Annotated in this window: 40 protein-coding genes and 1 riboswitch (1 of these 41 cut by a window edge); of the genes, 13 read left to right on the top strand and 27 right to left on the bottom strand. The window is 34.7% G+C overall.

Annotated features, from left to right (window positions below):
- Positions 1 to 2,166, top strand: partial view of an AsmA-like C-terminal region-containing protein gene (locus IRZ78_RS07775; RefSeq protein ID WP_194615984.1) — the 3' portion only. Its footprint begins 597 nt before the window's first position; 2,166 of the gene's 2,763 nt are visible here — the last part of the coding sequence; the start codon falls outside the window, past its left edge; its stop codon occupies positions 2,164 to 2,166.
- A 237-nt stretch (positions 2,167 to 2,403) separates the two neighbouring features.
- On the opposite strand, the gene IRZ78_RS07770 is transcribed toward IRZ78_RS07775, so the two are convergent.
- From IRZ78_RS07770 to rplU, 3 genes are all read right to left on the bottom strand, one after another.
- Complete coding sequence (locus tag IRZ78_RS07770) at positions 2,404 to 3,687, bottom strand: hypothetical protein (RefSeq protein WP_228520403.1); 1,284 nt, start codon at positions 3,685 to 3,687, stop codon at positions 2,404 to 2,406.
- A 524-nt stretch (positions 3,688 to 4,211) separates the two neighbouring features.
- Positions 4,212 to 4,472 carry a 50S ribosomal protein L27 gene (gene rpmA / locus IRZ78_RS07765; protein ID WP_017497241.1) on the bottom strand — a complete coding sequence of 87 codons (261 nt, stop codon included), beginning with the start codon at positions 4,470 to 4,472 and terminating at the stop codon, positions 4,212 to 4,214.
- 24 nt (positions 4,473 to 4,496) lie between these two features.
- Positions 4,497 to 4,940, bottom strand: coding sequence for a 50S ribosomal protein L21 (gene rplU / locus IRZ78_RS07760; RefSeq protein WP_194615983.1), 444 nt, complete (start codon positions 4,938 to 4,940; stop codon positions 4,497 to 4,499).
- Positions 4,941 to 5,213: 273 nt separating this feature from the next.
- Here rplU and IRZ78_RS07755 point away from each other — a divergent pair, with 273 nt between their 5' ends.
- Positions 5,214 to 6,536: a pitrilysin family protein gene (locus IRZ78_RS07755; RefSeq protein ID WP_173969774.1), complete on the top strand. Its 1,323-nt coding sequence runs from the start codon at positions 5,214 to 5,216 to the stop codon at positions 6,534 to 6,536.
- A 12-nt stretch (positions 6,537 to 6,548) separates the two neighbouring features.
- Positions 6,549 to 8,597 (top strand): pitrilysin family protein, encoded by a 2,049-nt coding sequence (locus IRZ78_RS07750; protein ID WP_194615982.1) that lies wholly within the window; start codon positions 6,549 to 6,551, stop codon positions 8,595 to 8,597.
- A gap of 184 nt (positions 8,598 to 8,781) precedes the next feature.
- On the opposite strand, the gene IRZ78_RS07745 is transcribed toward IRZ78_RS07750, so the two are convergent.
- Positions 8,782 to 9,648, bottom strand: a complete 867-nt coding sequence (locus IRZ78_RS07745; protein ID WP_194615981.1) for an EamA family transporter — start codon at positions 9,646 to 9,648, stop codon at positions 8,782 to 8,784.
- A 103-nt stretch (positions 9,649 to 9,751) separates the two neighbouring features.
- Between IRZ78_RS07745 and IRZ78_RS07740 the strand changes: the two genes are divergently transcribed.
- Positions 9,752 to 10,129 (top strand): heavy metal-associated domain-containing protein, encoded by a 378-nt coding sequence (locus IRZ78_RS07740; protein WP_194615980.1) that lies wholly within the window; start codon positions 9,752 to 9,754, stop codon positions 10,127 to 10,129.
- Between the two features lie 164 nt (positions 10,130 to 10,293).
- On the opposite strand, the gene gldD is transcribed toward IRZ78_RS07740, so the two are convergent.
- The 4 genes from gldD to mutY are packed head-to-tail and all read right to left on the bottom strand — an operon-like array spanning position 10,294 to position 13,698.
- Entirely contained in the window at positions 10,294 to 10,854 is a 561-nt protein-coding gene (gldD, locus tag IRZ78_RS07735) for a gliding motility lipoprotein GldD (RefSeq protein WP_194615979.1), read from the bottom strand.
- On the bottom strand, positions 10,855 to 12,150 hold the full coding sequence (locus IRZ78_RS07730; protein WP_194615978.1) for a gliding motility-associated protein GldE: 1,296 nt from the start codon (positions 12,148 to 12,150) through the stop codon (positions 10,855 to 10,857).
- 23 nt (positions 12,151 to 12,173) lie between these two features.
- A complete protein-coding gene (gene ssb / locus IRZ78_RS07725) occupies positions 12,174 to 12,614 on the bottom strand; it encodes a single-stranded DNA-binding protein (protein ID WP_194615977.1) in 441 nt (146 codons plus the stop codon).
- 37 nt (positions 12,615 to 12,651) lie between these two features.
- Entirely contained in the window at positions 12,652 to 13,698 is a 1,047-nt protein-coding gene (gene mutY / locus IRZ78_RS07720) for an A/G-specific adenine glycosylase (protein WP_194615976.1), read from the bottom strand.
- Positions 13,699 to 13,838: 140 nt separating this feature from the next.
- On the opposite strand from mutY, the gene IRZ78_RS07715 reads away from it, so the two are divergent.
- Both IRZ78_RS07715 and IRZ78_RS07710 read left to right on the top strand, forming a co-directional pair.
- Positions 13,839 to 14,129 carry an HU family DNA-binding protein gene (locus IRZ78_RS07715; RefSeq protein ID WP_007805026.1) on the top strand — a complete coding sequence of 97 codons (291 nt, stop codon included), beginning with the start codon at positions 13,839 to 13,841 and terminating at the stop codon, positions 14,127 to 14,129.
- 398 nt (positions 14,130 to 14,527) lie between these two features.
- Positions 14,528 to 16,072, top strand: a complete 1,545-nt coding sequence (locus tag IRZ78_RS07710; protein WP_194615975.1) for a ribonuclease E/G — start codon at positions 14,528 to 14,530, stop codon at positions 16,070 to 16,072.
- A 554-nt stretch (positions 16,073 to 16,626) separates the two neighbouring features.
- Here the strand turns inward: IRZ78_RS07710 and pbpC are convergent.
- From pbpC to IRZ78_RS07690, 4 genes are all read right to left on the bottom strand, one after another.
- Complete coding sequence (gene pbpC, locus IRZ78_RS07705; protein WP_194615974.1) at positions 16,627 to 19,002, bottom strand: penicillin-binding protein 1C; 2,376 nt, start codon at positions 19,000 to 19,002, stop codon at positions 16,627 to 16,629.
- Between the two features lie 132 nt (positions 19,003 to 19,134).
- Positions 19,135 to 24,816, bottom strand: a complete 5,682-nt coding sequence (locus IRZ78_RS07700; RefSeq protein WP_194615973.1) for an MG2 domain-containing protein — start codon at positions 24,814 to 24,816, stop codon at positions 19,135 to 19,137.
- Positions 24,817 to 25,124: 308 nt separating this feature from the next.
- Positions 25,125 to 25,757, bottom strand: a complete 633-nt coding sequence (locus IRZ78_RS07695) for a hypothetical protein (protein WP_194615972.1) — start codon at positions 25,755 to 25,757, stop codon at positions 25,125 to 25,127.
- A gap of 12 nt (positions 25,758 to 25,769) precedes the next feature.
- The gene (locus IRZ78_RS07690) at positions 25,770 to 26,213 is read right to left on the bottom strand and encodes a nucleoside deaminase (RefSeq protein ID WP_173969762.1); all 444 of its coding nucleotides are present in this window, start codon (positions 26,211 to 26,213) and stop codon (positions 25,770 to 25,772) included.
- A 60-nt stretch (positions 26,214 to 26,273) separates the two neighbouring features.
- On the opposite strand from IRZ78_RS07690, the gene IRZ78_RS07685 reads away from it, so the two are divergent.
- The 4 genes from IRZ78_RS07685 to IRZ78_RS07670 are packed head-to-tail and all read left to right on the top strand — an operon-like array spanning position 26,274 to position 30,911.
- The gene (locus tag IRZ78_RS07685) at positions 26,274 to 27,107 is read left to right on the top strand and encodes an energy transducer TonB (RefSeq protein ID WP_194615971.1); all 834 of its coding nucleotides are present in this window, start codon (positions 26,274 to 26,276) and stop codon (positions 27,105 to 27,107) included.
- A 56-nt stretch (positions 27,108 to 27,163) separates the two neighbouring features.
- Positions 27,164 to 28,054 carry a hypothetical protein gene (locus IRZ78_RS07680; protein ID WP_194615970.1) on the top strand — a complete coding sequence of 297 codons (891 nt, stop codon included), beginning with the start codon at positions 27,164 to 27,166 and terminating at the stop codon, positions 28,052 to 28,054.
- A 36-nt stretch (positions 28,055 to 28,090) separates the two neighbouring features.
- Entirely contained in the window at positions 28,091 to 29,878 is a 1,788-nt protein-coding gene (locus tag IRZ78_RS07675; protein ID WP_194615969.1) for a 1-deoxy-D-xylulose-5-phosphate synthase, read from the top strand.
- Positions 29,879 to 29,909: 31 nt separating this feature from the next.
- On the top strand, positions 29,910 to 30,911 hold the full coding sequence (locus IRZ78_RS07670; protein WP_194615968.1) for a DUF3078 domain-containing protein: 1,002 nt from the start codon (positions 29,910 to 29,912) through the stop codon (positions 30,909 to 30,911).
- An 88-nt stretch (positions 30,912 to 30,999) separates the two neighbouring features.
- On the opposite strand, the gene IRZ78_RS07665 is transcribed toward IRZ78_RS07670, so the two are convergent.
- From IRZ78_RS07665 to IRZ78_RS07650, 4 genes are all read right to left on the bottom strand, one after another.
- A complete protein-coding gene (locus IRZ78_RS07665; RefSeq protein WP_194615967.1) occupies positions 31,000 to 32,346 on the bottom strand; it encodes a deoxyguanosinetriphosphate triphosphohydrolase in 1,347 nt (448 codons plus the stop codon).
- A gap of 139 nt (positions 32,347 to 32,485) precedes the next feature.
- Positions 32,486 to 33,268: a pyruvate formate-lyase-activating protein gene (gene pflA / locus IRZ78_RS07660; protein ID WP_194615966.1), complete on the bottom strand. Its 783-nt coding sequence runs from the start codon at positions 33,266 to 33,268 to the stop codon at positions 32,486 to 32,488.
- A 298-nt stretch (positions 33,269 to 33,566) separates the two neighbouring features.
- On the bottom strand, positions 33,567 to 35,801 hold the full coding sequence (gene pflB / locus IRZ78_RS07655) for a formate C-acetyltransferase (RefSeq protein ID WP_194615965.1): 2,235 nt from the start codon (positions 35,799 to 35,801) through the stop codon (positions 33,567 to 33,569).
- Between the two features lie 108 nt (positions 35,802 to 35,909).
- Positions 35,910 to 37,091 (bottom strand): OFA family MFS transporter, encoded by a 1,182-nt coding sequence (locus tag IRZ78_RS07650; protein WP_194615964.1) that lies wholly within the window; start codon positions 37,089 to 37,091, stop codon positions 35,910 to 35,912.
- Between the two features lie 140 nt (positions 37,092 to 37,231).
- Between IRZ78_RS07650 and IRZ78_RS07645 the strand changes: the two genes are divergently transcribed.
- On the top strand, positions 37,232 to 37,381 hold the full coding sequence (locus IRZ78_RS07645; RefSeq protein WP_194615963.1) for a hypothetical protein: 150 nt from the start codon (positions 37,232 to 37,234) through the stop codon (positions 37,379 to 37,381).
- 325 nt (positions 37,382 to 37,706) lie between these two features.
- On the opposite strand, the gene IRZ78_RS07640 is transcribed toward IRZ78_RS07645, so the two are convergent.
- On the bottom strand, positions 37,707 to 38,288 hold the full coding sequence (locus tag IRZ78_RS07640) for an outer membrane beta-barrel protein (RefSeq protein WP_194615962.1): 582 nt from the start codon (positions 38,286 to 38,288) through the stop codon (positions 37,707 to 37,709).
- 147 nt (positions 38,289 to 38,435) lie between these two features.
- On the opposite strand from IRZ78_RS07640, the gene gldA reads away from it, so the two are divergent.
- Positions 38,436 to 39,332: a gliding motility-associated ABC transporter ATP-binding subunit GldA gene (gene gldA / locus IRZ78_RS07635; protein ID WP_194615961.1), complete on the top strand. Its 897-nt coding sequence runs from the start codon at positions 38,436 to 38,438 to the stop codon at positions 39,330 to 39,332.
- Between the two features lie 499 nt (positions 39,333 to 39,831).
- Positions 39,832 to 41,955 carry a TonB-dependent receptor gene (locus IRZ78_RS07630; protein ID WP_194615960.1) on the top strand — a complete coding sequence of 708 codons (2,124 nt, stop codon included), beginning with the start codon at positions 39,832 to 39,834 and terminating at the stop codon, positions 41,953 to 41,955.
- A gap of 386 nt (positions 41,956 to 42,341) precedes the next feature.
- Here IRZ78_RS07630 and IRZ78_RS07625 read toward each other — a convergent pair whose 3' ends face one another.
- The 10 genes from IRZ78_RS07625 to IRZ78_RS07580 form a co-directional block, all read right to left on the bottom strand.
- Positions 42,342 to 43,508, bottom strand: a complete 1,167-nt coding sequence (locus IRZ78_RS07625; protein WP_194615959.1) for a PepSY-associated TM helix domain-containing protein — start codon at positions 43,506 to 43,508, stop codon at positions 42,342 to 42,344.
- Positions 43,509 to 43,629: 121 nt separating this feature from the next.
- The gene (locus tag IRZ78_RS07620) at positions 43,630 to 44,868 is read right to left on the bottom strand and encodes a DUF4374 domain-containing protein (protein WP_194615958.1); all 1,239 of its coding nucleotides are present in this window, start codon (positions 44,866 to 44,868) and stop codon (positions 43,630 to 43,632) included.
- A gap of 75 nt (positions 44,869 to 44,943) precedes the next feature.
- Positions 44,944 to 47,310 carry a TonB-dependent receptor gene (locus IRZ78_RS07615; RefSeq protein WP_194615957.1) on the bottom strand — a complete coding sequence of 789 codons (2,367 nt, stop codon included), beginning with the start codon at positions 47,308 to 47,310 and terminating at the stop codon, positions 44,944 to 44,946.
- A 283-nt stretch (positions 47,311 to 47,593) separates the two neighbouring features.
- Positions 47,594 to 49,003: a pyridoxal-dependent decarboxylase gene (locus IRZ78_RS07610; protein ID WP_194615956.1), complete on the bottom strand. Its 1,410-nt coding sequence runs from the start codon at positions 49,001 to 49,003 to the stop codon at positions 47,594 to 47,596.
- Between the two features lie 130 nt (positions 49,004 to 49,133).
- On the bottom strand, positions 49,134 to 50,357 hold the full coding sequence (locus IRZ78_RS07605; RefSeq protein WP_194615955.1) for a dicarboxylate/amino acid:cation symporter: 1,224 nt from the start codon (positions 50,355 to 50,357) through the stop codon (positions 49,134 to 49,136).
- Positions 50,358 to 50,538: 181 nt separating this feature from the next.
- On the bottom strand, positions 50,539 to 51,192 hold the full coding sequence (locus IRZ78_RS07600; RefSeq protein ID WP_194615954.1) for a class I SAM-dependent methyltransferase: 654 nt from the start codon (positions 51,190 to 51,192) through the stop codon (positions 50,539 to 50,541).
- Between the two features lie 129 nt (positions 51,193 to 51,321).
- Positions 51,322 to 52,278: a methylenetetrahydrofolate reductase [NAD(P)H] gene (metF, locus tag IRZ78_RS07595; RefSeq protein WP_194615953.1), complete on the bottom strand. Its 957-nt coding sequence runs from the start codon at positions 52,276 to 52,278 to the stop codon at positions 51,322 to 51,324.
- Positions 52,279 to 52,430: 152 nt separating this feature from the next.
- A complete protein-coding gene (gene metH / locus IRZ78_RS07590) occupies positions 52,431 to 55,106 on the bottom strand; it encodes a methionine synthase (protein WP_194615952.1) in 2,676 nt (891 codons plus the stop codon).
- A gap of 242 nt (positions 55,107 to 55,348) precedes the next feature.
- A complete protein-coding gene (locus IRZ78_RS07585; RefSeq protein WP_194615951.1) occupies positions 55,349 to 55,861 on the bottom strand; it encodes a hypothetical protein in 513 nt (170 codons plus the stop codon).
- A gap of 19 nt (positions 55,862 to 55,880) precedes the next feature.
- The gene (locus IRZ78_RS07580) at positions 55,881 to 56,885 is read right to left on the bottom strand and encodes a homocysteine S-methyltransferase family protein (protein ID WP_194615950.1); all 1,005 of its coding nucleotides are present in this window, start codon (positions 56,883 to 56,885) and stop codon (positions 55,881 to 55,883) included.
- A 384-nt stretch (positions 56,886 to 57,269) separates the two neighbouring features.
- Positions 57,270 to 57,383: riboswitch (SAM riboswitch) on the bottom strand.
- Positions 57,384 to 57,671 lie beyond the last annotated feature (288 nt).

Below are 57,671 nucleotides of genomic sequence, written 5' to 3'. Positions count from 1 at the left end.
TTGTATTCGAAAGCCAAAATTGAAAAACTGAATATTGTTTATGAAGGTGAACCGTATTTAATGAATAAAAAAATCGATGCCGACCTGATCACAAAAGTAAATGTGAATTCGTTATCTTTTTTCTTTCAACAAAACAACCTTAAAATCAATCAGCTCTTGGTCGATTTTAAAGGAAAATTTGACTTCCTGAAAGATGGTTACAACATCGATTTTGTGATTAAATCTGACAATAGCGACCTGTACGATGTATTTACTGCTTTCCCTCCAAAATATATTACCTGGCTTTCTAAAACCGAATTAAAAGGAAAAACAAACTTACTTTTTACCTTAAAAGGAAATTATATTGCCTCGCAAAATATTGCTCCGGACCTTAATTTAGATGTAAAAATAGACAACGGTTTTGTAAATTATAACAAAAGTGCTTTTCCGGTTTCTAACTTAAACTTAGAAGTAAAAACAAAAGTTCCGTCGCTGAATCCGGATCTTGCTATTGTTGATGCTAAAAACTTATCCCTGAACATCAACAAGGATTACTTAAAATCTAAATTTTATGTTGAAGGCATTAATACTCCAAATATCGATGCTGACTTTAAAGCCAAAATTGATCTTGAAAAATTAATTACAGCTCTTGGAATTCCTGATATTGTTTTAAAAGGAAATTTGGCGGGTGATGTAAAAGCAAACGGAAAATTTGATCTTAAAAACAAACTTTTTCCGGTTACTAATGGTGTTATCGATTTAGAAAACGGGTATTTAAAAACACCTTATTACCCAAATCCTATCACCAATATTACCATCAAATCTAAAATCAACAATCAAAAAGGAACTTTTGATGATTTGAAAGTGAGTTTAAAACCTACTCAGTTTACTTTTGAAGGGAAACCTGTTTTTGTAGAAGCAGATTTGAGCAATTTCAACGATTTGACTTACGACATAAAAGCCAAGGGAGAACTTGACGTGAATAAAATCTATAAAGTTTTCTCTCAAAAAGGACTTGATTTAGATGGTTTTGTAAAAGCTGATTTGGTTTTGAAAGGCAAACAAAGCGATGCCGAAAAAGGAAAATACAGCAAGCTTCATAACAAAGGAACGCTTGAGCTTAGAAATATTGGCATTACATCAGAATATTTGCCAAAGAAATTTATTATCAAAGAAGGTGTTTTTAAAATCAATCAGGATAAAATGTATTTTAACAACTTTCTGGCTGCTTACGGTCAGTCTGATTTTAAGATGAACGGATATCTGCAAAACGTTTTTAATTACGCAACCACAAATACAGGTGTTTTAAAAGGTTCTTTTAATGCCACATCACGATACATTAATGTGGATGAATTTATGTCGAGTACTTCGGCAAATACATCGGTAACGCAAACAAAAACCGAAACTCCAGCTCCTACTCAGACTGAAGCAAAACAAACTGGAGTGATTATGATTCCGACTAATTTGAATTTGAATTTCACCGCTAATGCCCAAAAAGTGAATTTTGATAAATTAAATCTTCAAAATGCGGTTGGAAATTTAAGCATGAAAAAAGGGAAATTAAGCATGCAGAATACCGGTTTTAATTTAATTGGCTGTAATGTTGCCATGAATGCCAATTATCAGGCTGTTACGACTAAAAAAGCAAATTTTGATTTTACTATTAAAGCGTCTGATTTTGATATTAAAAAAGCATACAACGAAATTGAAGTTTTCAGAAAAATGGCCAGCGCTGCTGAAAAAGCACAAGGAATCGTTTCGGTTGATTATCAATTAAAAGGCCGTTTAAACGGCAATATGGATCCAGTATATCCATCACTTGCGGGTGGCGGAACACTTTCTGTAAAAGATGTAAAAGTGCGAGGATTGAAAATGTTTAACGCCGTAAGCAAAGCAACAAGTTCTGAATCCATGCAAAATCCTGATCTTTCTAAGGTCGACATTAAAACCACGATCAAGAACAACATCATGACCGTAGAGCGCTTTAAATTTAAGTTTGCAGGCTTTAGACCAAGAATCGAAGGCACAACAAGTCTCGACGGAAAACTGAACTTAAAAATGCGTTTAGGCTTACCTCCTCTTGGCATATTCGGAATTCCGCTAACGGTTACCGGAACACAAAATAGTCCTAAAGTAAAATTAGGAAGAAAAACTGAGGATTTGGAAGAGACTAAGGATACTGAATAATAAAATTCCAATTTATTGATATCTGCCTTTGTCAAAGTTTAAAACCAAGAGCACAAGGAACTTTTATGAAAGCCTAATTTTAAGGTTGGTATGTGGATTTTTGTCATTTCATAAATAACAACGTTGCAACCTAATTTAATTCCTATCTTAAAACCTAGCCCGTGGTTTCAACCACGGGCTAGGTTTGGTAAGTTTACAACTAAAAAAAACTTTATCATAAATAGAAAATATCTTAAACTACACATACAACATTCCAGAAACATACAAAATTCCTTTCGCTAATACCCACAACAAAACTGCCATTCCTAAAAATCCCCAGGCAGAAGTTCTGTTTCTTTTCCAGTTAATACAGAAAGTTGGAATCTCCCAATATTTGATCACAATATAAATACTGGTTCCTATTAAGGATGCCCAAATAAGTTCTCCGGAACGAATCTGAAAGCTATAAACTAAAGTCGATACCAGAAAAAGAATTGTAATAAATTGCAAGTAATAGTAATTCTTGTAATTGCGTTTGAAATTTTCTTTGAGAGATATAATCAAAAATGATATAATAAGTAAACCTGTCAAGGCAATAATAATATACGAGAAAAGCGGGTTATGCTGTACGATAAAAAAGCCATCAATAATCAAGGCCAAAACAACACAAGCCGCAAGGGTAAAAATAGTTCTTTCGATAGAAGTATCTTTATACGGAATAAGAATTGGATAAATATACTTATCAAAAGTACGCCAAACAGGCAAAGCACAAATTACCGCCATAGCAGCTACAACAATTTCATAATTGTATAATACATCACCTGGAATTTTATACAACAAATACAAAAGAGCCATAGTCACAATAATTGCGGGAAGACAAATTGTTTTTACTATTTCCCACTTATTACTTCCCCAGAACGTATTTCTTATTTCAAAAACATATTTCTTAACTAAGTATTTCCGTGTAAAAATAGCTGTTGACTGACTCCATAATAAAAACAAACCTATATGAATTACTACAGTGCGCAAGGTCATTTCTTCTATATAACATCCGCCAACGATACAAACGATTCCAAGCAGCAATAATTCGTAGGTTAACAAAATTGCAGAGAATAAAAGCCTGAACAATGGTGCGAATTGTTTTATCAGGATATCTATAAGCCTGTCCCAATAATTGCGTAATAAACCCACTATCGCGCATATTGCAATAAATGCCGCCAAATACAACATCCAATTGGTTAGCGATTGCGTTTGCATCCATAACTGAACTGCAGAATCTTTTACAGGAATATAAATTACTTGCGAATTAGCATAAATTTCATTTGCGAGTCGATTTCTTACGCTATCATTAATAACCGAAAACTGATTCTTATGTTGCTGCCAATATAAATCAGCATTAGAATCGCTTTTTTGCAGCACCGCAAATTCGTATAAAATCTTTTTTTGAGAATCATTTAAGAAAACAATTTCGTAAGCAGGATGAATTTCTTTTGCAAACAGACTTATACAGAAAAGAAATATAAGGAAAACTATTTTTTTCAAGGCTTATAACGTATTAGTTCAATCAAAAATACAAATAATACCGCGGAAAAAATTAAAATTTAAAATTCCAAATTCCAATAACACTTATGTATATTTCAAAAAAGGAAACTGATTTCTACTTTCGGTTAAAATGACAAAAACAAGATACCAATCCTAAAATGTTGTGACGAACATAAAAACTAAACTCAGCACTTATTTTTTACAGCAAAGAGCACAAAGATTTTTTACTTAAGAATACTTCTAAAAAGTACAAAGTTCGCAAAGCTAAGTCAATACAAAGCTTTGCGAACTTTGACTCTTTTATAAAAGAGAAAAGTAAAAAAACTTAGCGTTATTTGCGGTAAATTTTTTTTCGCTCTCCATAGGTTTTTGAATTAGACCAAAACAAGCACAATTACTCCTACTTTAAACAAATAACAAAACACAGCAAACTTAAATTATCTTATATAACTTATATGGTAAAGTCATAAAAACAAAAAAACCCGCTCTTTTCAGAACGGGTTTTGTAATAAGTAATCTAATGATTATGCTTCGAATGGAAGGATAGATACATAAGATTTGTTATCTTTTTTCTTTTGGAACTTAACAACTCCAGCTACTCTTGCGTGTAGTGTGTGATCTTTACTGATGTAAACGTTTTCACCTGGATTATGTTTTGAACCTCTTTGTCTAACGATGATGTTCCCAGCAATAGCAGCTTGTCCACCAAAAATCTTTACGCCTAAACGTTTTGATTCTGATTCTCTACCATTCTTCGAACTACCGACACCTTTCTTGTGAGCCATGACGTATGAGTTTAAATATTGTTATTATTCTTTAGTAGCTTCTTTTTTTGCTTTTGGAGCTGCTGCTTTTTTTGCTTTTGGAGCTGCTTCAACTTCAGTTGCCGGAGCATCTTCTGCTACAACCGCTTTTTTAGCTGCTGCTTTTTTAGTTCCACCTGCTGCAGTAATACCTTCAATTACAATTTGAGTAAGATATTGTCTGTGACCATTTCTCTTTTTGTAACCTTTTCTTCTTTTCTTTTTGAAAACGATTACTTTATCTCCTTTTAAGTGTTGTAACACTTTAGCTTCTACTGAAGCACCTTCTATAGCTGGGGCGCCTAAAGTTACGTTTCCGTTATCATCTAATAAAAGAACTTTGTCAAATGAAACACTTGAACCTTCTTCATTAGACAAACGGTTAACATAAACCTTTAAGTCTTTGCTTACTTTAAATTGTTGCCCTGCTATCTCTACGATTGCATACATACCAAATTGATTTATTGATTTTTAAGGTTGCAAATATACAATTAATAATTTACTGTGCAATCTCTTATTCTAAAAATATTTATTTCATTTTAAAGTCTGTTTTTCAAGGCGTTTCATGCCATAAAAAGAAACATTTAGCCGTATAATACTGTTAAAGTATCACCAAAACAAACACTAACCCTTAATTGATAATTAAAAAAAGTTAATTTTGATGTAACGATAATCAACTCTTGGCTACCTACATATATAGGTAAATAAAAATTATTAATCTTTATGAAAAAATCAATAATGATGTTAAGTGCAGCACTAATGCTCGGCGGAGTGGCTCATGCTCAAAAGGTAGCTTTTGAAGAATACAATTTAGATAACGGCATGCACGTTATTTTGCACAACGATCCGTCGGCTCCCGTTGTAATCACCTCGGTAATGTACCATGTAGGATCAAAAGACGAGCGTCCGGACCGAACTGGTTTTGCGCATTTCTTTGAGCATTTATTATTTGAAGGAACACAAAATATAAAACGCGGCGAATGGATGAAAATCGTGACTGCGAATGGCGGAGTAAACAACGCCAATACTTCTGACGACAGAACGTATTACTACGAAGTTTTCCCATCAAACAGTTTAGAACTTGGTTTATGGATGGAATCTGAAAGATTGATGCACCCAATCATCAACAAGATTGGTGTTGAAACACAAAATGAAGTCGTAAAAGAAGAAAAAAGAATGCGTTACGACAATCAGCCGTACGGAAACATACTTCCGGAGGTTAAGAAAAACATGTTCAAAAACCATCCGTATCGCTGGACAACTATTGGCTCAATGAAAGATCTGGATGCTGCAACGCTCGAAGAATTTCAGGCTTTTAATAAAAAATTCTATACGCCAAACAATGCCGTTTTAGTTGTGGCAGGAGATTTTGACAAAGCAAAAACCAAAGAATGGATCCAGAAATACTTTGCTCCAATCCCTAGAGGCGAAGAAGTAAAAAAACAAACTTTTGTCGAAGAACCAATCAATCAGACTATAAAAGCTACGTATGAAGATCCGAATATTCAGATCCCGATGATTGTTGCTTCTTACAGAACACCTTCGATGAAAACCAGAGACGCAAGAGTTTTAGATTTAATCTCTTCTTATTTAAGTGACGGAAAAAGCTCAAAATTGTACAAAAAAATAGTTGACGACAAAAAGATGGCACTTCAAATTGGCGCTGTTGGTTTTAGTCAGGAAGATTACGGAATGTACATTTTATATGGTTTACCAATGGCTCCCAATACAACAGCTGATATCTTAAAAGAAATGGATGAGGAAATTGTAAAAATTCAAACCGACCTGATTTCTGAAAAAGATTATGAAAAATTACAGAATAAATTCGATAATAATTTTGTGAACGCCAATGCAAGCGTAGAAGGAATTGCTGAAAATCTGGCTTCTTACTACCTGCTTTACGGAGATGTAAATTTAATCAATACTGAGATTGATATTTACCACTCTATTACCAGAGAAGAAATTAGAGAAGTGGCTAAAAAGTACTTAAACCCTAACCAGCGTTTAATTTTAGACTACGTTCCTTCAACTAAAGTTCAAAACTAAGCTTATCGAATCATGAAAAAAATACATACATTTTTAATTCTTTTATTCCTGACTGGAATTATGCAAGCACAAAATCGTCCACAACCAAAACCAGGCCCTTCTCCAGTAGTCAATATCAAAAAACCACAAACTTTTGTTTTGGCAAACGGTATGAAAGTTTTAGTAGTTGAAAATCATAAACTACCACGAGTAAGTTTTAATTTAACCCTGAATAATGCTCCTTTTACAGAAGGGAACAAAAAAGGTGTTGATGAATTAACCAGCAGCCTGATTGGTAACGGAACTCAAAAAACAACCAAAGAGGCTTTTAACGAAGAAATTGATTTTTACGGAGCAAGTATTAACTTTTCTTCAACAGGCGCTTATGCAAGTTCTCTTTCTAAATATTCAGGACGCGTTCTGGAACTTTTGGCAGAAGGTGCTTTACAACCGAATTTTACTCAAACTGAATTTGATAAAGAAAAAGCAAAATTAATCGAAGGGCTTAAAGCCGATGAAAAAAGCGTTCCGGCAATCGCAACAAGAGTTGTTGATGTTTTAGCTTTTGGAAAAAATCATCCTTCGGGAGAATTCCTTTCAGAAGAAACGGTAAAAAACGTAACACTTGCAGATGTTCAGGCAAATTATTCGACTTATTTTGTTCCTGAAAATGCTTATTTGGTAATCATTGGTGATGTTAAATTTAAAGAAACAAAAGCAGCAGTAGAAAAACTTTTTGGCGGATGGAAAAAACAAGCAGCTCCAAAAAACACTTACCCTAATCCTGAGAATGTTTCTCAACTTCAAATTGATTTTGTAGACGTTCCTAATGCGGTACAATCTGAAATTTCATTGGTAAATACCGTGAATTTAAAAATGAGTGATCCTGATTTTTTCCCGGCCGTAATTGCCAATCAAATTTTAGGTGGAGATTTTAATAGTTACCTGAACATGAATTTACGTGAGGAGCACGCTTGGACTTATGGCGCAAGTTCAAGTATTGGAGCAGGAAAATATGTTACTAAATTCAAGGCATCATCTGCTGTACGAAATACGGTTACGGATAGTGCTGTAGTTCAGTTTATAAAAGAAATTAAAAGAATCAGAACCGAAAGAGTTCCTCAGGAAGTTTTGAGAAATGTAAAAGCAGGATACATTGGCCGCTTTGTAATGCAGGTCGAAAAACCACAAACTGTTGCCAGATATGCTTTAAACATTGAAACAGAAAATCTTCCAGCTGATTTTTATGAAAAATACATCCAGACTGTCAATAATGTTACAGCTGACGATATTTACCGTGTAGCCAACAAATATTTCCTATTAGATAATATGCGAATTGTAATTGCAGGAAAAGGTTCTGATGTAATTACTGGTTTAGAAAAACTTCAAATTCCGATTTTCTACTTTGATAAATACGGAAATCCTGTTGAAAAACCTGCGACCAAAAAAGAAGCTCCGGCAGGAATTACTGCCAAAACAGTTTTCGAAAATTACCTGAAAGCAATTGGTGGCGAAAAAGCAGTTGCTGCTGTAAAAACTTTAGCTATGACAGGAACAACAACGGTTCCTCAGGCGCCGGGACCTTTAACTTTTACTTCTAAATTAGATTCGAAAGGAAAAATGATGGTTTCGCTTGCCATGGGAACTATGAATTTAATGAAACAGGTTGTAAACGAAAAAGGTGCTTATATCGAGCAACAAGGTCAACGCAAAAATCTTGAAGGCGCAGATCTTGCCGACATGAAAGCCAGCGCTGCTCCTTTTGAGGAATTACAATTACAAAAAAGAACAGACTTAAAAGTAGAAGGAATCGAACCGATAAACGGCAGCGATGCTTATGTAATAAAAGATGGTAAAACAACGTATTACTACGATGTAAAATCAGGTTTAAAAACAGCAAAAGGCAAAGTTCGCGAACAAGACGGAAAATCATCTTCTCAAATCACAAACTTCAACGATTACAGAGAAGTAAAAGGTATTAAAGTTCCTTTTAATCTGGTTCAGAATGTAGGTTTTGAATTGGATATTAAAATGTCTGAGATCAAAATCAACGAAGGGGTTTCTGAGAAAGATTTTCTTTAGGAAGGTTCAAAGGTACAGAGGCTCAGAGGCGCAATCCCGAAGCTTCGGGACTGAGTTACTAAGATTCTTAGAGGCTTTGTCAAAGTTTTAAACTTTGACAAAGCTTTTTTTTACGCTCTATTTTGTCACTCTGAATCAATTACATTTCAAAAAAAAAAAAAAAAAAACATCTCACAATTAAAAGCTACTTCTTAGCCGATAAATACACTCCGATTAAAATAATAAATGCTCCAAAAAACTGAATTGGCGTTAGCATTTCGTTATCTAATAATCCCCAAAAGAAAGCGACTATTGGGATTAAATAGGTTACTGATGTTGCAAATACGGGCGAAGACATTTGTATCAATTTAAAAAATACAACATTTGCGATTCCGGTTCCCAGAACTCCCAGAATCATTACAAAAAGAATAGAATGCTGGGTGACATCGATATTTATTCTTTGTGTAATATCTGTAAAACTCAAAATGATCAAAGCCGGCAGAAGCAAAACAGCAAAGTTTCCTGTTGTAATACTTACCGAATTCAGATCTGATAAATATTTCTTGATGAGATTGACATTGATGGCATAACAAAGCGTTGCAATAACAACCAAAACTACATAATAATAATTTTGCCCGGGATGAGCTGAGGCTCCGCTTAAAACCAATAACAAACAACCTATTAAACCCACAAAAACACCAAGAACCTGTCGTTTTTGAAACTGGATTCCAAAAGCAATTATTCCCAGAACTAAAGTATTTAAAGGTGTAAGCGAATTTAAAATAGCCACTATCGAACTATCGACCTGGGTTTCGGCAATTGCAAAAAGAAAAGCGGGAGTAAAAGTTCCGAAAACAGAAGTTATGGCTACAAATTTCCATTGGCGGCGCGAAATTTTCTTTAGACTATTAAACCCAAAAATCAGTAAAAACAGGGCCGCAAAAATAATTCGGAATGAACCTACCTGAATCGCCGTTAAACCAACGAGGCCTCTTTTTATTAAAATAAAAGAACTTCCCCAAATAAGCGAAAGAACAAATAAATAAGCCCACTTTAATTGCTTTGCATCCATAAATACCATTTTGATGCAAATTTGTAATAAATTTATGAACTGACCTCTTCCTTTTTACTAATTTTGCAAGGAATACAACTTATCAATTTAAAAATCATATATAATGAAATTTACAAAGATCATAGCCGCTTTCGCCATCGCGAGTTTAGTATTAGTAAGCTGCAAAAAAGAAGAAGATAAAAACCTTGCCAATATAAAACCCTTAAACACAGCTGTAAAAGAACACAAAGCAATTGCTGCTGAAAATGTACAAACGGCAAGTTTCGAAATAGAAGGAATGACTTGCGCTATGGGATGTGCCAAAACAATCGAAAAAGAATTATCTAATTTAGACGGTGTTGAAAAAGCTACAGTAGATTTCGATAAAAAAACAGCTACTGTTGTATTTGACAAAACAGTTCAAAATCAAGACAGCTTCACAAAAGTAGTTGAGGCAACCGGAGACGGAAAAACCTATAAAGTTCTGAATACCAAATCTTAAAAAATTAAATTCCAATATTTAAAAAAAATCCAATATTTTAAAATTCCAAATTCCAATAGCAATCGGTATTTCGATTTGGCATTTTTCTTAAAGTGATATTAATTTCAAGACATAAAAAAAGGGCGTTTATAAAACTAAACGCCCTTTTTTTATGTCTTCTTTATTTACTTCCACTTCAAAGTTTCCATTAATCTTTGCATGTCATTTTTGATATAACTCGCCGCCGGCATAATTGAATCAAAGTTTGGCTTAGCATAAAAATAAACGGATCCTGTTATAAAATGCTTTGTACTATCGGTAAGGTAAAACTGAGAGTTTGTAGCCGCATTTCCGTCAACTTGGTAAAACATACCATAAACCTTTTTTTGAGGGTTTAAATAGGGTTGTTCTAATATATCATCGGCTTTAATTACGTGTTCGTAGGTAAGTTTCTGAGCATCTTTCAGCAATTTCTCAATATTGCCGTTTACAGGTTTGTAGGTAAGGTAAATTGTTGCTTTCATTTTAGGATAGGTAATCGCAAATCCGCAATCTTTCTCACCTTTTATTACAGCCCCTTCGTTCATATCAAAGGCAAACGGACAATTGTTTTCAAAACTAACATATTTTGCTTCCGGATAATCTAAACGAAGAAAACCTGATGGCTTAGGCACCACATCATCTTTACAACTTAAAACAGTCAATGCCAGTAAAATTGTTGCTATCGAAATTGTTTTTTTAAACATTTAATCTATTGTTACTTTTATTTGTTTAACACGCTTTTTATCGACTGTTTCTATCGTAAAGACACAATTTTCAAAAGCTACTTTTTGATCTTTTTTAGGGAAATTACCCAAAATTTCTAAAATAAATCCGGCTAACGTTTCTGCCTCACCTTTGTGAGATTCAAAAACATCTTCATTAACATCTACGATTCTGTAAAAATCTTTCATGTTAATTTTTCCTTCAAAAAGAAAATTCTTTTCATCGATTTGAGAGAAATTCAAATTCTCATCATCAAACTCATCGCTTATATCCCCTACTATTTCTTCAATAACATCCTCCAGAGAGACTAATCCTGATGTTCCGCCATATTCATCAACTACAATTGCCAAATGGCTTTTAAGACTCTGAAAATCCTTTAATAGATTGTCGAGTTTTTTATTCTCAGGAACAAAAAATGCTTCTCTTACCAAAGAAGTCCAATCGAACTCATCATTATCAATATGAGGCAGTAAATCCTTAACGAATAAAACTCCTTCAATCTGATCGATATTATCCCTGTAAACCGGAATTCTTGAAAATCCTTTTTCGATTATTTTTGGACAAATTACTGAAAATGGCTCCGATATTTCTAACGCAAAAATATCAATCCTCGGGCTCATTACTTGTTTTGTATCGGTATTTCCAAAAGAAACAATTCCTTCCAGGATTTTCTGTTCTTCGCTTGATGTACCTTCAGAATCTGTAAGCTCTAAGGCTTGCGAAAGCTGATTTATCGAAAAACTATTTTTTTGTTTCCCTAGTTTGTTGTGCAAATATAGCGTAACACTGCGCATAGGCAAACTTATTGGCGATAGTAATGTATCTAAAATAGCGATTGGATATGCAACGCGTTTTGCGAATTTTATATTGTTGCGGCTGGCGTAAACTTTAGGCAAAACTTCTCCAAACAATAAGATAAGAAAAGTAACCAGAATGATTTCGAGTATAAACTTAAAGACCGGAGAACTTACATTCGCAAAAATATTTTGTCCTATAAAAGAGAACAAAATAACAACTCCAATATTAAAAAAATTATTGGCTACTAATAAGGTGGCTAAAAGTTTTTTGGGTTTATCTAAAAGATTCGAAATAATTTTCCCTCTTGGATTATTTTCCTGCAATGTTTCGTCAATGTCTTTTTGAGATAAAGAAAAAAGCGCTACTTCGGCACCTGAAACAATTGCCGAAAGAAACAGCAAAATAAATATTCCGACAAAACCAATGATTAAATTGATGTCTAAAGTGGTATTAAAAAATAAACTGGGCTCCGGGTCCAAATTAAAAAAGATTAGTTAAACAATCAAAAAGGTAAGTCATTTATAGGCAAACCTTCATTTGTCGCATCAAAGTTAGTGTTTTTTGCTGGTTCTGATTCCTGCTGCGGTTTATGATTTCCAGTTTCTTTTTTGGTCGTCAGGAAAGTAAACTCGGTCACCTGAATCTCAGTGGTATATTTTGTAGTACCATCCTCAGCTTGCCACTGGCGTGATTTTATACGCCCTTCTATATAGATTTTATCTCCTTTAGAAAGGTATTTTTCGCAAATTTCGGCGGCTTTATTGCGTACAACTAAATTATGCCACTCTGTTGAAGTTATTTTTTCATTGGTCGTTTTATTGATATAAACCTCATTTGTAGCCAATTGAAAACGACCTATACAGTTTCCGCCATCAAAATAATGCATTTTCACATCATCGCCTAAATGGCCAATTAGCATCACTTTATTTAATGTTCCATTCATAATTTTACAGTGGTATTTATCCCAAAGATACATTTTTTTAGCAATTTATTTCTTGCTTTTCTATAAAATTATAAATCACTACAGGAAAAGGAAAAGTTTTTAATTCACTGGAATTCAATCCGTTTTCGATTATTTCTGCAATTTTAACCTTCCAAAACTGAATATGAAGATGTTGATGCGAAAGTTTATGCACAACAGTAGTTTCATTACATCCTTCCATACCTAATATAGTATAAGAAGGAAAAACATCATTTACGACAGCTTTTGAAACCACATCAAAATCAACAATTTCTGCAGTTTCAAAAAGAGGAAACTCATATAAATTATGCCAGATACCTTTGGCGGTTCTTTTCTGAATTAAGGTATTGCCTAAAACATCTTCTAGTATTAAATAATTAAAGAAGCGATTGGTCACTTTAAGTTTTTTTGATTTTACCGGTAAAACCGATACTTTCTTTTTTTGGAGTGCAACACAACTATCATTAAAAACACATATAGAACAATCCGGACTTTTAGGCACGCATTGCAAAGCACCAAACTCCATTATTGCCTGATTAAAACTTGCAGGATCATCTTTTGGCATTAATTCGTAAGCGAGCTCCGTAAATTCTTTTTTTGTTGCAGGAAGAGAAATATCAGATTCGATATCAAAATAACGCGAAAGTACACGAAACACATTTCCGTCGACTACGGGAACAGCTTCATTATAAGAAAAAGAAGCAATTGCCGCTGCGGTATATTCACCAACACCTTTTAATTTTAAAAGATCTTTATAGTTCCCGGGAAAAACTCCATTAAGGTCATTTGAAACAAATTGAGCCGTTTTATGCAAATTTCTGGCGCGGGAATAATACCCTAATCCCTGCCAAAGTTTCAAAACCTGCTCTTCTGAGGCATTTGCCAAATCAAATACAGTAGGAAATTCCTCCGTAAAAGCAAAAAAATACGGCGTTCCCTGCGCAACTCTAGTCTGTTGCAACATAATTTCTGAGAGCCAAATATGGTATGGATTGGCCGTTTTTCGCCATGGCAAATCACGTTTGTTTTGTAAATACCATTTTATCAATATGTTAGAAAAATTCATTGCAAAATACTTAGAATACAAAAGTAAATGTTTATGTAATTAAAATTTAACGAATTAGCTTGATTAATTATTTTTTTAATTCCTATATTTGCAAACTCAAAAAAATAGTACACCATTTATAAAATAAAATAGGAAAGAAAATGACGAAAGCAGATATCGTAGCGAAAATTTCAGAGAAACTAGGTCTTGAAAAAGGAGATGTTCAAGCAACAGTAGAAACTTTTATGGAAGAAGTTAAAACTTCACTAGAAACTGGAGACAATGTTTACCTAAGAGGATTTGGTAGTTTTATCGTAAAAACCAGAGCTGAAAAAACAGGTAGAAACATTTCTAAAAACACCACTATCAAGATTCCAGCACACAACATTCCTGCGTTTAAACCTGCAAAAGTTTTTGTAGAAGGAGTAAAAACAAATAACGAAGCAAAATAATACTATTAATTAATCATAAAATCGACACGATATGCCAAGTGGTAAAAAAAGAAAGAGACATAAGGTAGCTACGCACAAAAGAAAAAAAAGAGCGAGAGCTAACCGTCACAAAAAGAAAAAGTAGTTTTAAACTACTTTTTTCTTTTTAAAAGTTCATTGAAATTGAAAAAAAGATGAAAGAAAAAAGAAAATAGAATATAGACGTAAAAATCTATCTTCGTTGCTCTATTTTCTATTAATCTTCTTTTTCCCCGGGTTCAATACCTGTTAAAAAATATTGTTTAATCCATCTGTAGATAAGATTTTAGATCTTAGACATTAGATTTTAGATTTTTTTTTGAATCTATGCTCTTCTCTCTATACTCTATTTTCTGAAAAAACAGATAAAAATTTACAGTGTGAATAAAGAATTAATCATTAGATCTAGTTCTGAAGCCGTAGATTTTGCCTTATTAAAAGATGGAAAACTAATTGAATTACACAAGGAAGAAGAGAAAAGCAACTTTCAGGTTGGTGATATTTTTATTGCCAAAATACGAAAACCCGTTGCCGGACTTAATGCTGCTTTTGTAAATGTAGGCTTCGAAAAAGATGCCTTTTTACATTATCACGATTTAGGACCTAACTTAGCTTCTCAACTGAAATTCATAAAACTTGTAAGCGCAGGTAAAATAAAAGATTTCTCCCTAAAAACCTTTCAGTTTGAAAAAGAGATTGACAAAGATGGCATCATTACTGATATTTTAAGTGCCAATCAATCTGTTTTAGTTCAAGTTGTAAAAGAACCTATATCGACCAAAGGTCCAAGAATAAGCGCTGAGCTTTCATTGGCAGGAAGATTTATTGTTCTCGTTCCGTTTTCTGACCGCGTTTCTATTTCTCAAAAAATAGAAGACAAAAAAGAAAAGGACCGACTAAAAAAACTTGTTCTATCGATCAAACCTAAAGGATTTGGTGTTATTGTTCGCACAGTAGCCGAAGGCAAAAACGTAGCCGAATTAGAAAAAGATTTGCAGAACCTGCTTGGCAGATGGACTGCAATGTGTAAAAAATTACCAACTGCTCATCATCCTTCAAAAGTATTAGGAGAACTCAACAGAGCTTCTTCGATATTAAGAGATGTATTCAACGATACCTTTAGCGGTATTCAGATAGATGACGAAGAGTTGTACCATCAAACGAAGGAATATCTGCAAGAAATTGCACCTTCAAAACAATCGATTGTTAAGTTTTATCAATCAAATGACACTCCAATTTTCGAGAAATACAATATAGAGAGACAAATCAAAACTTCATTTGGACGAACCGTCTCCATGAGTAAAGGCGCATATCTTATCATCGAACATACTGAAGCTCTTCACGTTATAGACGTAAATAGCGGAAACCGTTCGAATAAGGCGACTAATCAGGAAGACACCGCCATGGAAGTAAATATGATTGCAGCCGCTGAAATTGCCAGACAACTTCGTTTGCGTGATATGGGTGGGATAATCGTAGTTGATTTTATCGATATGTCTAATCCTGAAAACAGGAAGGTTTTGTTCGACTTCTTGCGAGAAGAAATGAGCGACGATAAAGCAAAGCATAAAATCTTACCGCCTAGTAAATTTGGTTTAGTTCAAATTACCAGACAACGCGTAAGACCAGAAGTAAATATTAAGACTAGAGAAGAAGATCCAAACAATGAACATGGCGAAATTGAAGCGCCAATTTTGATCATTGACAGAATCGCATCTGATCTGGACAGAATTTTAAAAACCCACAAGGGTGTTGTACTTAATGTACATCCGTTTGTGGCTGCATACCTCAGTAAAGGTTTTCCATCATTACGTTCAAAATGGTTTTTTGAGCATAAGAAATGGGTGAAAATCATACCTCGTGACGCTTACACGTACTTAGAATATCATTTCTACGATAAAAAAGGAAATGTTATTTCAGAATAAAAAACAAAAACCGCCTTTCGAAAGACTGGCGGTTTTTTTGTGGCTCATTGCGAGGAACGAAGCAATCTCATTTCGATTTTCAATTTTGGAGTTTTAAAAATTAAAATTTCTTTTTAAGGAGTTATTTGCAGCTATCCATTTTCATAAAAAACTTTCGTTTAAAACTTCTACTTTTCCATTGAAAAATCACTAATGAACTAAAAGCAGAAATGAAACAAGTAAAATAGATTACTCCTATTATATATTTTGTAGCCCCATCTCCTAATATTACAAAGTTTTTGAAGTCAAAAAAACCTATTCCTGAAATAAGAGTACTAAAAAAATACGAACAAATTATACTTATGAAAATTTGAGAACGCTTTGTATTTATTAAAAACTAATGTCATCGACTTTACTGGTAAAATAATTGCATAAAACAAAAGCCAAAAACCTTGTATTCTGTTTGAATTTATGTCAACTAAAAATCCAAAAACCGTATAACAATTAAATATTGATGATATAAAAAGAACTATTAAGTAGGTATATATTGTTTTCATAATTTAAATATTTCACCGTTACTCCCTCACAATTTCTATTTTTCTTCTAATTTCATTCCCGCAAGCATCTACAACCGTAATATAATGTATTCCTGTCGTTGGAGAAATAGGCAATTCATGAAACGTTTTTGTGGTTGCTTTATACACATTATCAACATACCAAAACAATTCTTTATCCCTTTCGGAATAAGCAACTTTTAGAATTACAGGCTGGACTTCGCTATTAAAATTCTTTGTTAGATATATTTTACTATTTGCCTTTGGATAAATAAAATCCATAGTGGTCGTTTGCGTTCCCTGACAATCTTCTTTAAAAGGCGGCAAAGGCAAATACTCTATATGCTGGCTTTTATAGTACCACGCCATAACGGGAGGCAAAACAAACCAATTTTTAGTGACTATATTATCAATGCTTTCGCAACTGCTATTGACCTGAAATTTTTCGGTTTTATCTAAATGAACCTTTTTATGATAAGGGCAAACTGCAGTGGATTTTCCTTTTTTAGAAACCCATTGCTTGATTTTAGGACATTCTTCTTTTGCCAAATAACCACTTAAACGGCAAACCTCAACTTCATCCAGATCTTTATAAGGTGTTTGAAACCATCTTTGTCTAGGCAATAAATTAAAAACATCAAATAAAATGGGCGCTGCACTTGTTACTCCGGTTAAAGTTGGTCTACCCTCGCCTGTTGCATTTCCGACCCAAATTCCCACAGCATATTTTGAATTTGTTCCAATAGCCCAGGCATCTCTGTTTCCGAAACTCGTTCCTGTTTTCCAGGCAATTTTCAAGGAGCTGTCATAAAACTTCCAGGCTTCATCGCCTTCAGGTCGGTTTACTTCTTCCATCGCATTATACGTTAACCAAATCGATCCGGCGCCTAATATATTCTTCTGATCTGTTTCGGAACCAAAATCAGGCTCAAAATCGTTTCTGAAATTGAGTTCGGTAAATTCTTTGGTTCGGTATTTTGCGTTATTTTTAGTGTAATAATTCACCGTAGAAGATAGATTCGCGTAAGTTCGGCACAAATCCCATAGATTACTTTCGGCACCACCCAAAATAAGCGATAACCCGTAATGGTCCGGCGTTTTATTAATATCTCTTAATTTGAACTTTTGCAGTTCTTCATAAAATTTGTTTACCCCAAAATCCTGCAACATCAAAACAGAAGGAATATTCAAAGACCTTGACAAAGCACGATGTGCAGGTACGGCCCCGTCAAAAGTCAGATTAAAATTTTGTGGCGTATAACCTGAAATTTGAGTCGGAATATCAGCCACTAAAGTATTCGGCAATAGTTCGCCATCATCAAGCATTGCAGCATATAAAAGGGGTTTTAGGATACTTCCCGTACTTCTAGGTGCATCAATAATATCAACGTCTTTCTGGTGATCTTTATCTGTTGGTGCGTTTCCTAAATAACTCATTACATTTCGATTCGAAACATCAATGACCAAAATCGCCAGATTATTCACCTCATTTTGTTTGTACTGATTGTAGTAATAACGCGCAATTTGATTGACTCTATTCTGCAAAGCATAATCAATTGTTGTTTTTACCCGTGTTCCTTCATCTTCTTTCGCTACTCGTTGCAATAAATGAGGCGCTATTTGAGGCAAATCATACGGTTTTTGAGGTAATGGTTCTTCGATAGCAAGTTCGTACGTCTGTTGATCAATTATTCCTTCATTATGAAGTTTCAGCAAAAGCCTATTACGCTTATTCAGTAACTTAATCTGATTTTTACCCGGATAAATCAAACTCGGCGCATTAGGTAAAACGGCCAAAGTAGCATTCTCTGCCCAGGATAATTGATTCGATTGTACGCCAAAATAGCGCCAGGCAGCCATTTCAAGCCCCACAACATTTCCTCCAAAAGGTGCGTGAGCGGCATATAATTCCAAAATTTCATTTTTAGAATACCCTAATTCTAATCGCGTTGCCTTGATAATCTCGATAAACTTTTCGAAATACGTTCTTCCTTTTCCTTTTCGGGATAATCGGATCACTTGTTGTGTCAAGGTGCTTCCTCCTCGTACAACTTTACCCGCTTTTCTATTTTGTTTGATCGCATTTACCATCGCAACCGGATTAAAACCCGGATGTTTATAAAAATATTCGTCTTCAAAATAAACGATACATTTTTTGAATTTATCCGGCACGCTGTCTTGCGCAGGAAAACGCCATTGTCCGTCACGAGCAATTTTAGCGCCTAATAATTCTCCTTCTTTACTTTCTATAACGGTAGAATAAGGCTCCTGAAACAACGTTCGGGGTATAGAGAAATAATAAATCAGCAAGAGCAGAAATGCAATTGCTGATTTTATTTTATTCTTTTTAATCCAATTTATAATGCGTTTTGAGAACGCTATAAGTTTATTTTTCAAAGCTTTTAGTTTTGGCCCACGGATTAAACGGATTGAACGGGTTTTCGCAGATCAATTTTAATCTGATTCAATCCAATAAAAAAATCCATGTCAACCTGTATAATCCGTAAAACCCGTGGGCCATTTCATCTTCTATTTCACCACTTCAACCCAGAATCCTTTTGTTCTGGCCAGGAATGTATTATCGTACATCGCTTCGCATTGCAATCCTGGTAAATAATAATTACCTAGATAGGATGCATTAAGCAGAATCCTGAAGACTTTTGTTTCTCTGGATTTCATTCCAAAATAGAAATTAGTTCTGTCGTCACGGATATCGATATAATCGGCAATATTGTTTGTAGCGTCTCCATAATCTGTGAAACGTGTATTTACAATTTCGAAACCTGAAGGCAGAATTTGTGATAAGGCTACATTTTGAACACTTTCGTTTCTTTGGTTTTTAACTGTCACCTCTGCAACAAATTCGGTTCCCTGATTTATTTTAGAAACGTTGATAACGCCGCCTTTTCTGTTTTTGAAAACAATTGCTGCCGAAACATCACTTTGAACTACATTTTCCTGTCCGATTGGCAATATTCCTGTATTCAGAACACGAACATAAATCGTATTGCTTTTATTATTTTTTAAAGTAATACTATTAGAACCCGTTTGCACCACCAGACTTCTGTCGGCAATTGTTTTTTGAGTGCTTATTGTTTCTCCTTTTCCGTTTTTACTAAACTGAATATCAATTCCTTTTGGACCATTATTTGCCGCAAATCTCGACATCGCATACAAGCAATAAGCAGTAGTTTGGGTACTCATCCATTGATTATTAGACATTTCTTTGGCTAATTTTGAAGCCATCGAGAATGCTTTTTGTTTCTGGTCTAAAAGTAACATTGTCTCTAAAGCCATTGCTCTGTTTCTTTCGCTTGAACCATAATAGTAGTAATTATAATCACTTGATTCATTATCAATACTGGTACGCAGCAGTAGATTTTGTCCCGCTGATTTTTGCCCGGCTAAAACATATGCAGCAGCCAAACGAAGTTTACTTTCGTTCGAAATACCTTTTGTTTCGCGCAATCTGTTCATTGACGATAAATCAGCATTTCCAGCTAAAGCCAAGGTGTACAATCTATACGCCTGAGCCAGATCATTACCGTATTTAGCTTCAAAACGCCATTGTTTCGCTTCTTTTTGCTGATACGAAGTCCATTTTGATTTGAAGTTTATTGGCAACACATATCCTTTTTTCTCTGCTTCAATCAGGAAATGTCCTGCATATGAAGTTCCCCAATCATCACCAGTTGTATTTCCCTGCCAATAGGGTAATCCTCCGTTCGATAACTGAAAACTGCCTAATCTGGTAATCCCTGCTGTAATATTTTTTTGGATTAATGCTTTACGATTTGCATCCAGATCAACAACATCATTCAGGAATAACTGAGGAAAAACTGATGAAGTCGTTTGCTCCACACATCCATGTGGATATTGAATAAGAAACTGCAATCTTCCATTCAGATTAATGGTTGGCATAGACGAAACTTCCAGTCTCGCTTTATTACTTCCCGACACTCCAAAGGTTTTCCATGAAATTGTTTTGGTGCTGTTTGGCGCTAAAATAACATCGGTAAATGTACTCGTAACCGGATTAGGGTTCGTCATATCAATCTCGACATCATAAACCGATTTTTCGCTTCCTGAAGTGGCAATAACCTGAACTTTTGCAATTCCGGTTGCAGAACCTACAACTAAATTAAAATACGCCATTTTTTCGTCAGGTTGTGCAAAAGTCAGTCTTTGAGTGGCACTTCCCATTACTTTAAGTCCGGCGCTTGTTTTAATCTGAATCGAAACGTTTTTAACCTTGCTTTCCGTTGCAAAAACCGTAACCGGAATAGTCACTTTTTCTGAAGGTGAAATTTTTCTTGGCAATGAAGCCAATACCATCAACGGACTACGAACCGGAGTTGCTTTTTCTACACTTCCGTACGCACTTGTATTGGCATCACCCGCCACCACCATAGTTCGAACTGAACCTATGTATTTTGGTAATTTTAATTCATGCGATTTGGTTTGTCCTTTTTCTAATTTAAAAGGGCCATAATACAATACAACAGGTTTAAAACGGTTTGCTTTTTTAGCTTTTCCACCGCCCAAATCCTGATCTCCACCAATACTGAAAATCTGATTTATTTTTCCGCCATAAGCGCCAATTACATCATCATAAATGTCCCAGGTTTTTACGCCCAAAGCTTCACGAACATAGAAACTATCCCACGCATTTGGCGTTTTAAAACGAGTTAAATCCAATAAACCTTCATCGACAACCGCAATGGTATATGTCATTTCTTTACCGGTTTTCTCCCCTACTTTTACTGTGAATTTTTGCTCTGGTTTTAAAACATCAAGCATCGAGAGTGTAGGTGCCAAAATGGTATTTTTATCGACAACTTCGATAGGTACAATACCGTACATACGAATAGGTGAATCATTCTTGGTCGAAGCATGTGGCTGTAAAAGTGTAATATTAAAATATACATTTGGAGCCATCGCTGACGTTATCGGAATCTCTACTTTGGTCTCGCCTTGTTTTGTTTTGGCCCAAAGCGTCTGCACTACTCTTGATCCGTTTTCGATCGAAATTAAAGCACGTCCGCCTTCACTTGAAGGGAAAGATATCTGCGCTTTTTCACCTACTGCATAGTTTTTCTTATCCGTTGAGAAAACTAACATATTGGCTGTCGATGCATCTCTGTTACGTGTTTTTCCGGACCAAATTGGCCAGTCAATATTAACAGTCAAAGCAGTTGCATGACCATTTGTTTCATCTGAAACGCGAATTAAATAACGTCCCCATTCTTCATCAGATAATGTAAATTGAAAGCTTCCTCTTCCGCTGGAATCGGTATCAATTGTAAGAGACTTATAAGCTGTTGTTGAGTTCGATGAATTATAATTAGATAAATTATCACTTGAAGAATCCCACCACCATCTCCAGTCTACTTTATAAATTCTAACTTCAAGATTTTTAACTGCTTTTGGTCTTCCGTTTTCATCAACAGTAACCACCTCAAAACGATTGTTGGCTCTGGTTTCCAGCATTCCGTATTTATTAGGTTCCGGAGATTTTATACCAACATAGGCTTTATAAGGCGAATAAGTCGTCGAAATTACATCTGTACTAAAATCTCCTCCTTCTTCATATACTTTTGTGATGAATGATGCGCGAAGCATTCCCGGAGCCTGACCTTGTAATTTTGGCTCAATATTTACCGACGCTTTTCCACCTTCATTTAATTTTCCGGAAAAAACATTGATTTCTTCTGTACTAAATTTACGTACCAAATCATCAAAAGTAAATTTTTCATAACCTTTAAAAGTAGTTGTTTGTTGCGAAAACTTAGCCTGCATTTCTACATTCAGATTTTTCGCAATAGCGCCATGAAGCCATGTAACCTCAAGATTACTTGTGTTTGGATAAGAAGATGAAAGTGTCTTTCTTGAGAAATTATTTTTTACTTTTAAACGATTCGGTTTGATCGTTTCAATTTTAATGCTTTTGTAAAACTTAGCTCCGCCCACACTTATCATGGCTTCCCAATTTCCTGTTGGCGCTTCTGAACTTGTTGGAACTACAAATGAATAATGGTTTAATTCATTTGTTTTCTGAATCGTCTGATAAGTCGTTTTCCCGTTCGGGTCATTCAGTCTAAATTTTATTGGATGTGATTTCGGCAATTTATTCGCAGCATCGTTTAAAATGAAAGATAAATACAAATTATCTCCCGGACGCCAAACGCCGCGCTCTCCATAAATAAATCCTTTTAATCCCTTTTGCAAAGTCTCACCGGCAACATCAAAATTACTTAACGATAATGAAAGTCCGTCATCGAGTTTTACGTAAGTTGACTGATCGCCCAAAGTAACGATTGCAAAATAAGCGAATTTATCCAGCTGAAAAGATGCAATTCCTTCGCTGCTGGTAGCTCCAGTAGTTATTTTTTGCTGTTGATACGTATATAAATCTACTCTAGCATTAGATACCGGTTCTGTAGTAACAATGTTGTTTACGGCAAATAAATATGATTTATTCTCACCTCTTTTCGCAATTACACCCAAATCTGTGGCTAAAATATTGGTGGCAATTTTAGCATTATAATAATACGAGTTTGTACACGGATTTTCACTTTCTCTCCAGTCATAACCTTCATAATCATAGTCATAATCATCGTAAGAGTTTCCGCTGTAGTTGACATCATTCTCGTCAACCTCTTCTTCGTCATCATTATTTTCTTCAGTTTCAGAAGTGTCGCATTTATAAAGAGAATATTTCTTTTTATAAACAAATTCTACCCTGTAAATTGCTCCCGGTTCCGGCGTAATTATCTTAGATAAATCCAGGGCAAACGTATTCCATTTACTTGGAGTTATTAAGCCGCTTTCATTTAGTTTGAGCGTTGTTTTCGCAATGGGCTGTGCTACTTTTTTAAGATTCTGACTTCCGTTTAATTGATTGTATTGAAGAAACTGCAGAATATTGTTTTTGTAAATCTTATATACCTTTACATCAACAGCACTTAAATTTACAGCTTCGAAATTCAGTTTTAAATTATTCGAACTTGGCAGAATTGTTCCGTTTTTAATAAAGCGAACACTTGGTTTTATCTGATCAAAAGTAATTTTCTCGGTGTAATTCGAGTCCATCTTTTTACCGTACTGGCTTTCGATTCCCTCAAAAACTTCCAGAAGTAATTCTCCTGTAATAACCGGTTCCGGGGTTTCGTCTGGAACAACCTCAACTACTTCTTCAGCAACCGAATCCACTGCAACAACAGCAGAATCAACAGTAACCGAAGTAGAATCAGCAGAAGCATAATCTGTTTGCTGTACTACGACCGGAGCAGGAACTTCTTTTTTAGCTGCAGCTTCATTCGTAAAATAAACTTTTAATACATTTCCCTGAGTTGAAAATTTTAAGTTATTGGTATTCTGAATCGAAACCAAACCTTTAAAATCCTGTCCTTTTTCTAATGGTTCCGAAAAATTAATCAAAACCGACTGATTACTTCCTTCCGGAACATCAACTTTTACAATTTTAAATTCGTTTATACTGGTAATCGCATAATCTAATTGCCCTTTCTGATCGATATCAAAATCGTTTCCATCGTACGCAATCTCCAGATTTGTGGACTCATCATAACGTTGGATACTATCAATTATAAAATTAAATTCTTTGGCTGTACCTGTTTTTTTTTCGAATTTAATCTTAAGATTATTTCCTTTCTGACTTGCCGAAACTAATTTTATAGCCGTTTCAATATCAATATTATCTGCCGTTTTAAGTACACAATTCAAATATTGGTATTGTTTACTGTACGACTGAATATCTGCTGTATTAATTGTAAAATCCTGCTTGATTGTTTTTACCGTGAAGTTGAATTTCGAGAGTTCCTTTTCTTTCTCTTTCGGAATTGCGGTAAGTTTATCTAAGTTTAAAGTCACCTGATATTCTGTTCCGGGGTTTAATTTCTTCTCCGGAATAAAAGCCAGAGTATTGCTCGAAAGTGCGACTACTTTTCCGTCGACACTTGGCGAAATATCCAGCAAATCGCTGTCCAAAACCTGATTGACTTTCCAGTCTTTTTTATCGAAAGCCAAAACCACCCGAATATCAGATTCCGAGGAAACAATTCCCCCCGTAAAGCTGACGATATAATCTTTAAATAGTGAAAAATCGGAATTGAAATCGGCAGCAGATTTTCTACCACAAGATTGAAAAATAATAAACACACAAAACGCGAGAACTAATCCTTTTACTTTCACTTTTATATAGAATTATAAGGTTACAAATTCAAAATTGGCAGCAAATTTTAACTTTTTACAATTAAATGCATAACTATTAGTTTGCCAATTATGTTGTAGTAAATATAGATTATTTTTCTAAATAATTTAAGAGGAAAATTCCACCGAAGCTAATTATTTAAATTCTTAAACAGAAAAAGGTAATTTAGTTTTATAAGGAGCTATTTCCAGCTGTCCACTATATCTCAACTATATCTTTTCCTTGCTAAAGAAGCAAGAAAAAGGATGCCGCTCCATCTGGGCCAGCGCATTTGTTTTCATAAGAGTATTTAAAGCTCTGTTCCCAGCTTCGATAAAACTTTATCCATTTCAAGAAAATGAGTTTCTGAATTTGAAGCATAAAACAATTGGTTGCCAGCCATAATTACAATCACATCATCATCGTAATTACCATAGAAATTTATTCCATCTAGCCATTGTCTAAAAGAAACATCTTTGTTATCGAAATTTTCAGTTATAAAATCGAGCTCATGAGGTTCTAATTCATAAAATGTATTACATGGAAAATCTAATGCAAAACCCGCCTGAAGAAAAGCCATTGCAGTAAAAAAATCGGTTAAGTTTTCTGTTTCCAGGTTCCATATTTTTTGATCCTCACTCATGTACACCGGCGGATCAGATTTCGACAAATCATCTTTGTGAATTCCCCAAACGCAAGCTCTTTGATTTTCAGAATAAAATATCAAATAATCGTCATGTTTGTAATATTGAAAGCGCTCTGGTATAATTAATAAATCCTGCGTATGATTCAGGTTTTGAATTTTACCCAATTCAGTATAATAATCTTTAAATACTTTTGGAAGATCTCCAAATACATCCTTTACAACCTGAATTTCGTTTCCGGTAAAACCATTAGATTCAGTTATACCAAAAAGCTTTTTTATTATAGAGAAATCCGTCATGATGATTAGCTATTATTTACGTCTTTCAATAAAAAACCTTTTCATAAGATCTGCCGCTTCATTGGCCATAACTCCGGAAACCACGGTAGTTTTAGGATGTAGTTTTGTTCCCATAGTTATAAAACCGCGTTGTTCATCACGGGCACCAAAAACAATTTTCGAAATCTGACTCCAATACAAAGCTCCTGCACACATTTGGCAAGGTTCGAGGGTAACATACAAAGTACAATCTTTCAAATATTTTCCGCCTAAAAAGTTTGCGGCAGCAGTTATCGACTGCATTTCGGCATGAGCCGTAACATCATTAAGCAATTCGGTTAAATTATGACTGCTTGCAATTACTCTATCAGCCACAACAATAATAGCACCAACAGGAATTTCGCCTTTCTCAAAAGCTATTTCAGCTTCCTGCAAAGCTTTTTTCATAAAATATTCGTCGGTGAAGGGATTTATCATAATTGCAAAAATAGAACTTTAGACTTTATTTTTATTATATTTAGATTTTGAAATTTAAATATGGAGCAAAATTTTAAATTAACAATTCCTGAACCTTGCAATGAAAGTTGGGACGCAATGACTCCGAAAGATAATGGTCGTTTTTGCATGAACTGCTCTAAAACAGTTATTGATTTTACTACCATGCTTCCTGAAGAAGTTCAGCATTTTTTTATTCAAAATCAAAATACCAATATTTGCGGAAGATTTAAAAATTCGCAATTAGAAACCATTACCATTCAAATTCCAAGTCGCGTTTTATATACACAAACGAATTATACTAAAATGTTTTTGCTAGCTTTATTCATTGCTATGGGAACTACCCTGTTTAGTTGTCAGGATAAAGAGGGAAACAAAAATAGAATTGGTAAAATAGAAATTGTAGATAATAAAGGGCAAAATCAAGAGGAAAGCGAAACAACTTCCTGGTGTTATGGCCATCAGATCGAATCTAAAAAAGAAAAAACAAAAAAAACAAGTAGTGGATTTACAGTCGGAATGTTGCTTCCTGTTAATCCTATTGAAACAGGAAGTTTCAACTATGACATTATTTATAATTCAACTGATCTAGATATTTTACCCGTTCCGGAAAAAGGAATGGAAAATTTTCTTGATTTTTTTACCAAAAATTATATTATTCCAAAAACAGAGAAAGGATTTAAAGGTAAATACTCTATTATATTTGTGATTGAAAAAGATGGTAGCCTGAGTAATTTCAACATTACTAAAAATACACCGAAAGAAATAGGAGAAGAAGCCATTAGAGTTTTAAAAACGACGCCAAACTGGGTTCCTGGAAAACTAAAAGACAAAATCGTTCGATCAACTTACGTTTTACCAATTACAATTAAATGATGAACAATAGCTACAAAATAACAATTCCTGAACCTTGCCATGAAGACTGGAACAAAATGACTCCAAACGAAAATGGTCGTTTTTGCCTGAGTTGTTCTAAAACGGTTGTGGACTTTACAACTATGTTACCAGATGAAGTTCAGCATTTTTTCATTCAAAATCAAAATACCAATGTTTGCGGAAGATTTAAAAAATCTCAATTAGATACGATAACAATTCAAATCCCAAGTCGTGTTCTTTATAGTCAAACGCATTATCACAAAATGTTTTTATTAGCATTGTTTATTGCTATGGGAACGACTTTATTTAGCTGTGCTGATAAAGATGGAAATAAGAAAAAGATAGACAAAGTAGAGATTATTCAAAATGATCCTACAACAGAACATATTTCTGTTGGTGATACAAAAATTAGTAATTCAAACGCCCCTCTTTTACCTCCTCCACCTCCTCCAAAAATAGATCAGGTTAAATTTGTGAAGGGAAAAGCCAGAATTAAAAATGCAAAACTTGTAAAACCAGTACGTACAAATTGCACAGAGATTACTTATGAAGAATCTTTATCAAAAAGAAAAGATAAAAATAAAGTAGCTAAAGATTCTATAGTAGAGAATGAAACTTACTTTATGGGAGCGGCAATTGAAACAACGCCAATCTTCCCTAATGGAGTTGATAATTTTTATCAATTATTTATAAACGAATTTAAACAACCGGAGGAAACTGAAAATTTAAGAAATCGAATTATAGTTTCGTTTGTGATAGAAAAAGATGGCTCACTTTCAACTTTTGATTTTTCAGAAAATACAGACCCAAAAATAAAAACCGAAATAACACGTGCTTTAAAAACATTACCTAATTGGGTAGCAGGCACACAAAATGGCAAAAAAACAAGAACAAAATATAGTATGCCAATAGCATTTGAAAAAGACACTTCTGAAACTTCTCACTAATAAATTTAAAACCGTAAATTTGCTTTTTACCTTACAATGAAAAGCAACTTACTTTCCAGCATATACAATCCAACTGATTTACGCTTATTAACCGAAGCGCAACTTCCTCAAATTGCACAGGAATTGCGTCAATTTATCATTGATGTTGTTTCTGTAAAAGAAGGACATCTAGGCGCTAGTCTTGGTGTTATTGAACTCACAATTGCTTTACATTATGTTTTTAACACACCCGAAGATCAATTAGTTTGGGATGTTGGACATCAGGCTTACGGACATAAAATTTTGACCGAAAGAAGGGAAATCTTTCATACCAACAGGCAAATCGACGGGATTTCAGGTTTTCCTAAAAGAAGCGAAAGTATTTACGATACTTTTGGCGTTGGGCATTCCTCTACTTCTATTTCTGCTGCACTCGGAATGGCAATTGCGTCTCAATTGAAAGGAGATTTCGAAAAACAGCATATTGCAGTAATTGGTGATGCTTCTATTGCATCCGGAATGGCTTTTGAAGGTTTAAATCACGCAGGAGTTACAGATGCCAATTTACTGGTTATTCTAAATGATAATGCTATCGGAATCGACCCAAGCGTTGGTGCTCTCAAAAAATATCTTACTGCTGTAAAAGAAGGAAAGAACCCGAAGAAGAACAACATGATCAAGTCTCTTAACTTCGATTATTCCGGACCAATTGACGGGCATGATATTCCGACTTTAATAAAAGAATTAAAACGATTAAAAAATATAACGGGTCCAAAATTTCTGCATATTGTAACCACAAAAGGAAAAGGCCTGCAACAAGCTGAAGAAAATCAGGTAAAATATCATGCACCCGGAAAGTTTGATGCTTCAACTGGAGAAATCATCTTAAAATCTGAAGAAAATTTACCTCCTAAATATCAGGATGTTTTTGGATTGACCATTTTGGATTTAGCCAAAAAGAACGAAAAAATCATCGGAATTACACCTGCAATGCCATCTGGTAGTTCTTTAAAGTTCATGATGGATGAAATTCCCGAACGTGCTTTTGATGTAGGAATTGCTGAACAACATGCTGTAACACTCGCTGCCGGAATGACCACACAGGGTATGATTGTCTATTGTACCATATATTCTACTTTTTTACAACGCGCTTACGATCAGGTTATTCACGATGTGGCGTTACAAAACTTACCGGTTATTTTTTGTATCGATCGTGCAGGTTTGGTTGGCGAAGATGGAGCTACGCACCACGGTGTTTTTGATATTGCTTATTTACGCGCTATCCCTAATATGATTATCTATGCTCCAAGCAACGAAGTTGCGCTGCAAAACATTTTATATACTGCCCAATTAGGATTAAATCATCCTATTGCAATTCGATATCCGAGAGGTCGTGGCGTCTTACCAAATTGGGAAGTAGAAAATTTCGGACATTATCAAAAAACAATTATAGGACAGGCTAGTCAATTAAAAACCGGAACAAAAACGGCCGTTTTATCTACAGGAACAATTGGAAATAATGTCACTTTAGCAATTAATGAATGTGACAATTCCGAGACAATTGCACACTATGACTTTCCTTTCATCAAACCACTAGACATCAATTTATTGAATAGTATTTTCAATACTTTCGACAGGATTATAACCATTGAAGAAGGGACTGTAAATGGAGGTTTTGGAAGCGCCGTTTTAGAGTTTGCCGCAGCACATAATTTCAAAAATAAAATAGAAATTTTAGGTGTTCCTGACCAGTTTATTGAGCACGGAACTGCAAACCAATTACAACAATTATGCAAAATAGACGTTAAAAGTTTGGTAAATCTTTTTTCAAACGGCACAAAATAATTATTTTGCACTATTAAAAACTAAAATTCTAATGAAATTATTGCGTTCTACCCTTTTGCTTTTATTGCTTTTGTGTACCTCACATAACTTTGCTCAAATCATACAAACGACTTTAGCTCCTAATCAGCTGCCTCCGCCACCTTCTAACTGGACTAAAAAAAATCAATTAGGATTTGACATCTCCGAAATTGCTTTTGTAAACTGGAGTGCAGGGGGAACAAGTTCGATCTCTGGTTTATTTAAAGGAGAATTTGGAAGAACTTACATCAAAGGAAATCATAAATGGGCGAACGAACTTATCATAAAGTATGGTTTAAACAAACAAGACGGTACTGAATTAAGAAAGACTGATGATGCCGTGATGCTGAATTCTACTTATGGATTCAGAAAAGACACGATTTCGAATTGGTATTACTCGGCTAAATTTAATTTCAATACGCAATTTACAAACGGATATAATTACCCAAACAGAGATATTGCTATTTCGAAACCTTTTGCACCAGCCTATGTATTTTTGGGAGCTGGAGCTGAAAACTCAAATAAAAAGAAAAACAGAACGTTTTACTTCTCTCCTATTACGTTAAAAACTACTTTGGTTTTAGATCAGGATTTGGCCAACCAGGGATCTTTTGGTGTTAAAAAAGCCGTTTATGCTCCTGATCCTATGGATCCTAATTCTCAAATTATAATTGAAAACGGACAAAAAGTAAAAGCCGAATTTGGTATTTTACTAACTGCATACATGAAAAACGAAATTTTCAAAAACATTTTCTACGAGAACAGATTAAGCTTATACACTGATTATTTGAACAAATTTGGAAATGTAGACGTAGATTATGATACTCGTTTAGATCTTGTTGTAAATGCTTATGTAAAAGCAAATATTGGTATTCATTTGGTTTATGATGATGATATCAAAACCAAGAAAGATGTTGTTGACCCTACTACAGGATCTACTTCTCAGGTCAATGACGGGCCGAGAGCGCAATTAAGACAGGTTTTAGGCGTAGGTTTAGTATACGCTTTTCAATAAAATAGTATCGCTATTAAGCAAAAAAACACCCGATAGAAACAAATTTCTATCGGGTGTTTTTTTTTACAATCAAAAAGGAGAAGATTGTTTAATTCTTTTTTCTTCCGTTAATGGTTTCGAATAATTCCAGAGCGTTTCCATCTGTTAAAAGTGAGACATAATGACAAATATGCAATAAACGCTCGTATAAATTCTCTTTCTCTAATTGATGCTTTTCAGGCAACATTTTCAAAATTAATTTATCGTAGTTGGATGCCGTTCCTTCGTATTTATTATTAAAGGCCGTTATAAATTTATCCAATAAAGTCTGGATGATTTGATAGCCTACAATTTCTTTTTCTATAACCTCTCGGCTCTGATAAATTTTATCAACGCTTAAATTGATAATATCATTCATCTGCGCTTTGTATTTACTTTTATCTGTTAAGGCAAAAGGGAATTTTCCGGCCAGAATGGCTTCTTCATTTTCGATAAAAACATTTACTGCATCGTTGATTAATGTTCCTATTGCAAGAGCTCGCAAATAACTAATTCTATCTTCTTTGGTGGTTAAAGTCTTGTACTTCGCAACTCCAATATTGTCTTTTACGAGTTTGATTAAATATTCTAAAGCATAATCTTCAGATACCAATCCTAAATTTATTCCGTCTTCAAAATCGATAATGGTGTAACAAATATCATCTGCCGCCTCAACCAAATACGCCAAAGGATGTCTTTCAAAACCAATATCATCTCCTGATTTATTGGCAATCATTCCCATATCTTTTGCTACTTCTTCAAAGAATACTTTATCAGTCTGGAAAAAACCGTATTTTTTATCTGCGATATCATTTGTTGGCTTTTTAGGCAAACTCTCTTTTGGATATTTCATAAAAGCACCTAAAGTGGCATATGAAATTCTAAGTCCGCCTTCGATTCCCGGACGACTAGCTGTAAGAACCGAAAATCCGTTTGCATTTCCTTCAAAATCAATTAAATCCTGCCATTGTTTGGCTGTTAACTGATCTTTGTATTTTAGACCATTTCCTATCGAAAAATACTCTCCAATGGCTTTTTCACCAGAATGTCCAAAAGGAGGATTCCCAATATCGTGTGCCAAAGAAGCCGCAGCTACAATAGCACCAAAATCATTCATATGATAACCGTGAATTTCTTTTAAGTGAGGATATTTTTCGATGATTTTCTTTCCCACCAAACGTCCTAACGAACGTCCTACAACCGAAACTTCTAAACTATGCGTAAGTCTCGTATGTACAAAATCTGTTTTAGAAAGCGGAATAACCTGTGTTTTATCCTGCAGTGATCGAAACGCAGCCGAAAAGATAATCCTGTCATAATCAACCTCAAAGCCCAGTCGGGTATCGTCTTGTTCTACACGTAATCTCTTGCTAGTATCGCCTTGGCGTTTGAGTGATAAAAGTTCTTCCCAGTTCATTTTTGTATTTTAGATTTCAGATTGTAGATTGTAGATTTCTCATCTAAGCGTCAAAAATACGTTTTATTTAGGATTTCATTCAACAAAATATACTATTTAAAAGATAAACCTCCTGTGTATTCAGGCTATACGCAACTTTCTATTTGAGTATGACGTTTTTGAAATATTTACTAAAAATCGCGAATGCTTCTGCTTTACTTTCTGCTGTTGGCGCTGGAGTATCTTTAAGCGCATAGGGCATATTAAGCAATTCCCATTTTTGAGATCCGAGCTGATGAAACGGAATAATCTCTACACGTTCAACAGTTTTATAATTGGTAAAATGCTGTCCCCATTCTTCCAGATATTGTGGCTGGTCTGTCCAGCCGGGAACTAAAACATATCTTAACCACATTGGTTTTCCGGTAGATTCTCTATAGGCAGCAACCTGCAATGTATTTTTATTGGTCAAACCAGTTAATTTGTGGTGTATCTCGTCATTAATATGTTTTACATCCAATAACAAAAGATCCGTATTATCAAAAAGTTCCTGTGCCTGATGATTATTTAGTCTTCCGTTGGTATCAAGGCAAGTATTGATTCCCTGTTCGTGCAGTAATTTAAAAAAGTGCAGTAATTTGTTTCTTTGAAGTAAAGGTTCTCCTCCGGAAACTGTAACTCCTCCGGTTTTTCCAAAATAGCTTTTCTGGCGAACAGCTCTTTTTACTAATTCTTCTATTTCGACCAAAGAACCTCCTTTTACATCGAGTGTATCAGGATTCTGGCAATACAAACACCTGAACTGACATCCCTGCGCAAATACCACCATTCGAATACCGGGACCATCATGAGTACCAAAGGTTTCAAGGGAATGTATTCTTAAATGATCAGGATCATCAATGTTTAATTTAGCGGCTTCAATATCTTGTAATTGAAAATACATAGTTGTTTGAATGAAATTAAAACGATAATAACGAATTGGGAGTAATTATTTTAACACATAGAAACATAGCTTTTCTATACTTAAAAAGGCGTTTCACTTATTTGAAATACATCCCGAAGCTTCGGGACTATCTATGTGAAAGAAATGAGTTTCTTTTTGTCTCCTTCTTTTGCCTATAAAATCTATGTTTCTATGTGTTTAATTTTTTTATTAATTACACCCAACAAGTTAATAATAAAATAAAAAATAGGCTGGCTAATTTTAGCCAACCTATCTCTGATTCACGCCTGGCCTGTTTTTACATTGCTTCGTGAAAAGTACGTGCTATAACTTCAAGCTGATGCGCTCTTGATAATCTCACGAAATTAACAGCATAACCCGAAACTCTTATGGTCAATTGTGGATGATTTTCAGGATGATTATAAGCATCTTGAAGGGTTTCGCGGTTTAATACGTTCACATTTAAATGATGTGCCATTTGTGCAAAATAACCATCTATTACATTCACTAAATTGGTTACTTGTTCTTCTCTGGTATCTCCTAGTGATTTCGGAATCATTGAAAACGTGTTAGAAATACCATCTTGTGCATCATTATAATCCAGTTTTGCTACAGAATTTAATGAAGCAATTGCTCCACTAGAATCACGTCCGTGCATTGGGTTTGCTCCCGGTGCAAAAGACTCACCATCTTTACGTCCGTCAGGAGTTGCTCCTGTATTGGTTCCGTACATTACATTCGATGTAATCGTCAATAATGAAAGAGTTGGTGTTGCATTTTTATATGCGGTATGTTTTCTAAGTTCTTTGATAAAGAAAGCTGTAATTTCCTGAGCAATAGAGTCTACTCTGTCATCATCATTTCCAAACTTAGGATAATCACCTTCGATATTAAAATCTACTGTAATTCCGTTTTCATTTCTTACTGGTCTTACTTTCGCATATTTTATTGCCGATAATGAATCGGCAATAATAGAAATTCCTGCTGCACCATAAGCGATATCAACATGCGGATCAGAATCAATCACCGCCATTTGTGCTCTTTCATAATAATACTTATCATGCATATAGTGAATAATATACATAGACTTAGCATATACCCTGGCTACTTCTTTCAGCGTACGTTTAAACACGTTACTTACTACATTATAATCTAATACTTCGTCATGAATAAACGGAATATCTTTCATTACTAATGCTCCGCCACGTTCTTCTCTACCTCCGTTTAAAGCAATTAATAATGCTTTAGGCAAGTTGGCACGTGCTCCAAAGTGCTGAATAGATTTACCAATTTCCTGATGCGATACACAACAAGCAATTCCGTAATCATCAGAACCTCTGTTAGGTCTCATTAAATCATCATTTTCATATTGAATTGATGATGTATCAATTGACACTTGTGCACAGAAATCTTTAAATCCTTGCGGAAGATCATCTGACCATAAAACTGTTAAGTTTGGTTCCGGTGATGCTCCCAAATTATATAATGTCTGAAGGAATCTGAATGATGTTTTGGTTACTTTCGTTCTTCCGTCATTAAACATACCTCCAATACATTCTGTTACCCATGTTGGGTCTCCACCAAATATTTCATCATAAGCACCAGGTCTTAAATGGCGTACCATTCTCAATTTCATTACAAACTGATCTACTAATTCCTGTGCTTCAAATTCGGTAATTGATCCTTCTTCCAGATCTCTTTGTATATAAATATCAAGGAATGATGATACGTTTCCTAATGACATTGCAGCTCCATCTTGTTCTTTAACCGCAGCTAAATAAGCAAAATAAACCCATTGTACTGCTTCTTTTGCATTTTGTGCAGGAAGAGAAATATCAAAACCATAATCTGCTGCCATTACAAGCATGTCTTGCAGGGCACTAATCTGAGCAGAAATCTCTTCACGTAAACGAACTTTATGTTCTGTCATTTCGCCGCCAACTTTACTATGATCCTCTTTTTTAAAAGCGATAAGCTGATTCACTCCATACAAAGCCATACGACGGAAGTCCCCAATAATTCGTCCGCGGGCATAGTTATCAGGCAGACCTGTTAAGATATGTTTAGAACGATAATCTCTGATTTCTTTATCATATGCATCAAAAACTTTTTCGTTATGATTTTTAGCATAGTTAAAAATATCGATGACACGATCAGACACTTTTAGTCCTCTCTCTTTTACAGCAGATTCTACCAGCTTAATTCCTCCAAAAGGCTTCATTGCTCTCTTTAACAGCTGATCTGTTTGCAGACCAACAACAACTTCGTCTTCTTTTTTAATATAGCCGGGCTTAAATCCATTTATAGTTGATATCGTTTCTACATCTATTGCCAGACATCCGTTACTTGCTCGTTCTTTTAATAAAGCTTCCTTACAGATATTCCATAAATTGGTAGTTTTTACTGATGGTCCGGATAAAAAAGATGAATCTCCTTCATAAGGCGTAATGTTTTTTAATACAAAATCCTGAACGTTCACTGATGCTCCCCACTTTCCGGGTGTAAATACCTTTTTTTCGACATTTGCTTTCATAACTCAAATAATTTAATTGCATTAATTATATGATCAAATTTCGACACTTTTTAGCCAAAAAACCATGACAATAATCATAAACAGAGCTTATTTTTATAAAAATCGCAATTATTTTCGACAAACAAGCTTTGGCTTCACCAAGAAACACATTATTGCAGTAAGACTTAAAATCCCTGCAAACAAATAAAAGATAACCGTATAATTTTTAGTTAACGAAATTAATCCCGGACCAACAAAAGCCGCAGCAGACCAGGCGATTAATATAAAACCAAACGGTGAACTCATTTTATAAGGCCCGTAAACATCTTTAACAAAAGCAGGCATGGCAGCAAAAGCCCCTCCGTAACAACTTATAATAACAAATACCATAAGCTGGAATACAATTGGCGTATTCGTCTGACTTAGCACAAGAAAACAACAGGCACCAATCGTAAAAAACGCAAAAAAAGTAGACCATCGGCCAATTTTATCAGATATACTAGACCAAAACAACCTGCCAAATCCGTTGAAAAAACCAATGAAACCAACAAAATTGATAGCTTGTCGATCATCAATATGAATGATATCTTTTGCCATTGGTGCTGCAATAGAGATTAAGGCAATGCCACAGGTAGTATTTAAAAATAACATGAACCAAAGACTGTAAAAACGAACATCGGTTAATAATTCTTTTAAAGGAATAGGAGAATTACTTTTTAAATCGTCCTCTATAGAAGTAGCAGAAAAAGGAAGCGAAAGACACAATGAGGCTAAAACCATTATTGAGAAATAAACCAATCCCAGCAGATAAAAACTTTGTGAAACCCCAATTGATTCTGTTAGTGGTAAAATAATGCGCGAAGCTAATATCGAGCCCGCAGCAAACGACATAATAACAAGTCCTCCTGCAAATCCGGGTTTTTCAGGAAACCATTTTACAACAACCGAAATGGGTGTGATATAACCGAAACCTAAACCAATGCCGCTTATTACGCCATAAAACAAATAAAACAAAGACAATGATTGTTTTGCAATAGCAAATCCGCTGCCTATTAATCCTACACCAAAAAATAATGCAGCAAGCAATCCGACTTTTTTAGGACCAATTTTTTGAACAAACTTTTGCATAAAAGCAGCTGTAAGTCCTAAAAAACAAATGGCTAAACTAAAAGATAGTTTTAATTGATGTGCATCCCAGCCATTCAATTCATGAATAGGATTAATCCAGACGCTATAAGCGTAAATAGAACCTATTGACAATTGCAATAACATTCCTGCTGATGCAATTATCCATTTATTTATTTTTATCATAAGACGATACATTTAATATGCGTCTTACAAATTTAGAAGTCGAAACTTGTAGAAAAGGTGATTTTTATCGTGTTTCGGCCAAAAACAGCCAATAAATTTACGAAAACGTTATATAAAAACATCCCTAAAACTCTAATGCTGTGCTGTTTTTGATCTCTCCCATTACAAAAATACTGTTCGTTTTTCCTGATTGTGCTCTAAAAACCCGTCACTGGGATGAAACCAAAAAAGCTTTGATCGAAATGGTTGCCGCTGCTCAGGAAATGAGAGCCGCTGTTGAAGCTCTGTGAATTAATCATTTTTATTAGAAATATTTTTGTTTTTTAGTGCCAACTGGTGGATTCGGAATTCTTGTAGTTATGAATTCTTCCGACTTCACTTTTGTTGGCATTTTTGCGTTTAGCTTTTTTTGAAGCAGAAAGTTTCAGTTTTCAAAAACACCTTTTGTCCCGCTCTCCACTATATCTGTTATGGCGAACCCCGCCACAACAGGATACCGTTTCTATCGGGGCTAAATGAGAAAATTTAATTTTCAAAAGATGTTATACTTTCAAACAAAAAAAAAGCATCAGCTATAGCTGATGCTTTTTCGAAATTGAAATATATTTCTAAAAATTAGAAATTTTTTGAAATCCCGATACTTGCTGTTTTACCAAAGTTTAAGTAGAATTTACTATAATCAGCACCGTTATTATCAAAACTTAATGTTTCGTAACCTAAACCACCAATACTAAAGTTTAAACCAAAACCTTTTTTCATATTAATAAAAAGAGCTGGAGTAACACCAACGTACATTCCATCAGCTTTATCTTTATTAACAAGATTTCCATTTTCATAATCTTTACTTTTTTGATTTTGAAAACCAGCTCCTAAATCAGCAAATACAGAAAATGTTTGATTCAATGGCACAGAATAACGTAAAAAAGCACCTAACTTAAAAACATTAATTTTAGTTTCATCTCCTGCTATTTCACGTTTTGCAGATCCAGCTGTTAATTCACCCCCAACTGTCCAGTTGTCATTAAATTGGTAACCTACTCTAGGAGAAAAAGTAAAGCTGTTAACTTTGTCTTCGCTAAATCGATATTCTGATTTTTCAGAAGAGTAATCGATGTTTCCACCAACTAAGATTGTTCCTTTTTGTGCATTTGCAAAGCTAAACATAGCTAAAGCCAGAATAAGTAAAATTTTTTTCATTATAAATTATTTTTTTTTAATTACTACTGCTTTAGCAATAACGATGCCGTTGCTGTTGGCCTTTAAGTTTTTTTTATGATTTCTTTAAAAGACAAAATCGTAGCAATCGATCGTATTTCTGTTTACTTTTGTAGCAAATAAAAAGTCATGTCGATAGAAGTAAACAACATATCAAAAAGTTACGGAACTCAAAAAGCATTAAACTCAATTTCGTTTTCTATTCAAAAAGGAGAAATCGTCGGATTTCTTGGTCCAAACGGAGCAGGAAAATCTACTTTAATGAAAATTTTGACTACTTATTTACTTGCCGATGGCGGTTCAGCCCTTGTAAATGGTCATGATGTCATGACGAGCGCAAAGTCAGTTCAACGTTCGATTGGCTACTTACCGGAACATAATCCGTTGTATCTGGATTTGTATGTTCGTGAGTATTTGGCTTTTAATGCCGATGTTTATCAAGTTCCAAAATCAAGAATAGAAGAAGTAATTCAACTGACAGGACTGACACCGGAAAGTCATAAAAAAATAGGGCAGCTGTCTAAAGGATACCGCCAGCGTGTGGGACTTGCGAATGCTTTATTGCACAATCCTGATGTTTTGATTCTGGATGAACCTACTACTGGTCTGGACCCGAATCAGTTAATGGAAATTCGTAACGTAATTAAAAATGTTGGGAAAGATAAAACGGTTTTTTTATCGACTCACATTATGCAGGAAGTCGAAGCTATTTGCGACCGTGTCATAATTATTGACAAAGGACAAATTGTTGCCGATAAAAAATTAGATCATTTAGTATCTGAGAATAAAGAACAGGTTATCGAAGTAGAATTTGACTATCAGATCGAAGAACAGCTTTTGGCCAGACTCGAAAATATTACTTCATACAAAAACATTCATGATATGACCTGGGAACTTACTTTTGTTGCCGAAAAAGATATGCGCCCTGCTATTTTTGATTTCGCCAACGAAAATGGTTTAAAAACATTACAACTCAACCAGAAAAATAAAAACCTGGAGGCTGTTTTTAGAGAAATTACTAAGTAGCGTTTCCGTTTACAGTCTCATTTTACAGTTTACAGATGAAGCCAATTGTTTCTATTATAGAAATAATTGGCTTTTTTTTGCCATTCTTTCTGATCTTACTTTTCTACAACCTACCTTATTTTTATTGGCTTTATTATCAAAATTTGTTTTTTAGACTACAGTTTATCAATTTTTAATAAATCGCGAAGAACTAATTATCAATTCGTTATGATCTCATGTGCAAATTTTAACTATTTTTATTTAGACTTGTTATAAATAGTGTTATATTTGGGCATTGAAACTTCAAAATACCACTCAAATGTTCTCCGTACTCAGTTTTATTTCATCTTATTTTTCGAAACTTTCTAAGTATTTTTTACAACTTCTAAAAATACTTTCTGATAAATTAGAACAAATCGTTTTTAGAATAAGCATTTCTTCTTAAACGATAAGTCTTCCTCCCGACAAATCAAAAATCGCATTAAAAGCCTTACTCCCAAAAAAATCAAATCCAAATATCATGAAGAATATTATAACATCTATTATGCTTGCATTTTCGGTCTACGGTTACTCGCAGACTGAAAAAGAAACCGACAGTATTGTCGAAACTTCTATCAATGCATTAGATGAAATTGTAATTACAAAAAAGAAAGTTCTATATACCCAAAAATCCGATCGACTGGTTTTTAATGTCGAAAACAGTATTGTTTCTGAAGGCGGAACTGCATTAGATGTTTTATCGCGTGCTCCGGGTGTTGTCGTGTCTCAGGATGGCGAATTATCGATTCGCGGACAACAAGGGGTTGGCGTAATGATCAATGGCAAATTAACACAGCTTTCGCAAAAGGAACTGGCCAATTATTTAAAATCGACCACCTCATCCAACATCAAACAAATTGAAGTTATTACGAATCCTTCCTCTAAATATGACGCCACCGGAAAAGCCGGAATCATTAATATCATTTTAAAAAAACCGAATGCAGGCGGACTTAAAGGAACTGTTTTTACCAATTACGGAAGAGGTAGAAAAAACAGAACCAATTCTGGTGCAAACTTAAGCTACAATAAAGAAAAATTTGGTGTTTACGGAAACTACAGCTATACTTTTAGAGGTGAAGAAGAACGTAAAGAGTTTGACCAAAATCAATATACTGATGCTACCCGCCAGACCATTTCGACAAAAAATCATCAGACCTCAACGACTGATGAACCGCTGACATCAAACAATTTTAAAATAGGAACAACTTATGAAGTTTCTCCTAAAACGAATTTAGAAGTATATGTTGATGCTAAATTGGGCCGCTACGAAAACATCGCCAATGGAAGAAACACCTTGCTTAATGCTATGGATCAGGTGCAATTTGATGCTTCGACCTCTAATGACAGCAAAGAGAAATGGAATGATTATACATATGCATTCTCCGGAGTCCATAAATTTAATACCGAAGGAAAAAATATGTCTTTTGATTTTGAATATGAAACTTCAAAATTCAGATCGAATCAGTTTCAGAGCGCTACAAATATAGATCCTTTGAAAACCAATAACATTAATGACCGAAGAGGTTTTATTCCGTCACAATTGAAGGTTTTTACCGGAAAAGTGGATTTTACAAATCCGCTGAAGGAAAAACAATCTATCGAATGGGGATTTAAAGCCAGTATAAAAAACAACAATAATCCGTCGCTTTACGAATACAATGACAACAATCAATGGATTGTAGATCTTAATTCGACCAATCATTTTGAATATAAAGAACAAATTTATGCGGCTTATGCCAACTTTAAGTATCAAATGGAAAAATTGAATATTCAAGGTGGTTTACGTACTGAATATACTGCGATAAACATTTTACAAAAAACGTTGAATGAAGAGCATAAAGACGATTATTTAAAATGGTTCCCGAGTGTTTCTATGAAATATGAACTGAGCAGCAATCATTCTATACATTCCTCTTACAGTAAAAGAATCAACAGACCAAGTCAGTTCGATTTGAATCCGTTTCGTTTTTACGATGATTCGTTTAATTACTCTCAGGGAAATCCGAATCTTGTTCCTGAAATCACGCATTCTGCAGAAATTGGTTATTCCTGGAAAAGTGCCTTTATGGCTTCATTATACTTTAGTAAAACCAAAGATGTTTTTACCGAAGTTTATGTCTACAATCCGGCCAATAACACAACGGTAACCTCTCAAATTAATGTTGACAAGTCTTATAATTATGGAGCCAATATTACCAATACAGCCGAAATTTATAAATGGTGGTCTGTAAATACGCTTTTTAATATTTTCGAAAATAAATTTATGGGCAATGTGGTAAATACTGATAAAATAGACCCAATTGTTACATTGAATTTAAGCGTTCAAAACTCATTTACCATTACAGAAAGCTGGAAAGCCGAAGCCAACGCACAATATCAGTCAAAATCGAATCTTGGTATTTATGAAAGAGATTCTTTCTTTGATTTTAGCATAGGAATTTCGAAACAAGTTCTTGCCAAAAAAGGCAATATCAAACTTAATGTTACTGACATTTTTAATACCAATAATTTCCACATCAATTCGGTTATAGCGCAAACGAGCATCAATAAAAGATATGACCTGGATAATCGCATTGCAACAATAGCCTTTACCTATAGAATATAATATTTTGAATCTTTAGTTTCCCCCTTGTTTTTATTTTTTTGATGGAATAGAGCCTGTTGTAGTTAGCGGGCTCTTTCTGTTTTAATACACTTACCACAAATGGTAGTGATGAACGGCCGCGGATGATACAGATTTAAACGAATTTACGCTGGTTTTATTTTACTGGTTTAAACTGAGCGAAGTCGAAGTCCTCATATACTGAATTACTTTGCGGGACTTCGACTTCTCCTTTCAGTCTGACAAAATAGAAATCATTTACCGGAATAACTAATATTGGATTGATACTTTTCTCTAGTTCTTAAACAAAAAAGTCTTTTGACGAATTTTACTTCTACCAAAAGACTTTAATTACTAACCAACAAAAAATTAAATAAAATTAAAGCGAATTACGCTTTGGGCTTTTGTTTTTTCTTTCTTCCCCACCAGATATAAAATCCGGTAACAGGTAAACTGGCGCATATCAAACTACCCAAAAAATAGACAATCTTGGTTGGGATACCTCCTATGGCGCCAATGTGAAGACTATAATTGGATCGCATTAACCATTTTGAAAAACGGGCATCGCCAATGTAGTCCTGCGAACTTGGAAGTAACTCTAATGTTTTCGAATCAAAATATAAATCTCTCCAGACTCCTTTATTCATATCGGTGCAGGCATAAAAATCATCTTTAGGTTCATCCGGAAAATGAATGATAACGGCTTCTTTATTTTCCTTCGCAATTTCTGTTCTTACTTTCTTCCAGATAAAATCCGCTCCAGCCAATTTATCTAATTGCTGTTGCGATAAAGTATCTTTTTTTACTGCAACAACTTGTTCTTTCTTATCCTTATCATCAGCCCATCCTCCGGCTATCCAATAGGTACTTTCCCGTAACCAATGAAAACTCATCAACAGTCCTGTAAAAGCAATAAGCACGGCCAAAATCAGGGTATAAAATCCCATAACATTATGCAAATCATAATTAAGGCGTTTGAATTTAGCGTCCCATTTTATTTTAAAACTAGCGTTTCGGGTTGTTTTATTCCATTTTTTCGGAAACCAAAGTATCAGTCCGCTTATAAGCAAAAAGAAGAAAATAACCGTTGCCCAAGCTGTTATTTGAGAACCAATTTCGCGCTCTAACCAAAGATTACGATGTCCTTCATCCATAAAATGAAAGAAATCTTCATGATGTACCATTCCGGTAATTTTACCGTTATACGGATTTACATAAATCAATGAATCCGATTCGATATCGACCTTAATTGATTTATCTAAACCATTATACCAAACGCCATGAATTTCTTTATTAGGCAATGCTTTATGAACTGCAGCGTATATTTTTGAAGGCGGTAATAATTTCTCAGGGCCTTGCGCTTCTACATTTAAATATGGCGATGTTAGTGCTTTGATTTCCTGTTCGAAAACCAAAATACAACCCGTAATTCCCATAATAAATACGATTATTCCTGACGCTAGCCCAAGCCATAAATGCAGCCACGCATTGATTTTACTAAAACGTGATTTTCCTTTATTGGGCGGTTTAAGATTCTGTTTTTTGATAACAGTCATGGTTTTAATTTTTATTTATTTTACGTCAGACAATACGTGAAAAAAGTTTATATATATAAAAACCATATAATCAGCACTCTCAAAGCAATGATTATATGGTTATTTACTAAAAAAAGTGTAATTATTGTTTTGGCGATAGCTTCGTTATAGCAGAAATATCTGTTCCTCCACCAGTTACTTTTGCACCAGCTGTAGCAGCACCTGTTTCAAGATTGATTTTATAAACACGAACCTCATCATTAGTTACAAAAGCTTTGTAAGCAAAACCATCTTCGTAGAATAAACTTCCAACTCCAAAATAGTTATCACCAGCATGTCCAGGTAATCCTGTAACCGGAGTAATTTTTTTAGATGGTAAGTCTATGATTGCTGATTTAAATTTAAATGAATAATGTCTTAAGAATCCCCATGAAATTGTATCATCTGCTGTAGGTATATAAATGATATAAGCTTTTTCTCCTCCAATAGGATAAGCGGCAACTACTTTACCGTTAAGTGAACTTGCCTGAATATCGAAGAAATAAGAAGCATCAAAATCTGTCTGACCTTTGTTGATACGTAAAATCCCAGAATGTGCCTCAGTGTTTACATCATAACCAGCTGATAATGCATTTGATGAAAAAGTATATACGTTACCAGAATCAGTACGAATAATACCTGTATTTGTATAATACATTCCAACTGCTGTCGTACGTGGGTCTGCAATTCTTTTTACAAAGTTTAATGATGGATAATCGTAAACTCTTACATAAGCATTCGTTTGATCGATATCCCAGTCATCACTTGCATCTCTGTTGAAAACAGACACAAATACTTTATCTCCCACTACTGTTACTCCCGTTGGGAAGTCAAAACGTCCAGTAGATGTAGCAAAATTATTAAATTTACGACTTGTAATAAATTGTTTTACCGGATCGTAAACAATTAGTTCATTATCTGTAGATGTACCTTCCCATGAAGCACCAACTATTAATAGTTTATTGTCATCTGTAACACCGTAAGCATATGGAGACTCAATAAAAACACGACTTCCGGCTACTAATTGACCTGTTGCATTTAAAGAAAAGGGAGCTGCACCTTCTGCTTCACTATCTAATGCAAACATTGTATTTGCAATAGGAATATATGAACCACCTTGCTCAATTCCTTTTCCATTCATATCAATTGTCCCTGTCATTAACTCGTCTAGCGAATTAAAACTCCACATATAATTTTCATTCCAGGTATCTGTTTGATATCCTATTACATATTTACTTCCCGGAATTGTATCATCTGAAGGAGAATCATCACTACTACAAGAAAATATAGTACCCGACATCAGCACAAGAGCTAATAGATTTTTAATTTTAATTGTTTTCATATTACTTTAATTTAGTTAATTATCATCTGCCTTAGAAGCATAGATTTTTGAATGAGATATTATTTTTATTTTTTATTACATAAAGAAATAACGAAGTTTCAATGTAAACGACCTTCCAGGTTTTTGTACATTAAAATAGTCATATAGTTTTACGTCTGTTATATCAAAGCATTCTACTGCAATATTATAGCGACCGTTTTTAAGTGAATAAGCAATAGACGCAGAGTAAAAAAGTTGCTCTGGAATTTCTTTTTTACCTGTCTCACCAAGATTTGGGTTTCTCAGATAATAACTGCTTGAATAATTAGTCAATAAGTTAATCGTAAGAAAGTCATCATCGAATTTGATTTTCTTGAAGTTAAATCCAACATTTGCATTTCCGTAAAAAATAGGAACATTTGCTAATTGCTTATTGTATAAATAATTAATTTGATTAGTTCCAGGTGAAACAGTTGCATCTTTATTTAGAGTCTTTTGGTAAGTTGCATTAATATCAAAAACCAACCAATCTTTATAACCATAATGAACAACTCCGTCAAATCCGCTTACCTGTATATTTTTAAAGTTAACTGCTTTACTTTTTGATGGGTTACTTTGATCTTGCCTGTCCTGGATAAAATCATTCGCTCTTCTGTAAATGAAATTTCCTTCTACTCCGAAAGAATGAACTGTAAAAGCTTTTTTATAAGAAAGTCCAAAATTAAAGTTATCACTAGATTCAGGCTGAAGATTCGGACTTGGACTTACTCTAAGTCCATCTCCCAATAATTGAAGAGCTGATGGCATTCTATAAGCATGCTCGAAAGATGCTTTAACCTGAAACTCCTCAGGAATTAAGAAATAAGCAGCAGCAGTACCATAACCAAAATTGTTAAAAGAAGGATTTACTTTTTGCTCTGAAGTTGTACCTGGATTTGTTATAACTTCCCCTTTTAAATCGAGCATTTTTCCAAAAGCGGTGAAAGACAGCCTTTTTTCAAGTGCTGATAAGCTATATGAAAAACCTAAGATATTTTTATTTAAAAATGGTTTTGTTGGCTTGTCTGTAGTTATATATTCATTGTCTTCAGTTCGTTTATAACCAACATAAGTGTAATTTAAAGCAAATGAATTATTTTCATTTAGTTCATATTTAAGATTAGCATTACTTTGAAGAGATTTTACATCATATACCATTAAAGTTTTAACTGTATTAATCTCACCTGCAGAACTGTAAGCAGGAACGTCAGTTCGTACTCCTCGCCAGGTAAATCTTCTCGACGAAGTATCTACTTTACGTTCTTCTGCAATATTATAAGACGCAGCCCAAGTTGCTGTTAAGCCTTTAGTAAATAAATTTGATTTCTTATATTTTAACGAAGACACAAAATTCTGACTATCTTCAAAAGCATCACCTACGACTCTAAACATAGTTGGCCCTTGTTGTATTTGTTTTTTATTGGCACTTCCTGTAACGCCTACTAATAAATAATCTGCATATTTTTTATCTTTTACTCCAACTTCTGCTATAACAGTTGCTTGTTTATAACCATCATGAAAATGTTTAAGTTTCTCTAACGGACCAAAAAGCCCAGAAACAGGATCAGGAACCTGAGCCTCAACCTTATAACTATTGTCAGAATAATTAAGGAATGCATTAATATTGGTTACAAAGCCGTTTTTACTTGTAAAACGTGTATTTACTGCAGCCTTATGGGTATTGAAAGATCCATAACTATAAGAAGCATCAATATATCTCCTAACACTTTTATTAGTAACAATATTAACAGCACCACCTAAAGCATCTCCTCCTAATTCAATTGGTACAACTCCCTTATAGACGTCAATTCTTTCTGCCATATTAGTTGGAATATTGTTCAATGTAAATGATGGTCCATAATTATCCAACGGAATCCCATCCATAAAAAACTTAACCTGATCTCCTGAAAATCCATTTAATGAAAAATTGAAAGCAGATCCCATTCCTCCTGTTTCTCTAACCCTAACACCAGTTGTTCTATTTAAAACCTGATTCAAATCAGCAGAAGTATTATACAACTGTTTTAAATCAACAGCTGTAATATTAAATGCCTCTTCTTTAACGCGCTGCACTTTTGATTTTCCTTTTACCTGAACTTCATCTAAAGCTGCCATATCTTCCTGAATCGTAATATTTGGCACCGTTTGGTCTGATTGCAGATTAATCTTTGTTTGTTTAGGTTTAAATCCTACTGAACTAACAGATAACACATAATTTCCTGGTTCTGCAGCTATTTCATATTCTCCTTTTTCATTTGTTAAAGTGGAATAATCTGTTCCTTTTAATGCTACGGAAACACCTTCAGCAGGTTTACCAGTATTTTCTAAAATGATTCCGTTTAAAATTACTTTTTTGCTTTGTGAGAAACCCTGAATTGAAGTTAAGAGAATCAAGGCTAAGGAAAATATTTTACTTATTTGCATTACTTAAAGTTGAAATTAATTTGGCACAAAATTAACATCAAAAAACAGTATTTGCAAGCTATTTTTAATTATTCTAAATAAACTCAATGATTAGCTTTCAAATAGAGAAATCAATAAAAAAACTACTGATTCCTTAATAAATAATTAAGACTGACTTAAGATTTGCTTAAAGTTTTATATTTAAAAAGTTAAAATTCAAATTATGATTTAGTAAAATCTTAAAAAAAACCATAAAAAAAGCCCGCTTATAATATAAGCGGGCTTTTAAAAATCATGATAGACTTTAAATTTCCAAGTCCAAAATAGTTTCCTTTAACTCTTCTATAATTATTTTTATATCGGTTTCGGATGTTCTCCAATTTACAAAAGAAGCTCTGATTCCTTTTCGGTTTTGATATACCGTTGGGGTCATAAATACTTTTCCTTTATCATTTAAAAGAGTCAAAAACTGACTTACCTTTTCCTGATTATGATCTCCTTTTAAAGTAAAGCAAACATTATTAAGACGAATAGGAGCCAAAAGTTCAAAATTATCATCCTCAATAAGTTCATTAGCAAAATGAAGTGCCAATGCCGTGCTATTTTCTATAATGTCCTTAAAACCTTCTTTTCCGTATGCTACTAATGAAAACCAAACCGGTAAAGCACGTAAACGACGTGAATTTTCCGGTAATACATTCAGATAATTAAAATTTTCTAACGGATTACCTAAATAAGGTGCATTCGAATTCTGAAAAGTTTCTGTTTGAAGATTTACATGCTTTTCTTTAATCAAATAAAAAGCGCTTTCATAAGGAACATTCAGCCATTTATGGCAGTCGATGGTGATACTATCTGCACCTTTCCATCCTTCAACCAAATGTTTAAATTTATCTGAAACTGCAGCAAAACCACCAAAAGCGGCATCAATATGCCACCAGAAATTGTATTTTTCTTTCAGTTTTGCAATTTCCGTAAAATCATCAAAATCGGCTGTATTTACGGTTCCTGCACTCGAAATTAAGATAAAAGGTTTTCCATTTAAATTTTGGATATTCTTTTCTAAATCAGCAATATCAATAGCTTCTCGATTACCTTCGATGGTTTTAACTGTCGTGTAATTATTGCTTCCAATACCCAACATAGCCAATGTTTTTATGGATGAAGAATGCGGCGTAGCAGTCAGAATATGAATGGTTTCAGTTATTCCGGTCTTTGCAAAATCTTTTCCTGATTGCGCTCCAAACCATTGTCTTGCCACTCCCAAACAAGTAAAATTTGACATTGTTGCGCCTGTTACAAAACCTCCTAAAAATGATTTTGGCAAGTCTAATAATTGCAACAACAAATTAATCGTTTCAAATTCTATCAAGGCCGAAACTCCTCCCTGCGCTTTTATTGCTTGCGTATTTTGATCATAAACAGATGCCAGCCAATCCCCTGCAATCGAAGCCGGAGTTGAACCTCCTGTTACGAAACCCAGATATCTTGGCCCTGGGGAAGCAACCATCAAGGGCGCTAATCTTTTTTTAAATTCTTTTAAAGCTGCTAACGATCCTAAACCCTCTTCATTTAAATTTCGGGTTGGATCGATTGTGTTTTTATTTGAAGTTGGAATATTGTCGAGATCATACAGAAAATCTAATCCTTGTTGTTTGGCTTGATTAAGTATGTTTTCGATATCATTTAGATCGTGTTGAAGTACTGAATTCATTCTATATTATTTTTATCTGCTCAGCTGTATAATTCCTTGTTGCTAAAAATAGCTCACGGATCGCACAGATTATACGGATTGATACTGATTTTAATTTACGGTCGATTGCTTTATTTTGAAAAATTACTTTTTACCATTTGGTCTTTTCCGAGAATCGCGAGACCATCATAGAGGAAATCACATCGCCGTTGGCATTTAGTAAAGTAGCGATAGGGTCAACGAGGGTCCCCAAAATCATGGCAACCGGCAAAGCTTGCTCCATAGGGAAGCCGTAAACAGTAATGGCTAAAATTTCGCCAATATAACCTCCGTTCGGAATTCCGCCTTCGACAATCGACACGATTATTGTAATTCCTAATGCTAAAAGTATTGTTGATGGTGAAGTAAAATCTTTACCAAACATGGCAAAAAGAAAGGTGATTTTTAAGATCGATGACATACTCGAACCGTCTTTGTGCAAAGGTGCTCCCAACGGAATAACCAAATTCCTAACATGTTTTGGGATACCCATTTTTTCGGCGGCATCAAGGTTTGCCGGAATAGTGGCAATACTGCTGCAAGTCCCTATTGCTGTTAATGAAGGTGTGATATTGTTGCTCCAGAAAACAACAAAAGCTCTTTTACCACCTGACAATAAAGCATATAAACTAAAAAAGACAAAAAAGTAAAACACGCAAGCCACGTAATAAACGCCTAATGGTTTGGCGTAAACTCCAAATAATTGCGGACCATAATAACTAACCTGATAAGCAAAATAAGCTCCTAAACCTATTGGAGCCAATTTCATAATCATAGTCAAAAGCTGTTTCATAACTTCGTTTCCTGAATCCAGAAAACTTTTGAAAGCATTACCTTTTTCTCCTGATTGTAAGGTCGCAAATCCTATCAAAAAGGAAAAGATAATGAGCGCCAACATACTTTTCCTTGATAACAATTCGTAGAAATCATTGGTCGTCAGTAATTGCGCTATCTGATCTCCAACGTTTCCGGATTGTATATTCTCCACCGGAATTTTGGTAATGATAATATTTTCGTGAATAGGAAAAAAATAAACCGCTATTATCATAACAATAGCCGAAAGAAGAAGCGTGCCTAAAAAGACCGCTATCATAATAATAAAGAGTCTTCCTAACTTTTCTGTTTTTTCCAGATTAGCAATAGAGGAAGTTATGGTAAAGAAAACAAGTGGAATAATCGCTGTAAAAAGCAAGTTTAAGAATATATCCCCGACTGGTTTTATAACCGCAACTTTTTCTTTGAAAATTAATCCAAAAATACTTCCAATTATGATTCCGCCCAGAAGTAACAAGACACTACTGTAACTTTTTAGAAAATTGACTTTTTTAACTTCCATGGCTTAATCGTATTATAAATTGGAATATAGAAACGTGAAATAAATCAATTAAATTACTCAAAAAAAGAGTGCTGAAATTATTTTTTTTATGCAACTGATTAAAAGGATTTCAAATGATTTTTCAATTTATGCCATTAAATGTGTCGTTAGGCACATTTAACCCCTTGATTCGAATTAATCATTATTTTTCTAAAACCAAAGTAGTAAAAGCCCTATCCACCAATTCACCGCTTTTGCTTTTTACTTTTTCTGTCAGCGTTTCTTTGTTTATGATTTTAAAAGGCGATTTTTTAATTAGTTTTTCCGCCTTTTCTGTGCTATACAGCTCAAACTCAAATTGAGTAAAAGGAAGTTGTTTCATAAAACTCTCTTCGGCGAAAGTGATACATAAAATTCCTTTTGGCTGTAAAACTCTATAGATCTCCAACAGCAACTTTTCAGGTTCCTGCCAGAAATAAATGGTGTTTACCGTAAATACTTTATTGAATGCATTATCTTCTAGCGGAATTGTATTTCCATCATAAACCGAAAAGAAAGCTTGTTTTTGGGAGACAAAATTTCTGTTGATCTGACGCGCTTCCTGAAACATTAATTCAGACATTTCTAGTCCGTAATATTTAATATTTTCAGCTTGTTCGAAGATAAATTCTACATGTCCAGCATTTCCGTGTCCTAATTCCAGAATTGTATTTCTTGGCTCTATATGTAGATTCTGAACCGAATGGCGCGTCATGTTGATGTTGGTTTCATTCATCATATTGCCCATTACGATTCCTTTTTCTCCCCTGGGATGTTTAAGCTGAGAAGCTATTGCTTGTAATTCTTCTTGTTTCATAAAATTTTAAATTCCAATTAAAAAAATCCAAATTCCAAACTGTTTGGTCATTGCGAGGAACGAAGCTACTGCACTAACAAAAGCACTATAGATATGCTTTATGAGATTGCTTCGTTCCTCGCAATGACATTAAAAAAGATGGCTCGCAATCTGACGAATATTCTCAGATTTCCCCATAGAATAATAATGTAAAACAGGAACTCCGGCCGCTTTTAATTCTAACGATTGCTGAATCGCCCATTCGATACCTACCTGTCTGATCTCAGCATTGTTCTTGCATTGATCTACGGCATGAATTAAATCTTCCGGTAAATCGATACGGAAAATTTGTGGCAAAACCTGTAAATGCCTTTGAACCGCGATTGGTTTAATCCCTGGAATAATAGGAATTGTGATACCCATTTCTCTGGCTTTTTCTACAAACTTGAAATATTTTGAATTGTCGAAAAACATTTGTGTTACCACATAATCAGCTCCGGCATCTACTTTTTCCTTTAGTCTTTTTAAGTCAGATTGCAACGATGGAGATTCTAGATGTTTCTCCGGATAACCTGCAACTCCAATACAGAAATTGGCTCTGTTATCAGCATCCATTACTTCATGAAGGTACTTACCCTGATTTAGTAAACTAATTTGTTTGACCAAATCAATTGCATAATCGTTTCCTCCGGCTTTTGGCATAAAATATTGCTCGTCTTTCATGGCGTCACCACGTAAAGCCATCACATTGTCGATTCCCAAGTAGTTACAATCTACCAAAAGATATTCGGTTTCTTCTTTTGTAAATCCTCCGCAAAGTACGTGCGGAACAGTATCTACATTGTATTTATGTTTTATAGAAGCGCAAATTCCAAGCGTTCCCGGACGCATACGAGTTAGTTTTTTATCTAAAAGTCCGTTGCCTTTATCAATATAAATATATTCCTCGCGAGAAGTCGTTACATCAATAAACGGTGGTTTAAACTCCATCAACGGATCGATATTATCATATAATTCCTGAATGCTTTTCCCCTTTTGAGGCGGAATAATTTCAAATGAGAATAATGTATTTCCTTTGGCGTTTTCTATATGTTCTGTTACTTTCATTCTTTGAGTTATGAGTTATGAATTATGAGTTTTGAGTTTTAGTTTGGTGTAAAAAATCTGAAATCAAAAAACGTAAATCAATTATCTGCTTTATTTTAAAATTATGATAATGAGTTGAAATCTGAAATCTGAACTCTGAAATCATAAATCATTTAGTCTGCTATATTAGGGTTTAACCATTTCATTGCGTAATCTGTTGGTACATTGCGTCGTTTGGCGTAATCTACTACCTGATCTTCTTTTATTTTTCCGAGTCCGAAGTATTTACTTTTCGGATTCCCGAAGTAATATCCCGAAACCGAAGATGCCGGCCACATTGCCATACTTTCTGTCAGGGTTACTCCAATTTCATCGGCTACATTCAAGAGTTTCCAGATTGTTGGTTTCTCTAAATGATCCGGACAAGCCGGATATCCTGGCGCAGGACGAATTCCTTTATAATTTTCTTCGATCAAATCTTCTGTCGAAAGTGATTCTTCAGCATCATAACCCCAGAAATCCTGACGTACTTTTTCGTGAAGATATTCGGCGAAAGCTTCAGCAAAACGATCGGCCAATGCTTTTACCATAATCGAATTATAATCGTCAAGGTCTTTTTCAAATTCGGCTGCCCATTCGTCTACACCAAAACCTGTTGTTACACAAAATGCTCCTATATAATCTGTAATTCCTGAATCTTTTGGTAAGATAAAATCAGATAAAGCAATATTTGGTGCTCCTTTTGTTTTTTGTGATTGCTGACGAAGCGTTAAGAATTTCTCCAACACTTTTCCGTTTTCATCACGTAATTCGATATCGTCATCATCGATCTGGTTCGCTGGGAAAATGCCGTAAATACCTTTTGCTGATAATTTTTTCTCGGCCAAAATCACTTTCAGCATTTCCTGAGCATCTGCAAAAACCGAAGTTGCCTGTTCTCCCACAACCTCATCGGTCAAAATCGCCGGATATTTCCCGAACAATTCCCAAGTTCTAAAAAATGGTGTCCAGTCGATATACGGAACCAAAACATCCAGTTCTACTTCGATAATTTGTTTTCCAATTACTTTTGGTTTGGTTGGCGTATATTCATCCCAATCCAATAGTAATTTATTTTTACGTGCTTGTTCTATTGTCAAGAAGTTCTTATCTCTTGAACGATTTAAAAACGTTTCTCTAAAAGCATCATATTCAGCGCGAATATCGCTTGCATATATTTTACGGTTATGATCTAAAAGATTTCCTGCAACAGTAACAGCTCTCGAAGCATCGTTTACGTGAATTACAGTTTCTCTATATTGAGGAGCAATTTTCACGGCCGTATGCGCGCGCGAAGTCGTTGCGCCACCAATCATAATAGGTATTTTAATTCCTTGTTTGTCTAATTCTTTGGCCAGATACACCATTTCGTCAAGCGAAGGTGTGATCAATCCGCTTAAACCAATAATGTCAACATTATGCTCAATCGCCGCAGCAATAATTTTTTCCGGAGGCACCATAACACCAAGATCAACAATCTCATAGTTATTACAAGCCAATACCACCGAAACAATATTTTTACCAATATCGTGAACATCCCCTTTTACGGTTGCCATCAATATTTTTCCGTTTCCTTGTTTGTCTCCGGCTTGTTTACTTGCTTCAATATATGGCAATAAATACGCAACGGCTTTTTTCATTACACGTGCTGATTTTACAACCTGAGGCAGGAACATTTTTCCGCTTCCAAATAAATCTCCAACAACGTTCATTCCTGTCATCAAATTGATTTCGATAACTTCAATAGGTTTTGTTGCTGCCAAACGTGCTTCTTCAACATCTTCTTCAATAAAAGCGTCAACTCCTTTTACCAATGAATGCGTAATACGCTCCTGAACCGTTCCTAAACGCCATTCCTGAATCGCTTTTTCATCTGATTTTACTTCACCCTTTACGTTTTCGGCGAAATCCAATAGTCGTTCAGTTGCATCGTCACGTCTGTTCAAGATTACATCTTCAACATGTTCTAATAAATCTTTTGGGATATCATCATAAATCGAAAGCATTTCCGGATTTACGATTCCCATTGTCATTCCGTTCTTGATCGCGTGGTATAAAAACACCGAGTGCATCGCTTCACGAACGGTATCGTTTCCTCTAAATGAAAACGAAACGTTACTCACACCACCGCTAATATGTGCGTGTGGTAAATTTTCGCGAACCCATTTTGTACCTCTAAAAAAGTCCAAAGCATTCAAGCGATGTTCTTCCATTCCGGTTGCAACGGGAAAAATATTTAAATCGAAAATAATATCCTGTGGTGGAAAACCAACTTTGTTAACCAAAATATCATACGAACGCTGACAAATCTCAACTCTTCGGTCAAAATTATCGGCCTGACCTACTTCGTCAAAAGCCATGATAATAGCCGCAGCTCCGTAGCGTTTGATTAATTTAGCGTGATGAATAAAGGCTTCTTCACCTTCTTTCAATGAAATCGAGTTTACAACGCTTTTTCCTTGTACTACTTTTAGACCTGCTTCAATGATTTCCCATTTCGAACTGTCGATCATAATCGGCACTCTCGAAATATCGGGTTCTGATGCAATTAAATTCAAAAATTTAGTCATTGCCTGAACACCATCAAGCATCCCTTCATCCATATTAATATCGATGATTTGAGCTCCTCCTTCTACTTGTTGTCTTGCAATATCAAGTGCCTCGTCATACTTCTCTTCCTTGATCAGGCGAAGGAATTTTCTTGAACCTGTTACGTTTGTACGTTCCCCAATGTTTACAAAAACACTCGTAGGCGTAATAATCAACGGTTCTAATCCTGCTAATACAAGGTCTCTTCTATTTTCTGCCATTTTTTCTAAGTTACTGAGTTCCTAAGTTGCTTAGGTTCTGAGTTTTTATTCTATATTTTTATTCAACGTCTTGCTTGTCTTTGCGAGGAACGAAGCAATCTCATTCTACTTTTCAATGTCTTATTTTGGGCGTGTTTCGCCGCGGCGAACCGGGCTATCCGCTATTAGTGCTCGCACTTCCTTCGTCAGGCTGTGGGGTAGCCGCTTCTATACCTCACGCGACACTCGGTTTTATATTTTAATTATTCATATCGATAATCAGATTCTGACAATTCTATAATTTCTTTTTTCTTATATAAAATTTCACGAATCATATCGCACAAGTCTAAAAAAGGTTTTGCTCTTTTGTCATTTGCATCATTTGTTGCACCATTATCGTAACTGACATATTTCTTTTTCCCATTCGCAAAAACTACTACACTCATATTAAAACTTGGTATTGTCCCCTTTATATTTTCCTTTCCTTTTGGCTCGAATGCAATAGGCATTTGGAAAAATTTGATTTTGACAATAAATGAGTATATTTTTTCTATTTCTGCTTTCGTTAAATCTACTTTTATTGTCTTTTCCTCATTTAAATATTTCCTATAAAAACTTTTATATTGAGAATTATAACCATCATTTCCTCCATCATGAATTGTAAAATAAAAATCCGTAGGTATTTCTTGTTTCACTACTACTGAATCTTTTTTATCTCCAAATCCAAACAAACCAAAAATTATAAATACAGCAAATATTATCCTCAATAGCTTCATTCTTAAAGATTGTTTTTTTTTAAGAAAATATAGGTGCCACTCTAGGTTTATAATCTTTCGCAACCTCAGCAATTAATCGAATATGATCCGGAGTTGTTCCGCAACAACCACCAATTATGTTGATTAAATTATCGTCTAAATATTCTTTAATGAATGCCTGAGTTTGTTCCGGAGTTTCATCGTATTGTCCAAACGCATTTGGTAAACCTGCATTTGGATGTGCCGAAACATTAAAACTAGTATGTTGTGCCAATGTTTTAAGATATGGTTTCAACAAATCGGCTCCAAGAGCACAATTGAAACCAACACTCAATAACGGAATATGCGATACTGAAATAAGGAAAGCTTCAACCGTTTGTCCCGAAAGTGTTCTTCCTGAAGCATCGGTAATCGTTCCTGAAACCATGATTGGAATATCAATATTACGCTCGTCTTTTACTTCTTCGATCGCGAAAAGTGCTGCTTTGGCATTTAAAGTATCAAAGATGGTTTCTACCAAAAGTAAATCGCATCCGCCATCCATTAAGGCCTCTACTTGTTGTTTGTAGGCAATTCGTAAATCATCAAACGTTACGGCTCTGTAACCCGGATCGTTTACGTCTGGTGACATACTTGCGGTTCTGTTTGTTGGCCCAATCGAACCGGCTACAAAACGTGGTTTGTCCGGATTTTTGGCTGTAAATTCATCGGCTACTTCTCGGGCCAGTTTAGCCGATTTGTAGTTTAATTCATAAACCAAATCTTCCAGGAAATAGTCGGCCATACCAATCGTAGTTCCTGAAAAAGTATTGGTTTCTACGATGTCTGCACCCGCTTCATAGTAAGCGGCGTGGACATCGCGGATCGCTTGTGGTTGTGTTATGGATAGTAAATCGTTGTTTCCTTTTAACGGATGCGGAAAATCCTTGAAACGCTCTCCACGAAAATCTTCTTCGGAGAAATTATAGCGTTGCAGCATAGTTCCCATTGCTCCATCAAGGATTAGGATATTTTTTTTTATTGCTTCCTGAATTGTTATTGCCATGACTTATTTGTCTTTTAGCTACTAAGACGCTAAGGCGCTAAGATGCTAAGTTTTTTAATTATAATTTCTAACGTTTATTAAACCTGACGGGTTTTAAAAACCCGCCAGGTTTATCACGAAATTTTGATTCACATTAATTCCAAAAATTCACTATTCATGGCCAATTAGCCCCGATTACTTCACTTAATTTCTATTTTTCATAGCAGTTCAGTGAACTTCGTTTGAGCCAGTATCCTCGTAGTGAAACAGAGAGAGATATAGGCGAAAGCAGGAACGATTGACAGCAAAAATGCGCCAATGATTCGCTCATGATACCAAAGTGAATTCGGTAAAATTATATTGTAAGTTGTCAGGAAGAGTTTTGAGAAATACTTTTATGTATTTGTGTTATCTATCTTTGATACTAAGAGTAGTATAAAGTAGAATGTAGCACCTTCTTTATGATAAAGGGTTGCTAAGGTTTCATTGGGTCTTTCCCTCCGCCTTTCGTGATAACTTTCAGTAATTTTAAGAACAGTGCAAAGTAAAGACATAACCTGAACAATTGCAAGTTTTTTTTAAGTTTCTGAGATTCTAGAGTACTAAGACACTAAGTTTAATGTTTTGCTTGTATTAAAAGCTCTAGAGGAGATTATGTTTATAGCAAAAAACATCATTCTGTAGAAAGCTCCAGCGGAGCGTAATATTTATAGAAAAAATTATTCACCACAAAATAAAGCTCTAGCGGAGCGATACATTATTGTCGCAATATCAATATGTCACCCCAACGGGGTTTCTCCTCATAAA

Origin of the sequence: Flavobacterium sp. CSZ (genome assembly GCF_015350725.1) — a bacterium.
Lineage (GTDB): Bacteria > Bacteroidota > Bacteroidia > Flavobacteriales > Flavobacteriaceae > Flavobacterium.
Note: the sequence above shows the minus strand (reverse complement) of the source record. Positions and strands in the feature narration are given on the sequence as shown.

Coding starts and splice junctions, on each gene's coding strand:
- rpmA (WP_017497241.1), bottom strand. CDS start 4,472: ATGGCTCACAAGAAAGGTGTCGGTAGTTCGAAGAATGGTAGAGAATCA.
- rplU (WP_194615983.1), bottom strand. CDS start 4,940: ATGTATGCAATCGTAGAGATAGCAGGGCAACAATTTAAAGTAAGCAAA.
- IRZ78_RS07755 (WP_173969774.1), top strand. CDS start 5,214: ATGAAAAAATCAATAATGATGTTAAGTGCAGCACTAATGCTCGGCGGA.
- IRZ78_RS07750 (WP_194615982.1), top strand. CDS start 6,549: ATGAAAAAAATACATACATTTTTAATTCTTTTATTCCTGACTGGAATT.
- IRZ78_RS07745 (WP_194615981.1), bottom strand. CDS start 9,648: ATGGATGCAAAGCAATTAAAGTGGGCTTATTTATTTGTTCTTTCGCTT.
- IRZ78_RS07740 (WP_194615980.1), top strand. CDS start 9,752: ATGAAATTTACAAAGATCATAGCCGCTTTCGCCATCGCGAGTTTAGTA.
- gldD (WP_194615979.1), bottom strand. CDS start 10,854: ATGTTTAAAAAAACAATTTCGATAGCAACAATTTTACTGGCATTGACT.
- ssb (WP_194615977.1), bottom strand. CDS start 12,614: ATGAATGGAACATTAAATAAAGTGATGCTAATTGGCCATTTAGGCGAT.
- mutY (WP_194615976.1), bottom strand. CDS start 13,698: ATGAATTTTTCTAACATATTGATAAAATGGTATTTACAAAACAAACGT.
- IRZ78_RS07715 (WP_007805026.1), top strand. CDS start 13,839: ATGACGAAAGCAGATATCGTAGCGAAAATTTCAGAGAAACTAGGTCTT.
- IRZ78_RS07695 (WP_194615972.1), bottom strand. CDS start 25,757: ATGACGGATTTCTCTATAATAAAAAAGCTTTTTGGTATAACTGAATCT.
- IRZ78_RS07690 (WP_173969762.1), bottom strand. CDS start 26,213: ATGATAAATCCCTTCACCGACGAATATTTTATGAAAAAAGCTTTGCAG.
- IRZ78_RS07685 (WP_194615971.1), top strand. CDS start 26,274: ATGGAGCAAAATTTTAAATTAACAATTCCTGAACCTTGCAATGAAAGT.
- IRZ78_RS07680 (WP_194615970.1), top strand. CDS start 27,164: ATGACTCCAAACGAAAATGGTCGTTTTTGCCTGAGTTGTTCTAAAACG.
- IRZ78_RS07675 (WP_194615969.1), top strand. CDS start 28,091: ATGAAAAGCAACTTACTTTCCAGCATATACAATCCAACTGATTTACGC.
- IRZ78_RS07670 (WP_194615968.1), top strand. CDS start 29,910: ATGAAATTATTGCGTTCTACCCTTTTGCTTTTATTGCTTTTGTGTACC.
- IRZ78_RS07665 (WP_194615967.1), bottom strand. CDS start 32,346: ATGAACTGGGAAGAACTTTTATCACTCAAACGCCAAGGCGATACTAGC.
- pflA (WP_194615966.1), bottom strand. CDS start 33,268: ATGTATTTTCAATTACAAGATATTGAAGCCGCTAAATTAAACATTGAT.
- pflB (WP_194615965.1), bottom strand. CDS start 35,801: ATGAAAGCAAATGTCGAAAAAAAGGTATTTACACCCGGAAAGTGGGGA.
- IRZ78_RS07650 (WP_194615964.1), bottom strand. CDS start 37,091: ATGATAAAAATAAATAAATGGATAATTGCATCAGCAGGAATGTTATTG.
- IRZ78_RS07640 (WP_194615962.1), bottom strand. CDS start 38,288: ATGAAAAAAATTTTACTTATTCTGGCTTTAGCTATGTTTAGCTTTGCA.
- gldA (WP_194615961.1), top strand. CDS start 38,436: ATGTCGATAGAAGTAAACAACATATCAAAAAGTTACGGAACTCAAAAA.
- IRZ78_RS07630 (WP_194615960.1), top strand. CDS start 39,832: ATGAAGAATATTATAACATCTATTATGCTTGCATTTTCGGTCTACGGT.
- IRZ78_RS07625 (WP_194615959.1), bottom strand. CDS start 43,508: ATGACTGTTATCAAAAAACAGAATCTTAAACCGCCCAATAAAGGAAAA.
- IRZ78_RS07620 (WP_194615958.1), bottom strand. CDS start 44,868: ATGAAAACAATTAAAATTAAAAATCTATTAGCTCTTGTGCTGATGTCG.
- IRZ78_RS07615 (WP_194615957.1), bottom strand. CDS start 47,310: ATGCAAATAAGTAAAATATTTTCCTTAGCCTTGATTCTCTTAACTTCA.
- IRZ78_RS07610 (WP_194615956.1), bottom strand. CDS start 49,003: ATGAATTCAGTACTTCAACACGATCTAAATGATATCGAAAACATACTT.
- IRZ78_RS07605 (WP_194615955.1), bottom strand. CDS start 50,357: ATGGAAGTTAAAAAAGTCAATTTTCTAAAAAGTTACAGTAGTGTCTTG.
- IRZ78_RS07600 (WP_194615954.1), bottom strand. CDS start 51,192: ATGAAACAAGAAGAATTACAAGCAATAGCTTCTCAGCTTAAACATCCC.
- metF (WP_194615953.1), bottom strand. CDS start 52,278: ATGAAAGTAACAGAACATATAGAAAACGCCAAAGGAAATACATTATTC.
- metH (WP_194615952.1), bottom strand. CDS start 55,106: ATGGCAGAAAATAGAAGAGACCTTGTATTAGCAGGATTAGAACCGTTG.
- IRZ78_RS07585 (WP_194615951.1), bottom strand. CDS start 55,861: ATGAAGCTATTGAGGATAATATTTGCTGTATTTATAATTTTTGGTTTG.
- IRZ78_RS07580 (WP_194615950.1), bottom strand. CDS start 56,885: ATGGCAATAACAATTCAGGAAGCAATAAAAAAAAATATCCTAATCCTT.